Annotated in this window: 52 protein-coding genes, 1 pseudogene and 1 riboswitch (1 of these 54 cut by a window edge); of the genes and pseudogenes, 11 read left to right on the forward strand and 42 right to left on the reverse strand. The window is 65.5% G+C overall.

The genetic code is table 11. From position 1 onward, the window contains the following. Both ACK41V_RS09905 and ACK41V_RS09910 read left to right on the forward strand, forming a co-directional pair. A partial coding sequence (locus tag ACK41V_RS09905) for a diguanylate cyclase (RefSeq protein WP_409781380.1) occupies positions 1-962 on the forward strand: 962 nt, incomplete at its 5' end. Positions 963-1,065: 103 nt separating this feature from the next. Further along, positions 1,066-1,725 (forward strand): 3'-5' exonuclease, encoded by a 660-nt coding sequence (locus tag ACK41V_RS09910; protein ID WP_409781382.1) that lies wholly within the window; start codon positions 1,066-1,068, stop codon positions 1,723-1,725. 122 nt (positions 1,726-1,847) lie between these two features. On the opposite strand, the gene ACK41V_RS09915 is transcribed toward ACK41V_RS09910, so the two are convergent. After that, on the reverse strand, positions 1,848-3,959 hold the full coding sequence (locus ACK41V_RS09915) for an FAD-dependent oxidoreductase (protein ID WP_409781385.1): 2,112 nt from the start codon (positions 3,957-3,959) through the stop codon (positions 1,848-1,850). A 56-nt stretch (positions 3,960-4,015) separates the two neighbouring features. Between ACK41V_RS09915 and ACK41V_RS09920 the strand changes: the two genes are divergently transcribed. Then, entirely contained in the window at positions 4,016-4,648 is a 633-nt protein-coding gene (locus ACK41V_RS09920) for a TetR/AcrR family transcriptional regulator (RefSeq protein ID WP_409781388.1), read from the forward strand. Between the two features lie 113 nt (positions 4,649-4,761). Here the strand turns inward: ACK41V_RS09920 and ACK41V_RS09925 are convergent, their stop codons facing one another. Continuing rightward, a complete protein-coding gene (locus tag ACK41V_RS09925) occupies positions 4,762-4,989 on the reverse strand; it encodes a SlyX family protein (RefSeq protein WP_409781391.1) in 228 nt (75 codons plus the stop codon). 7 nt (positions 4,990-4,996) lie between these two features. After that, on the reverse strand, positions 4,997-6,187 hold the full coding sequence (locus ACK41V_RS09930; RefSeq protein WP_409781394.1) for a PLP-dependent aminotransferase family protein: 1,191 nt from the start codon (positions 6,185-6,187) through the stop codon (positions 4,997-4,999). Between the two features lie 108 nt (positions 6,188-6,295). Here ACK41V_RS09930 and ACK41V_RS09935 point away from each other — a divergent pair, with 108 nt between their 5' ends. Together ACK41V_RS09935 and nth are read left to right on the forward strand one after the other, a co-directional pair. After that, positions 6,296-6,784 (forward strand): GyrI-like domain-containing protein, encoded by a 489-nt coding sequence (locus ACK41V_RS09935; RefSeq protein ID WP_409781397.1) that lies wholly within the window; start codon positions 6,296-6,298, stop codon positions 6,782-6,784. A 69-nt stretch (positions 6,785-6,853) separates the two neighbouring features. Then, entirely contained in the window at positions 6,854-7,498 is a 645-nt protein-coding gene (gene nth / locus ACK41V_RS09940; RefSeq protein WP_409781400.1) for an endonuclease III, read from the forward strand. Positions 7,499-7,582: 84 nt separating this feature from the next. Here nth and ACK41V_RS09945 read toward each other — a convergent pair whose 3' ends face one another. The 8 genes from ACK41V_RS09945 to ACK41V_RS09980 form a co-directional block, all read right to left on the reverse strand. Further along, on the reverse strand, positions 7,583-7,975 hold the full coding sequence (locus ACK41V_RS09945) for a type II toxin-antitoxin system death-on-curing family toxin (protein WP_409781403.1): 393 nt from the start codon (positions 7,973-7,975) through the stop codon (positions 7,583-7,585). Next, positions 7,972-8,196: an AbrB/MazE/SpoVT family DNA-binding domain-containing protein gene (locus ACK41V_RS09950; RefSeq protein ID WP_409781405.1), complete on the reverse strand. Its 225-nt coding sequence runs from the start codon at positions 8,194-8,196 to the stop codon at positions 7,972-7,974. The genes ACK41V_RS09945 and ACK41V_RS09950 overlap by 4 nt, the downstream gene beginning before the upstream one ends. A gap of 53 nt (positions 8,197-8,249) precedes the next feature. Further along, complete coding sequence (locus ACK41V_RS09955) at positions 8,250-8,996, reverse strand: aspartate/glutamate racemase family protein (RefSeq protein WP_409781408.1); 747 nt, start codon at positions 8,994-8,996, stop codon at positions 8,250-8,252. Positions 8,997-9,012: 16 nt separating this feature from the next. Next, entirely contained in the window at positions 9,013-9,780 is a 768-nt protein-coding gene (locus tag ACK41V_RS09960) for a GntR family transcriptional regulator (protein WP_409781411.1), read from the reverse strand. 13 nt (positions 9,781-9,793) lie between these two features. Further along, positions 9,794-10,687 carry an ABC transporter permease gene (locus ACK41V_RS09965; RefSeq protein ID WP_409781414.1) on the reverse strand — a complete coding sequence of 298 codons (894 nt, stop codon included), beginning with the start codon at positions 10,685-10,687 and terminating at the stop codon, positions 9,794-9,796. Between the two features lie 36 nt (positions 10,688-10,723). Further along, the gene (locus tag ACK41V_RS09970) at positions 10,724-11,638 is read right to left on the reverse strand and encodes an ABC transporter permease (RefSeq protein ID WP_409781417.1); all 915 of its coding nucleotides are present in this window, start codon (positions 11,636-11,638) and stop codon (positions 10,724-10,726) included. Between the two features lie 105 nt (positions 11,639-11,743). Further along, positions 11,744-13,036, reverse strand: coding sequence for a PotD/PotF family extracellular solute-binding protein (locus ACK41V_RS09975; RefSeq protein WP_409781420.1), 1,293 nt, complete (start codon positions 13,034-13,036; stop codon positions 11,744-11,746). Positions 13,037-13,106: 70 nt separating this feature from the next. After that, positions 13,107-14,207, reverse strand: a complete 1,101-nt coding sequence (locus tag ACK41V_RS09980) for an ABC transporter ATP-binding protein (RefSeq protein ID WP_409781422.1) — start codon at positions 14,205-14,207, stop codon at positions 13,107-13,109. Positions 14,208-14,484: 277 nt separating this feature from the next. Here ACK41V_RS09980 and ACK41V_RS09985 point away from each other — a divergent pair, with 277 nt between their 5' ends. Next, positions 14,485-15,594 carry a GGDEF domain-containing protein gene (locus ACK41V_RS09985; protein WP_409781555.1) on the forward strand — a complete coding sequence of 370 codons (1,110 nt, stop codon included), beginning with the start codon at positions 14,485-14,487 and terminating at the stop codon, positions 15,592-15,594. Positions 15,595-15,736: 142 nt separating this feature from the next. Here the strand turns inward: ACK41V_RS09985 and cobT are convergent, their stop codons facing one another. The 18 genes from cobT to ACK41V_RS10075 all read right to left on the reverse strand — a co-directional run bounded on the left by cobT (position 15,737) and on the right by ACK41V_RS10075 (position 38,152). Continuing rightward, a complete protein-coding gene (gene cobT, locus ACK41V_RS09990; RefSeq protein ID WP_409781425.1) occupies positions 15,737-16,807 on the reverse strand; it encodes a nicotinate-nucleotide--dimethylbenzimidazole phosphoribosyltransferase in 1,071 nt (356 codons plus the stop codon). Between the two features lie 57 nt (positions 16,808-16,864). Then, entirely contained in the window at positions 16,865-18,346 is a 1,482-nt protein-coding gene (locus ACK41V_RS09995) for a cobyric acid synthase (RefSeq protein WP_409781558.1), read from the reverse strand. A 35-nt stretch (positions 18,347-18,381) separates the two neighbouring features. Continuing rightward, positions 18,382-18,774: a DUF3037 domain-containing protein gene (locus tag ACK41V_RS10000; RefSeq protein ID WP_409781428.1), complete on the reverse strand. Its 393-nt coding sequence runs from the start codon at positions 18,772-18,774 to the stop codon at positions 18,382-18,384. Next, complete coding sequence (locus ACK41V_RS10005; RefSeq protein ID WP_409781431.1) at positions 18,761-19,555, reverse strand: HipA family kinase; 795 nt, start codon at positions 19,553-19,555, stop codon at positions 18,761-18,763. The genes ACK41V_RS10000 and ACK41V_RS10005 overlap by 14 nt, the downstream gene beginning before the upstream one ends. Continuing rightward, the gene (locus ACK41V_RS10010; RefSeq protein ID WP_409781434.1) at positions 19,552-20,628 is read right to left on the reverse strand and encodes an aminotransferase class I/II-fold pyridoxal phosphate-dependent enzyme; all 1,077 of its coding nucleotides are present in this window, start codon (positions 20,626-20,628) and stop codon (positions 19,552-19,554) included. The genes ACK41V_RS10005 and ACK41V_RS10010 overlap by 4 nt, the downstream gene beginning before the upstream one ends. 136 nt (positions 20,629-20,764) lie before the next feature. Further along, entirely contained in the window at positions 20,765-21,766 is a 1,002-nt protein-coding gene (cbiB, locus tag ACK41V_RS10015; protein WP_409781437.1) for an adenosylcobinamide-phosphate synthase CbiB, read from the reverse strand. Next, on the reverse strand, positions 21,754-23,301 hold the full coding sequence (locus ACK41V_RS10020; protein WP_409781440.1) for a PepSY domain-containing protein: 1,548 nt from the start codon (positions 23,299-23,301) through the stop codon (positions 21,754-21,756). Before ACK41V_RS10020 ends, cbiB begins: the two co-directional genes overlap by 13 nt. A 28-nt stretch (positions 23,302-23,329) precedes the next feature. Beyond that, positions 23,330-25,447 (reverse strand): TonB-dependent receptor, encoded by a 2,118-nt coding sequence (locus ACK41V_RS10025; RefSeq protein WP_409781443.1) that lies wholly within the window; start codon positions 25,445-25,447, stop codon positions 23,330-23,332. A gap of 69 nt (positions 25,448-25,516) precedes the next feature. Next, entirely contained in the window at positions 25,517-26,086 is a 570-nt protein-coding gene (gene cobO / locus ACK41V_RS10030) for a cob(I)yrinic acid a,c-diamide adenosyltransferase (protein ID WP_057223360.1), read from the reverse strand. A 28-nt stretch (positions 26,087-26,114) separates the two neighbouring features. Further along, positions 26,115-30,338, reverse strand: coding sequence for a cobaltochelatase subunit CobN (cobN, locus tag ACK41V_RS10035; RefSeq protein ID WP_409781446.1), 4,224 nt, complete (start codon positions 30,336-30,338; stop codon positions 26,115-26,117). Then, positions 30,335-30,721 carry a DUF2149 domain-containing protein gene (locus ACK41V_RS10040; protein WP_409781448.1) on the reverse strand — a complete coding sequence of 129 codons (387 nt, stop codon included), beginning with the start codon at positions 30,719-30,721 and terminating at the stop codon, positions 30,335-30,337. Before ACK41V_RS10040 ends, cobN begins: the two co-directional genes overlap by 4 nt. Then, on the reverse strand, positions 30,718-31,185 hold the full coding sequence (locus tag ACK41V_RS10045; protein ID WP_409781451.1) for a hypothetical protein: 468 nt from the start codon (positions 31,183-31,185) through the stop codon (positions 30,718-30,720). The genes ACK41V_RS10040 and ACK41V_RS10045 overlap by 4 nt, the downstream gene beginning before the upstream one ends. Before the next feature lie 121 nt (positions 31,186-31,306). Continuing rightward, positions 31,307-32,110: an ABC transporter ATP-binding protein gene (locus ACK41V_RS10050; RefSeq protein ID WP_409781454.1), complete on the reverse strand. Its 804-nt coding sequence runs from the start codon at positions 32,108-32,110 to the stop codon at positions 31,307-31,309. After that, positions 32,107-33,141 (reverse strand): FecCD family ABC transporter permease, encoded by a 1,035-nt coding sequence (locus tag ACK41V_RS10055; RefSeq protein WP_409781457.1) that lies wholly within the window; start codon positions 33,139-33,141, stop codon positions 32,107-32,109. The genes ACK41V_RS10050 and ACK41V_RS10055 overlap by 4 nt, the downstream gene beginning before the upstream one ends. After that, positions 33,138-34,040: an ABC transporter substrate-binding protein gene (locus tag ACK41V_RS10060; RefSeq protein WP_409781459.1), complete on the reverse strand. Its 903-nt coding sequence runs from the start codon at positions 34,038-34,040 to the stop codon at positions 33,138-33,140. The genes ACK41V_RS10055 and ACK41V_RS10060 overlap by 4 nt, the downstream gene beginning before the upstream one ends. Next, on the reverse strand, positions 34,040-34,642 hold the full coding sequence (locus tag ACK41V_RS10065; RefSeq protein ID WP_409781462.1) for a bifunctional adenosylcobinamide kinase/adenosylcobinamide-phosphate guanylyltransferase: 603 nt from the start codon (positions 34,640-34,642) through the stop codon (positions 34,040-34,042). Before ACK41V_RS10065 ends, ACK41V_RS10060 begins: the two co-directional genes overlap by 1 nt. After that, entirely contained in the window at positions 34,639-36,009 is a 1,371-nt protein-coding gene (locus ACK41V_RS10070; protein ID WP_409781465.1) for a cobyrinate a,c-diamide synthase, read from the reverse strand. Before ACK41V_RS10070 ends, ACK41V_RS10065 begins: the two co-directional genes overlap by 4 nt. A 265-nt stretch (positions 36,010-36,274) precedes the next feature. Continuing rightward, positions 36,275-38,152, reverse strand: a complete 1,878-nt coding sequence (locus tag ACK41V_RS10075; RefSeq protein WP_409781468.1) for a TonB-dependent receptor domain-containing protein — start codon at positions 38,150-38,152, stop codon at positions 36,275-36,277. 84 nt (positions 38,153-38,236) lie between these two features. Further along, a riboswitch (cobalamin riboswitch) is annotated at positions 38,237-38,474 on the reverse strand. A 36-nt stretch (positions 38,475-38,510) separates the two neighbouring features. Between ACK41V_RS10075 and ACK41V_RS10080 the strand changes: the two genes are divergently transcribed. The 3 genes from ACK41V_RS10080 (at position 38,511) to ACK41V_RS10090 (ending at position 40,362) form a co-directional block, all read left to right on the forward strand. Continuing rightward, complete coding sequence (locus ACK41V_RS10080) at positions 38,511-38,735, forward strand: DUF904 domain-containing protein (protein ID WP_409781471.1); 225 nt, start codon at positions 38,511-38,513, stop codon at positions 38,733-38,735. Then, a complete protein-coding gene (locus tag ACK41V_RS10085; protein ID WP_409781474.1) occupies positions 38,732-39,097 on the forward strand; it encodes a cell division protein ZapA in 366 nt (121 codons plus the stop codon). The genes ACK41V_RS10080 and ACK41V_RS10085 overlap by 4 nt, the downstream gene beginning before the upstream one ends. Positions 39,098-39,546: 449 nt before the next feature. Further along, positions 39,547-40,362, forward strand: a complete 816-nt coding sequence (locus ACK41V_RS10090; RefSeq protein WP_409781476.1) for a sulfite exporter TauE/SafE family protein — start codon at positions 39,547-39,549, stop codon at positions 40,360-40,362. 124 nt (positions 40,363-40,486) lie between these two features. On the opposite strand, the gene ACK41V_RS10095 is transcribed toward ACK41V_RS10090, so the two are convergent. From ACK41V_RS10095 to hemN, 4 genes are all read right to left on the reverse strand, one after another. Continuing rightward, a complete protein-coding gene (locus ACK41V_RS10095) occupies positions 40,487-42,931 on the reverse strand; it encodes an EAL domain-containing protein (protein ID WP_409781479.1) in 2,445 nt (814 codons plus the stop codon). After that, complete coding sequence (locus ACK41V_RS10100; RefSeq protein ID WP_409781482.1) at positions 42,928-44,226, reverse strand: HD-GYP domain-containing protein; 1,299 nt, start codon at positions 44,224-44,226, stop codon at positions 42,928-42,930. Before ACK41V_RS10100 ends, ACK41V_RS10095 begins: the two co-directional genes overlap by 4 nt. A 215-nt stretch (positions 44,227-44,441) precedes the next feature. Next, positions 44,442-45,158 (reverse strand): sulfite exporter TauE/SafE family protein, encoded by a 717-nt coding sequence (locus ACK41V_RS10105; protein WP_409781485.1) that lies wholly within the window; start codon positions 45,156-45,158, stop codon positions 44,442-44,444. 155 nt (positions 45,159-45,313) lie between these two features. Continuing rightward, the gene (gene hemN, locus ACK41V_RS10110; protein WP_409781488.1) at positions 45,314-46,696 is read right to left on the reverse strand and encodes an oxygen-independent coproporphyrinogen III oxidase; all 1,383 of its coding nucleotides are present in this window, start codon (positions 46,694-46,696) and stop codon (positions 45,314-45,316) included. A gap of 189 nt (positions 46,697-46,885) precedes the next feature. Here hemN and fnr point away from each other — a divergent pair, with 189 nt between their 5' ends. Beyond that, complete coding sequence (gene fnr / locus ACK41V_RS10115) at positions 46,886-47,626, forward strand: fumarate/nitrate reduction transcriptional regulator Fnr (RefSeq protein ID WP_409781560.1); 741 nt, start codon at positions 46,886-46,888, stop codon at positions 47,624-47,626. Positions 47,627-47,674: 48 nt separating this feature from the next. On the opposite strand, the gene ACK41V_RS10120 is transcribed toward fnr, so the two are convergent. The 9 genes from ACK41V_RS10120 to ACK41V_RS10160 all read right to left on the reverse strand — a co-directional run bounded on the left by ACK41V_RS10120 (position 47,675) and on the right by ACK41V_RS10160 (position 55,858). Then, positions 47,675-47,971: a hypothetical protein gene (locus tag ACK41V_RS10120; protein ID WP_409781491.1), complete on the reverse strand. Its 297-nt coding sequence runs from the start codon at positions 47,969-47,971 to the stop codon at positions 47,675-47,677. A gap of 176 nt (positions 47,972-48,147) precedes the next feature. After that, entirely contained in the window at positions 48,148-48,420 is a 273-nt protein-coding gene (locus ACK41V_RS10125) for a FixH family protein (protein ID WP_409781494.1), read from the reverse strand. A 78-nt stretch (positions 48,421-48,498) separates the two neighbouring features. Then, positions 48,499-49,944, reverse strand: a complete 1,446-nt coding sequence (gene ccoG, locus ACK41V_RS10130; protein ID WP_409781497.1) for a cytochrome c oxidase accessory protein CcoG — start codon at positions 49,942-49,944, stop codon at positions 48,499-48,501. 77 nt (positions 49,945-50,021) lie between these two features. Then, positions 50,022-50,939, reverse strand: a complete 918-nt coding sequence (ccoP, locus tag ACK41V_RS10135; RefSeq protein WP_409781499.1) for a cytochrome-c oxidase, cbb3-type subunit III — start codon at positions 50,937-50,939, stop codon at positions 50,022-50,024. A 24-nt stretch (positions 50,940-50,963) separates the two neighbouring features. Next, on the reverse strand, positions 50,964-51,101 hold the full coding sequence (locus tag ACK41V_RS10140; RefSeq protein ID WP_015014811.1) for a CcoQ/FixQ family Cbb3-type cytochrome c oxidase assembly chaperone: 138 nt from the start codon (positions 51,099-51,101) through the stop codon (positions 50,964-50,966). A 29-nt stretch (positions 51,102-51,130) separates the two neighbouring features. Beyond that, positions 51,131-51,790, reverse strand: coding sequence for a cytochrome-c oxidase, cbb3-type subunit II (ccoO, locus tag ACK41V_RS10145; RefSeq protein ID WP_409781503.1), 660 nt, complete (start codon positions 51,788-51,790; stop codon positions 51,131-51,133). A 21-nt stretch (positions 51,791-51,811) separates the two neighbouring features. Continuing rightward, entirely contained in the window at positions 51,812-53,251 is a 1,440-nt protein-coding gene (gene ccoN / locus ACK41V_RS10150) for a cytochrome-c oxidase, cbb3-type subunit I (protein WP_409781506.1), read from the reverse strand. A gap of 64 nt (positions 53,252-53,315) precedes the next feature. Next, on the reverse strand, positions 53,316-53,453 hold the full coding sequence (gene ccoS, locus ACK41V_RS10155) for a cbb3-type cytochrome oxidase assembly protein CcoS (protein WP_409781508.1): 138 nt from the start codon (positions 53,451-53,453) through the stop codon (positions 53,316-53,318). After that, on the reverse strand, positions 53,453-55,858 hold the full coding sequence (locus tag ACK41V_RS10160) for a heavy metal translocating P-type ATPase (RefSeq protein ID WP_409781563.1): 2,406 nt from the start codon (positions 55,856-55,858) through the stop codon (positions 53,453-53,455). Before ACK41V_RS10160 ends, ccoS begins: the two co-directional genes overlap by 1 nt. Before the next feature lie 182 nt (positions 55,859-56,040). Between ACK41V_RS10160 and ACK41V_RS10165 the strand changes: the two are divergent. Continuing rightward, positions 56,041-56,149 (forward strand): annotated as a pseudogene (locus ACK41V_RS10165) (universal stress protein) (it continues 335 nt past the right edge of the window).

Raw genomic sequence — 56,149 nt, forward strand, 5'->3', positions numbered from 1 at the left:
AGTGGGAGGGCGCTCCGGCCGTGCTGATGTGTGGCATGGACATGACCCATCAGAGCGAGATCGAAGCCCAGTTGCGCGAGAGCGAGCAAAACTTCCGCCGCCTGTTCGACAACATGCAAGACGTGTACTACCGCACTGATGCATTGGGCATCGTCCAACACGTGGGCCCAGGGGTGCGGCGGGTGCTGGGGTATGAGCCGCACGAGATCGAGGGCCGCACCGCCGAGTCGTACTACCCCCACAGCGCCGACCGCGACGCTTTCAAAGTGGCGATCATGGAAAAAGGCGAGGTGTCGGACTTTCCGGGCCAGATGGTGCGGCGCGATGGCGCGGTGATCGACATCTCCATCAGCAGCCACGCTCTGTACGACCACGCGGGCCATTTTGCAGGCGTCGAGGGCATCTACCGCGACGTGACCCAGCGCAAGAACCTGGAGCGCGAACTGCAACGCCTGGCCACCACCGACATGCTGACCGGCATGGCCAACCGGCGTGCTTTTCTGGAATGTGCCGAGGCCGTGTACGAGCGCTCACGCAGCAATGGCGAGCCGCTGACGCTGCTGATGCTGGACCTGGACCACTTCAAAACCATCAACGACCGCTTTGGTCACCTGGAGGGCGACCGCGCGCTGGTGGAGTTTGCCCAAGCCGTCAAAAGCCAGCTGCGCGCCAGTGACGCCGTGGGGCGCCTGGGCGGCGAAGAGTTTGGTGTGTTGCTGCCACTGACCGCGCTGGCCGAGGGCATGGAGGTCGCCACGCGCATCATGGCCAGCATCCGTGCGTTGCAGCTGACGGACGATGCGGGCAATACCTACCGCATCACCTCCAGCCTGGGCATGGGGGCCTTTCGCCAATCGGACCGCAGCTTGCGCGACATGCTCGACCGCGCCGACCAGGCGCTGTATCTGGCCAAGCGCCGGGGGCGCGACCAGATCGCTTCGCTGGACCCGGTGGACGATTAGTGCAGCCTCAAAAACGCCTGCACGCCGGGAGCAGGAGCGGTAGGGGCGAGCCAAGCGCCGGTTGAATGGCCTGCGCCCAGGCTGCCACGGCACAATGCCTAGCATGACGGCATCCCCTCCTCCTTCGCGAAACTCGCCGCAGCACCCGCGCGCCGGACACCTCCCCACCCCCGACAAAGACCAGATCGCGCTGCTGGAGCCGTTCGAGCGACTGGGCACCGACCGCATCACGCTCGTCTCCACGGCAGAGCAGGCCGACAAGGCCTGCCACGTTTTGGCTGCCGCCAGCGCCTGGGGGTTTGACACCGAATCCAAACCCACCTTCGTGCAGGGGGAGCAGTCCGACGGACCCCACATCGTGCAACTGGCCACGATCGATACGGCCTGGGTGTTCCAGCTGCACGACCCGGGCTGCCGCGCCCGCGTGGCCGAGCTGCTGGCGCTGCGCGGCGTGACCAAGGCGGGCTTTGGCCTGGGGGACGACACCAAACGCATCCAGCACAAGCTGGGCGTGGAACCGGCCGATGTGCTGGAGCTGAACACCGTGTTCCGCCAACGCGGCTACCGCAAGGACATGGGCGTGAAAGGCGCGGTGGCTGTGCTGTTCAACAAGCGTTTCATCAAGTCCAAGAAGGCCGCAACATCGAACTGGGCCAATGCGCGGCTGACCGAGGCCCAGCTGGTCTACGCGGCCAACGATGCCTGGGCGGCGCTACGGGTATTCAATGCGCTGGAGATACCGGCTGCGGATCGCACTGCATAAACACTCAGTGAAACGCTACTCAAATGATAGCTACTAGCGCTTATGGATAAAGCGCTAGAGGCCAATTTCATTCAAATTCCTGGTCACCAACCATCGACCAGCCACGGAACAAGAAGCTCCGCCTACAGCCGCGCCGCCAGCCGTGCAGCCTGGTCGATGGCGCGCTTGGCGTCCAGCTCGCCTGCTTCCAGCGCACCGCCAATCAAGTGTGGCTTGTGGCCCTGGGCTTGCAGCGCCTGCGCCAAGCTGGCAAGCGGCACCTGCCCCGCGCAGAGCACCACGGTGTCGCACGCGATCCACGTCGGGTCTTCGCGCTTTTCGCCGTACGACACCAGCAGGCCCTCGTCGGCAATGCGCTCGTAGTTCACGCCGCTCACCATCTGCACCTCTTTCATTTTGAGCGTAGTGCGGTGGATCCAGCCCGTGGTCTTGCCCAGGCCTGCGCCCAGCTTGCCCTTCTTCCGCTGCAGCAGCGTCACCTGACGCGGGGGCGGCGTGGTGCGTGGGCCCGCGGGGGCGAGACCGCCGCGCGCCTCGGCCGGATCGGTGATGCCCCACTCGGCCTTCCAGGCGGGCAGGTCGAGCGTGGTGGACGGGTGGTCGCCGTGCGTCAAGAACTCGGCGACATCAAAGCCGATACCCCCTGCGCCAATGATGGCCACACGTTCGCCCACCGGCTTGCCGTGGCGCAGCACGTCGATGTAGCTCAACACCTTGGCGTGATCCTGGCCGGGGATCTTCGGGTCGCGGGGCAATACACCCGTGGCAATCACCACCTCATCAAAGCCCGCCAGGTCGGCCGCCTCTACCGTCTGGTTCAAATGCAGTTGCACGCCCGTGTCCTCCACCCGCGTGGCCAGATAGCGCAGCATTTCATGAAACTCTTCCTTCCCCGGCACCACCTTGGCCATGTTGAGCTGGCCGCCGATGGCGGCAGCGGCATCGAACAAATGCACCTCGTGCCCGCGCTCGGCCGCTACGGTGGCAGCCGTCAAGCCGGCGGGCCCTGCGCCCACCACGGCAACGCGCTTGCGCGCAGCTGGCGTGGCAATCGGCCGATACACCAGCTCCGTCTCGTGACAGGCCCGCGGGTTCACCAGGCAACTGCTGGTCTTGTTCTGGAACACATGGTCCAGGCAGGCTTGGTTGCAGGCAATGCAGGTGTTGATGCGATCGGCCCGGCCCGCTCGCGCCTTCTTCACAAAGTCGGCATCGGCCAGCAGCGGGCGCGCCATGGACACCATGTCGGCGCAGCCATCCGCCAGCACCTGCTCGGCCACCTCGGGCGTGTTGATGCGATTGGACGTGACCAGCGGCGTGGCAATGCGTGCTGCTGCGAACTCGGCCTTCATCTTCTTCGTAACCCAGGCAAACGCCGCGCGCGGCACGCTGGTGGCAATGGTGGGCACACGCGCCTCATGCCAGCCGATGCCGGTGTTGACGATGTTGGCCCCGCCCGTGGCCACGGCCTTGCCCAGGGTGACGATCTCATCCCAGGCGCTGCCGCCGGGCACCAGGTCGATCATCGACAGGCGGTAGATGATGATGAAGTCCGGCCCCACGGCCTCCCGCATGCGGGCGAGGATCTCCACCGGCAGGCGCATGCGGTGGCTGTAGTCACCGCCCCAGGCGTCGGTGCGCAAGTTGGTGGTTTGCGACAGGAACTGGTTGATGAAATAGCCTTCCGAGCCCATCACCTCCACGCCGTCATAGCCCGCCTCGCGCGCTTTCACGGCGCAGTTCACGAACGCGCGGATCTGCCGCTCCACCCCACGCGCCGACAGCGCGAACGGCGTGAACGGCGAAATCGGAGACTGCAGTCGCGACGGCGCCACCGCCAGCGGGTGGTAGGCGTACCGGCCCGTGTGCAGGATCTGCAGCGCGATCTTGCCGCCCGCGCCGTGCACCGCTTCGGTCACCACGCGGTGGCGCTTGGCTACGCCCGAGGTGGCCAGCGTGCCCGCAAACGGCTTGGCCCAGCCCGCGATGTTGGGTGCGAATCCGCCCGTCACGATCAGACCCACGTCGCCCTCGGCCCGCTCGCGGAAATACGCCGCCATGCGCGACAGGTCGCGCCCGTCCTCCAGCCCCGTGTGCATGGAGCCCATGAGCACGCGGTTCTTGATGGTGGTGAAGCCCAGATCTAAAGGGGCGAGCAGGTGCGGATACAGGGCGGCGCCGGGTGCGGGCGGTATGGAGGCAGAAGGTGTAGGCGTGGTTGCTGAGGAATGCATGGCGTCTCGTGGGGAGTAGAAGGTTTTTCTAGAACTTTATTCTAGAATCTACTTCTATGGCAAGCCGAATCACCCCCAGCCCCTCCATCCCCCCAACCGAAGCCCCCACCGACCGCCGCCAGGACATCCTGAACGCCGCCCTCGCCTGCGCGGCCGAAGGCGGTGTGGATGCGGTCACCATCGACGGCGTGCGCGCCCGCTGCGGGGCCAGCGTGGGCAGCATCTATCACCACTTTGGCAACCGCGACGGCATCGTGGCCGCGTTGTTCTTCGACATCTTTCACGACCAGTCGCGCAGCGTGCAGGCTCAACTCGATGCTGCCGAGGGCGTCGAAGCGGGCGTGCAGGCCTTGGTGACAGGCTATCTGGACTGGGTGGTGGCGCAGCCCGAGCGGGCGCGGTTTCTGTTCCAGGCACGCGGCGCCGTAGCGGCTGGCGCGCGCACGCCCGATTTGGCAGAAGCCGCGCGGCGCCGCAACCAGGCGCTGGTGGCCTGGTTCGAGCCCCACCGCCAATCGGGCGCGCTGCGCGACCTGCCTTGCGAGCTGATGCCGTCGCTGGTGATGGGGCCGGTGCAGAGTTACTGCCGGGCATGGCTGTCGGACCGATCAAGCCAGGGTGGACTGCCCTCGCCTACTGCTTACCGCGCGGAATTGGCGGATGCGGCGTGGCGGGCCGTGCGGGCTTGATGTCGCAAGGTTCAAAAAACAAAACCCGTTCACGCTGAGGTCGAAGCGCAGCACGAGGCTTCGACAAGCTCAGCCCGAACGGTAGGGGGTTTGAGGGGAATCGGGCCGAATCGTCAGTAATGCGGCGGCAGTTCGTCGCGCAGGTTGCGCGAGCCGTTCGACCCACCTTCCGGCGCCTGCTGCCGCAGCTGGATGACCTCGTGCGTGAGCCGGTCAATCAGTTGCTGCTGCTGGTAGATGGTCATGTTCAGCTGGTCCAGCAGGTCTTCGGTGAAGCTGGCCTTGATCTCCAGGCTTTCCAGGCGCTGGAGGATGTTGGCGGTGTCGTTGGCGTCTGACATCGACGCTTCAGAGGGCCTGGCCCAGACGCGCCACACCTTCGCGGATCTTGTCCACATCGGCCGTAGCGAACGACAGACGGAAAGTAGCGTGGTCGGGGTTGGCGCAGAAGAACGGTGTGCCAGGCACAAAGGCCACGCCCTTCTCAATGGCGCGTTTGGCCAACACGTTGCCGTCGGCCACCTTTCCACCCGCACCCGTGAGACGCGCCCACACAAACAAGCCGCCTTGGGGTTGCACAAAATCGACCGCGTCGCCCAGCTCCTTGCGCAGCGCATCGCCCATGGCCTGGGCGCGTTCGCCGTAGACCTTGCGCACGCGGGCCAGCGTGTCGGGCATGCGCCCGGCCTTGAGGTATTGCGCGGCCGTGGCCTGGGCAAAGGTGCTGGTGTGCGCGTCGCTGAACTGCTTGCACATGGTGGCTTTGCCCAGCAGCTCGGCCGGGGCGATCATCCAACCCACGCGCAGGCCAGGCGAGAGCACCTTGCTCAGGCTGCCGCAGTGCACCAGCAGCTCGCGGCTGCCGGGCACGGTGGCCGACAGGTTGAGCAGGCTGGGGGGTGGCGCGTCGCCAAAGTACAGGTCGCCATAAGGGTCGTCCTCGACGATCAGCGTGTTGTGCTTCACAGCCATCTCCAGCACAGCCTTGCGGCGTTCCAGGCTCAGCATGGCGCCGCTGGGGTTGCCGAAGGTGGGGATCAGGTAGACGAACTTGGGTTTGTGCTCGGCGATGAGCTTTTCCAGCTCATCGGTCTTCACACCGTTGCCGTCGATGGGCGCGCTGATGAGTTCAGCGCCATACAGGCGAAAACACTGGATGGTGGCCAGGAAGGTCGGGCCTTCGACGATGACCTTGTCGCCGGGGCTGATGAGCGTCTTGCCCAGCAGGTCCAGCCCTTGCTGGCTGCCGGTGGTGACGATGAGGTTGTCGGCCACCACATCTTTGGCGCCCTTGCTGGTCATGAAGGCGGCCAGTTGCTCGCGCAGCGGCGTGTAGCCTTCGGTAGCGCCGTATTGCAGCGCAGCGCCGGGCTCTTCAGTCAGAGCGGCATTGCTGGCGGCGCGGATGCCTTCCACGTCGAACATCGCGCTGTCCGGGAAGCCGCCCGCAAAACTGATGATGCCGGGCTTGCCCAGCAGCTTGAAGAGTTCGCGGATGGCGGAGGTTTCTACGTTGTTCAGGCGGTCGGCAAATTGCATGGCGTGGGCGGGGAGTTGGTTGGCGACAAGCTTTGCATTGTCGCCAATTGCGGCGCAGGTTTCCTGCGGCGTCATTAAACTGGCCGCTCTTCAACGCCGAGACACGCCATGCCCCTGACGATACGCACCCTGCCCCGCATGCGCCTGGCCGCCATGCGCCACACCGGCGCCTATGCCCACCCCGGCCTGACCGATCTGTGGGAGCGGTTTGGGGCCTGGTGCGCCACCAACCGCCTGACAGACCCACCACCCAAGTTCTACGGTTTCAGCCATGACAACCCGGCCTGCACGCCGCCTGAGCAGTGCAGGTACGACGCCTGCGTGCAGATCGGCGTGGGCCTGCGCACCGGCCCCGATGTGCAGGTGATGGACTATGAAGGGGGCGACTACGCCTGCCTGCACTTCACCGGTACGGGGCCTGAAATCGCTGCTGCCTGGGCACAGATGGGAGCGCCGGGGCAGCTCCCCGAAGGCTGGAAAATATGGGAAGGGGGTCCCCGCGCCGCGCTGGAGATTTACGACGAAGATTTTGCCGTGGACCCGGCCACAGGGCGGTTTCCGTGCTGGCTGTGCGTGCCGGTGCAGCGCAGCCGCTGACCCCCCAACAAGTCGCACAGCCCCACGGGGCGTTGTTTAGCTGCCCCCGATACCGATAAGAAAAATCCGATGAAGACCGCCCAGATCGAACCCTTTTTTGCCACACTGAAGGCCGCCAACCCCTTGCCCAACACGGAGCTGGAGTACACCACCACCTTCGAACTGCTGGCCGCAGTGCTGCTCTCCGCCCAGGCCACGGATGTGGGCGTGAACAAAGCCACGCGCAAACTGTTCCCGGTGGCAGGCACACCGCAGGCGATTCTGGACCTGGGGATTGACGGGCTGGAGGGCTACATCAAGACCATCGGCCTCTACAAAAGCAAGGCCAAGCACCTGATGGAAACCTGCCGCATCCTGGTGCAGCAGCATGGCGGCGTCGTGCCGCGCACCCGGGAGGAACTTGAGGCCCTGCCCGGCGTGGGCCGCAAGACAGCCAATGTGGTGCTGAACGTAGCGTTTGGCCAGCCCACCATGGCGGTGGACACCCACATCTTTCGCGTGAGCAACCGCACGGGCCTCGCGCCGGGCAAGAACCCGCTGGCGGTGGAACTGCAGCTGATGAAGCGCGTGCCTGCAGCCTATGCGGTGGATTCGCACCACTGGCTCATCCTGCTGGGCCGCTATGTGTGCCAGGCACGCAAGCCGCGTTGCTGGGAGTGTTTGGTGGTGCCGTACTGCGACTACCAGCCGAAGACGCTGGCGCCCCTAAGTTGAGCAAACCGAGCAATTGCTTCGGTTTTTATAGCTATCAGCGCTTATCAGATAAGCGCTAGAGCCTAAAAAGGCTTGAAACCTCAGTTAGCAGACGACTGCATGTGTCCGCAGCCAGGCGGCAAAGGCCTCCTCGGTGATATCGCCAGCGGCGACGGCGAGCATGGTGAGCACACACGATGCGTCGTCGGCGTTAAGCCTCCAGCCATTCAACCGCAGAAACAATTCGGCCGCCACATAGCCCGTTCGTTTGTTTCCATCAATGAACGGATGATTGCGCGAAATTCCATAGCCGTAGGAAGCCGCGAGCGCAGCTGCATCAGGCGGCGGCTCGCCATAGTGGTTCAGCTGCTGCGGCTTGCCCAAGGCCGAATAAAGCAAGCCCGCATCGCGAACGCCTGCCCCGCCACCGTGCTCGGCCAGCTGCACTTCGTGAATGGCAATGATGACAGCGCGGTTCAGCCAGACCCAATCGCTCATTTGGCGAGCTCGTGCAGTACCGCTCGGCGCTCTTTCATGATCTCGCGCGCCACGCGCATCTGAGCTTCGAATTCGGGGTTGTGGGTGGTGATGCGCAAGCCGTCGGGCGATTCGGTCACATAGAACTCGTCGCCTTTTTCCAGCTGCAGACGGGCCAACAGTTCCTTGGGGAAGATCGCGCCGACGGAATTGCCTACCTGGGTAAGTTTGAGGGTGTGCATGGGGCGACTCCAAGTTATTACACACGTAATACTAAACCCTGCACTCCTCTTCGTCAAAGCACGCCAGCCCCTCCCAGCGCCGCCATCTCTCCTGACACCCCCGCCCACGCCACATCGAATCCCGCCACTTTGCGCTCTGGCGGCACCGGATGGGCGCGCAGGGCCCAGGTGGCTCCCGCCACCACGCTGTCGATCACCGGCACCGCCACCTGCGGTTGCACCGCGGCGGCCATGCCCGCCAGCCCCGCCCCGCCAAGGATGACCGCCTGCACCCCCATCTGCCGCACCACGTCGCGACAAGCATGGGCCAACAAAGCGCTGGCTGCCTCTGGGTCTGCCGCCAGTTGTGCCCCCGTCGGCGCTACGGTGTGGATACCCGCGAGCCCGTGCGAATCCCCGAGCGCCTGCGCCAGGCGCTGCAACATGGGGCCCCAGCGCTCGCCGCCGGTGACGATGGCGTAGCGGCCATGGCGGGCGGCCTCGATGAATGAGGCTTCTGCCAAGCCGGTGACAGGCACAGGGCTGCTCTCGCGCAGTGCCATCAGTCCGGGGTCGCCAAAACAGCCAATCAACACCGCATCAGGCTGCGGCTGGGGTTGCGCCAGGTCGTGCGCCCAGGCGTCGAGCGCAGCATGGGCGGCCACCGCATAGCTAGCCTCGCACGCGATGTAGGCAGCGCCGAAACGTGCCGTGGCCGTGCGCACCACCACATGCGATCCCGCGGCGGCTTGCACGTGGTGCTGCAACAAAGCGCTGACGCTGGGCGATGTGTTGGGGTTGATGACGAGCAATTGGCGCATGGCGAAGTGGCGGGAATCAATGGCCCAGCAGTTGGACAAGGTCTGGCGCATCGGCGGCGGGCGGCGTGAACTCCAGCTGGGTTTCGATGCGTGCCAGGTGCGCCAGCATGAGGCGGGGCGCCTCGCGCGCGTCGCGCAGGCGGATGGCGTCGATCAGCGCGCGGTGCTCGCGGCAGCCGCAGGCCGTGGCCTCTTCCCGCTCGCGCGCATGGCTGGGACTGTAGGTCATCAGGATGAGCGAGGTTCGCGACACCAGCTCGCGCAGGATGCGCCCCAGCGTCTGGTGCCCCGCGGCCTGCGCGATGTGCAGGTGAAAGTCGCCCGACAGCCGAATTGCGCGGCGCATGTCGCCGCTGGCGCGTGCGGCCTCTTCATCGTCGATGCAGGTGCGCAGTGCGGCAATGTGTTCGTCGGTGGCATTGGCGACAAACAGCTCTACCAGGCGTGGCTCCAGAAGGCGGCGCGCCTCAAACACCTCCAAGGCCTCCTGCGGGCTGGGCTGGGCGATGGACGCACCCCGATTGGGCGTGAGGGTGACCACTTGTTCATTGGCCAGCCGCACCAGCACGGGCCGCACGCGGGTGCGTGACACGCCAAAGGCCGCCGCCAACTTGTCTTCCACCAGTTTGGTGCCGGGCGGCAGGCGGTGGTCGAGGATGGCCGACACCATGCGGTCGTACATGTCGTTGTCGCTGAGCTGGCCCGGCACCTCCGATGGACTGGGCGATTCCGTGACGGCAGCGCGTGCGCGCCGGGGTTTAGGTTTAGAGGTGGTAGTGGTCATAAGGCTGCCGTTTTTAACCCGGACGGCCTTTGCCCCTGCGCCCCAATGCCCATACGAGGGCCAGCGTGATGCCCATGACCACGAACGACACCACCGTGGTCAGCGTGCCCAGCGCGTAGATGGACGGCGTGGTCACCGTGCTGGTCAAGCCCTGCAGCTCCAGCGGCAGCGTGTTCACGTCGCCGATGGCCTGCGAGGTGCGGGCGATCTCGTCCCAGCTCAGGGTGAAGCCGAACATGCCGATGCCCACGACCGAGGGCGCGATCAGCGGCAGCACCACGTGGGCAAAGCCTTGCCAGGGCGTGGCACCCAGGTCGCGTGCGGCCTCTTCGTACGCGGGGTTGAAGCGATTGAACACCGCGAACATGATGAGCAGGCCGAACGGCAAGGTCCAGGTCAGGTGTGCGCCCAGGGCCGAGGTGAAGAGGCCCAGCGAGGTGCCATAGCCTTCGAGCGTGCTTTCCATGCCCAGCCATTCGAGGGCCGCCTTGATGCCATTGTCGATGAGCCGGAACTCCAGCCCGATGCCCAGCGAGACGATGATGGACGGCATGATCAGGCTGGCCACGACGATAAAGAACAGCGTGTTGCCCCCCGCCAGCCGCTTGCGAAAGGCCAGGCCCGCCAGCACCGACAGCACCACCGTGCACAGCATCACCGCCACGCCCAGGCCCAGCGAGCGCCACAGTGCCGCGCCGATGTCCACCACACCCAAGCCCTCGGCCAGCTTGTAGAACCAGTGCAGCGACGCGCCGCGCATGGGGAAGGTCAGCCCGCCCTCGGGGCCCTGGAAGCTCAGGATGAAGATGACGAACATGGGCCCGTACATGAACAGCACGAACAGGCTGAACACGGTGGCCAGCAGCCAGAAGCTGGCGGGGCGGGATTCGCGGATGCGGGCTTTCATGCGGGTGTCCTGTGGAGGTTGTCGGCAGCGCGGGGATCACAGCTCTTTGCGGATGTCCACCAGGCGCGTGAGGCCCCAGATGATCATCAGCACCACCGCGAGCAGGATCACGGCATTGGCTGCGGCCAGCGGGAACTGCAGGTACGAGGTCTGCACCTGGATGATCTTGCCGATGGAGGCGATCTGCTGGCCACCCATCACGCCGATGGTGACGAAGTCGCCCATGATGATGGTGATCACGAAGATCGAGCCGATGATGATGCCGGTGCGCGACAGCGGAACGATCACGTTCCACAGCGTCTGCCAGCCACTGGCGCCGCTGTCGCTGGCCGCCTCGATGAGGCTGCGGTCGATGCGCATCATGCTGTTGAAGATGGGCACGATCATGAACATGGTGTACAGGTGCACGAAGGCCAGCACCACCGAGAAGTCCGAGAACAGCAGCCACTCGATGGGCTGATCGACCATGCCCATGCTGATCAGGCTCTGGTTCACCAGGCCGTTGCGCCCCAGCAGCGGCACCCACGAGATCATGCGGATCACGTTGGAGGTCCAGAACGGGATGGTGCACAGCACGAACAGCAGCGTCTGCATGCCCGAGGAGCGAACGTGGAAGGCCAGGAAATAGGCCACGGTGAAGCCGATCACCAGCGTGATCAGCCACACGAGAAAACTGAACTTGAGCGTGGAGTAATACGTCTTGAGCGTGACGCACAGGCCCTCCGACGCATCGCCACAGCCCGCAAAGATCGAGATGTAGTTCTTGAACGTGAAGCCGGGCAGCAGCTCGTACTCGTTGAAGTCCCAAAAGCTGACCATCACGATCAGCGCAAGGGGAACCAGGAAGAACAGCGCGAACACCAGCGTGAACGGCGCGGCCTGCCACCAAGCGGCAATGCCGCGCCCGGGGGCGGCGCTCGATGGCAGAGACGGTGTGGTGGTGGTGCTCATGGTGTCTTGGAATAACCGGTGAAAGCGCCCCGCCCTGCGGAGTGCGCGTTGCCCCACGGGGGCTGCGGGTCACGCCCTGGCGGGCGTGACGGCCTCATGCCTCAATCAGGCTGCAACAAATTCATTCCACTTTTGGACCATGTAGTTGTTTTCGTCCATCAGTGCGTTCCAGCAGGCGATGCCGCCCATGCGCGACTCGTAGCTGCCGCCGTCGCGCACCGCGCCGGTCTTGGCCAGCACGTCACCATTGGGGCTCTTGATGTCCTGCGTGGCGGGCTTGCCTTCCATCCAGTAGGCCCACTCGTAGGCTTCCATCTTGGACTTGGCGGTGTCCAGCACGGCGCTGTAGTAGCCCTGGCGGTTCAGGTAGGCACCGGCCCAGCCGTCCAGGAACCAGTTGATGAACTCGTACGCGCCGTCGAGCTTCTTGCCCGACAGCGTGGCCGGCAGGCCGAAGCCGGCGGCCCAGGCGCGGTAGCCTTCCTTGAGCGGCTGGAAGTTGCAGGCGATGCCCTTGGTGCGCACGGCGGTGACGGCCGGGCTCCACATCGACTGGATCACCACTTCGCCCGATGCCATCAGGTTCACCGACTCGTTGAAGTCCTTCCACAGCGCGCGGAACTGGCCCTGCTTCTTGGCCTCGATCAGGGTCTTGATCGTGAGATCAATCTCCTTCTTGGTCATGTTGCCCTTGTCGGGGTACTTGTAGATGCCCATGGCCTCGACCACCATGGCGGCGTCCATGATGCCGATGGAGGGGATGTTCAGGATCGCGGTCTTTCCCTTGAACTCGGGGTTGAGCAGCTCGGCCCAGGAGTTGATGGGGCGCTTGATCAGGTCGGGGCGGATGCCCAGCGTGTCGGCGTTGTACACGGTGGGGATGAGCGACATGAACTGCGTGGGTGCGGTCGCGAACTTCTTGGACTTCTCGCCTTCCAGGTAGATCACCTTCTTGGGCGCGGTACCCTGGTCGCCCACGGCCTTGCCGGCCACCATGCCGTTGGTGAACAGCGTGGTGATCTTGTCGGCGTTCTTGATGCGCTTGGTGTCGATGCCCTTCAAGTTGCCCGTGGGCACGATCTTTTTCAGCGAGAAGTACTCGGTGTCGATCAGGTCGAAACTGTTGGGTGCGGTCACGGCGCGCTTGGTCACGTCGTCGGTGGTCACGGCCACGTACTGGATCTCGATGCCGGTGTCGGCCTTGAACTTCTCGGCAATCGCCTTGTCCTGGTTCACCGCCGTGCCCAGGTAGCGCAGCACGATCTTTTCCTGCGAATGGACGGCCGGGAACACGCCTGCGGCCAGGATGCCCGCCGTGCCCTTGAGCAGCGAGCGGCGCTGCACGCCGGTGGTGTCAGAGGCAACAGCGGGGGAATCGGCACGAGAGTCGTCGGACATGGGAGAGCTCCTTGGTTTGCAAAGTGGAGGGGTGGAAACAGACAGCGGACAACGAAAGAAAGAGGAAAACTCAGGCCGGCACGGCCTGGGCAGCAGCCGCCGCCGCAGGCGCGGGCACAGGTACCGCCTGCAGGGAGAGGGGATGGGCCTGCTCGGGCGTCCAATGCAGCTGCACCGCCTGCCCCACCGTGTAGGGCTGTGCGGCAAAGGCGGCTTCGGAGACCATCACCGAGTAGGCGGCCGTGGCGTTGGCCGACAGGGCCACGCCCTGCTTTTGCAGGCCCAGCAGCACATAGGTGCCCTGGTACTCCACGTCGGTCACCACGGCCTGCATGTGCAGGGTGCCCCAGGGCAGCGGCGTGCCCTGCGGCAGCACCTGCAGGTGGTCCGTGCGCACGCCGACCTTGCCGGTGGGCGTGTCGATCACGTTGTGGCCACCCATGAAGCGCGCCACGAACTCGCTGGCCGGGCGGTTGTAGACCTCGTGCGGCGATCCGACCTGCTCGATCACGCCATGGTTCATCACCACCATGGTGTCGGCCAGGGCCATGGCCTCTTCCTGCGAATGGGTCACATGGATGAAGGTCAGGCCCAGCTCCTTTTGCCAGCGGCGCAGCTCGGCGCGCATCTGGATGCGCAGGAAGGGATCGAGCGCCGACAGGGGTTCGTCAAGCAGCAGCACGCGCGGCTGGGTGATCAGGGCGCGCGCCAGCGCCACACGCTGCTGCTGCCCACCCGAGAGCTCGGCCGGCTTGCGCTCGGCCAGGTGGCCCATGGCCACGCGTTCGAGCAGGTCACGGGCCCTGGCCTGGCGCTCGGCCCGGGCCACGCCCTTCATCTTGAGGCTGAAGGCCACGTTATCGAGCGCCGAGAGGTGCGGAAACAGCGCGAAGCTCTGGAACATCATGGCCGTGCCGCGCGCGGCGGCGGGCAGGTCGGTGATGTTGCGGTTCTCCAGCAATATGTCGCCGCTGGTCACCGACTCGTGCCCGGCGATCATGCGCAGCGTGGTGCTCTTGCCGCAGCCCGAGGGGCCCAGCAGGCAGCAGTAGCTGCCGCTGGCAATGCGCAGGTTGATGGCACCGACCGCTGGCTTGCCCTGGGCATAGCGTTTGGTCAGCGCGATGATTTCGATGGCCGCAGGGGTCTGCGCAGGGGTAGGGGCTTGCATGGGAGGGGTGTATGCAAACCCCATGCCAACTTTGTACACAATACTTTTGCAACTTTGCATACAAACCGCACCTCCCCTGTGCACGCCTGCACCAACGGAGGTCAACATCAGGGTCGCTGGTGCGGCGCTGGCCATAGGAACAGGGCGGACATTTCCCCATTCACCACCTCAGTGCGAAAGGCAGTCGCTTGGCTATACTGGCCCGGGCCGAAGAAACAATTTCTTACGCAGGCACACCACAGCCCACTCCCGCCGCATGAACCTAGACCCACGCTCCATGATCGCCATGGCAGGCTTCATGTCCGCCGTCATGGCTATCGTGCTGCTGTTCATGCGACGGCACTACCCGCCCTCCATCCGAGGTGTGGGCGCCTGGGCTGCCGCACCGCTGCTGTGGCTGGCTTCCACCGTGTTGTTCGGCGCTCGCGGCATCATCCCGGACTGGCTCAGCCTGGTGCTGGCGAACCAGTTGCTGGTGCTGGGCACGGTGACCTACTACATGGGCACACGCAGCTTCATGGGGCAGCCACTCACCTGGCGCCACTGGAACTGGGTGATGGCAGGCACCACGCTGGTGTTCATTACGCTCACCTATTGGCTGCCCAACTACGCGTTGCGCGTGGGCTTTTTCAGCATCGTGATGGGGGCGATCTATATCGCGCAAATGCGCTTCATGCTGCGCCACGGCGGACGCAACTTTCCGGTGAGACTGGTGGAAGTGGTGCTGGCCTTGCACATGGTGGTGCTGGCCACGCGGCTGATTTCCATCCTGACCGGCAACGCTGGCGCAGACCTGATGGAACCCTCGCTGTTCCAGACGCTGTACATCGGGGCGTATGTGATCACCGTGCTCATGCTGTCGATTGGTGCGGTGCTGATGGCCACGGACCGTTTGCGGACCGAGCTAGAACACCTGGCCACCCACGACTCACTCACGCAGTCACTGAACCGCCGCGCACTGCTGCAGCGCTGCGAAGACGAGCTGGAGCGGGCGCAGCGCTACGGCAACGGGCCCTCCATCATGATGCTGGACCTGGACAACTTCAAGGCCGTGAACGACACCCGGGGCCACCAGCACGGAGACGCGGTGCTGGTGCACTTTGCAGAACGCACCCGTCAAGTGCTGCGCCGCGCAGACCGGCTGGGGCGCTATGGGGGCGAGGAGTTTCTGGTGCTGCTGCCGGGGGCCGACACGGCGGCAGCCACCAGCGTTGCGCAGCGCATTCACGCCACGCTGGCAGCGGGCCATGCACTGGACTGCCAGGTCAGCATCGGGTTGACCAGCTGGACGGGATCGCATGAAACGCTGGACGCCATGCTCTCGCGTGCCGATGCGGCGCTGTACCGCGCCAAGAACGAGGGGCGCAACCGGACCGTTGTGGCATAAGTGCCGGGCGAATTCCTTTGCCCCTTCGCCGCACCCTGCATTCAAAAAACAAAACTCGTTAGCGCTGAATCTGTCGAAGCACCGTGCAGGGCTTCGACAAGCTCAGACCGACCGCTATGGAGCGATTGAGCGCGAATCCGCATCAATCCTTCTGGGTGGCCACACCGGCCGATTCAAAACTTGCCATCTCGGTAAGCACCGCACAGGCCGACTGCAGCAGTGGCCACGCCAGCGCAGCGCCAGACCCCTCCCCCAGCCGCAAGCCCAGGTCCAGCAAGGGCTCCGCCTGCATCTGCTCCAGCATCAGGCCGTGGCCGCGCTCGCCCGAGCGGTGGGCAAACACACAGCGTTGCAGCACCGCAGGCTGCAGGCGGCTGGCCACCAGCACAGCCGCGCTGGTGATAAAGCCGTCCACCACGATCACGCGGCGCTCCAGGGCTGCTTGCAACACCGCCCCCACCAGGGTGGCAACCTCATAGCCGCCCAACGCGGTCAATGCAGTCAGCGGCGTGGTGGCGTCGGCGTTGGCATCCAGCGCCTGTTGCAGCACCGCGCGCTTGCGTTCGATACCCGCCGCATCCAGGCCCGTACCGGCACCTGTCACCTCGCCCAGGGGCAGTCCGGCCAACCGCGCCAGCAGCAGCGATGCCACCGAGGTATTGGCAATGCCCATCTCGCCGAGCAGGAGTGCATTGCCGGGCAAGGCGCGCACCACCTCTATGCCGTTGGTGATCGCTTGAGCGCATTGCTCCGCAGTCATGGCTGGGCCGACCGACGCGTCGGCCGTGCCGGGCGCCACCTTGCGCAACAGCAACTGGGGCGCGCCCGGGGCGGCATCGCGCGGCGCGATGGGCTTGGCCACGCCGCAGTCCACCACAGTGAGGGCCAGGCCGTGTTGGCGAGCCAGCACGCTCACGGCAGCGCCACCGGCCAGAAAGTTCTCCACCATCTGCCAAGTCACGTCGCTCGGGAAGGCCGACACCCCCTTGGCCGCCAGGCCATGGTCGCCCGCACACACCAGCATCTGCGGTTGCGAGAGCACAGGGGCTTCGGTACCCAGCACCTGGCCGATGCGAAGCGCCAGCGCCTCCAGCCGCCCGAGCGAACCGAGTGGTTTGGTTTTGTTGTCCAGCAGGTGCTGCAAACGGGCGGTCAGGGGGGCATCGGTGATGTCAACGATGGCAGGAACGGTGAACTGGGCCAGTTGTTGCATGGTGTTTGAGATAGCGAAAAGAAAAAAGGAAAGGCCGAAAGCTGAAGGCACTAGCGCTCAGGCAGTGGACGGATCTGACGCGATCAACGCCCGCAGTGCACCGGAGGCAAAGCTGGCCTCCGCCATGCGGGCCAAGCCTTCAAACACCGCATCGAGCGTGGGCACTGGCGCCGCGCCCGCACGGCCAAACAGGGCCTGCAACACCGCGGGGTCTTCCAGCAAGCCATGCAGATACACGCCCAGCACGTTGCCAGCCGGGTTCTGCCACGCAATGCCCGGGATGACTTCGCGCGCCACATCGCCCTTGGCGGCCATGGCCGGGTGCTGGGCCGTCTGGCCGTGGTGAATTTCGTAACCGGTGACGGGCACACCCGCCAGCGCGGCCCAGGCCCCTTGCACCACACCAAACTGCGCTTGGGTGCGCTGCACGGTCTTCGCGACCTCGAAGGTGGTGACCAGGGGCAACACGCCCAGGCCCGGCGCATTGCCGTCGATGCCCGCCGTGTCGATCAGTGCCTCGCCCAACATCTGCAAACCACCACACACGCCAAGCACCGTGCCACCCTGCCCTGCGTGGCTGGCAATGGCCTGATCCAGCCCCTGCGCGCGCAGCCAGGCCAGGTCGGCGGCGGAGGATTTGGAGCCTGGCAACACCACCCAATCGGTGGGTTTCAGACTGCTCAGGTCGGCTGGGCTGCGAGCCCAGAACAGGCGCACACCGGGCACGTTCTTGAGGGGCTGGAACTCGTCCAGATTGCTGATGCGTGGATAGGCCACCACGGCCACGGTGGTGTGCACGGTGCCTGCCGACAGCGTGCGGTCGTCAAACACGCCATCCTCTTCAGGCAGACCGTGGCGCCAGTGCATGGGGATGGTGGCCACGGTGGGCACGCCGGTCAGGTCTTGCAGAATCTGCGGCGCGGGGGCTAGCAGGCTGGCATCGCCCCGAAACTTATTCAGCACAAAGCCATGGATCAACACACGCTCGTCCTCGGGCAGAAGCGCCCAGGTGCCGTACAGGTGGGCGAACGCGCCGCCCCGGTCGATGTCGGTCACGAGCAGGCAGCGCGCATCGGCATGGCGGGCCACGCGCATGTTCACGATGTCGCTAGCGTGCAGATTGATCTCGGCGGGCGAGCCCGCCCCTTCGATCACGACCACATCGTTTTCAGCGCGCAGCGCATCCAGCGCAGCGGCAATCTGCGGCCACACCTTTTCGCTGCGGCCGCGCCAGGGCATGGCGGTCAACTCTGCGCTCACCTGGCCCATCAGCACGACCTGGCTGTGCGTGTCGGCCTCGGGCTTGAGCAGCAGCGGGTTCATGCGCACCTCGGGCTCGGCACGGGCCGCGAGGGCCTGGAAATACTGGGCACTGCCGATTTCGCCCATCACACCAGCAGGGCCTGGCACCACACGCGCGTTGTTGCTCATGTTCTGCGCCTTGAACGGCGCGACCTTGAGGCCCAGGTTGCTGTAGTAGCGGCACAGGGCCGTGGTCAGCCAGCTTTTGCCCGCGCCGCTGGTGGTGCCCAGCACCATCACACAGCGGGCTAGCTTGGAAGAGGTGTTTGAAGTCAAGGCAGTGGGCGGACCATGCGGTCCATGATGTGGTCGAGTGCTGCCGCCGCATCGGTGCAACGGCCGGTGTGCACGGGGGATGTCTGGATGATGGCGCTGCGTTTGGCGGTGAGCCAGTGGAAGCGCTGGCGGTACGGCAGGCGCGCAATCGGGCCACAGCCTTCATCACCCGCGCAGATGGCCACAATGGCCGCCAGATGGCGGCGCACGGTGTCGATATCGGCGTGCGGGTCCATGGCCAGCAGGCGCGCTTCGTCGAGCGCGATGGCGGCCCGCAGAAAGCCGGTGCGCTGGCACGACAGGATCACGCCCGCGTTGATGAACTCCTCGCGCTCCACGCGCGGCACCACGCGCACGATGGCGTAGTCATACACCTCAGGCGCGTGCATCGACGGCTCCCTTCACCGCATTCACCCATGTTTCACGCCCGGCCAGGCGCGCGCAGAAGTAGTCCACATAGGCCTGGCGGTGGCTTGCGGGCGCCGACAGCGGGCCTTCGGCATGCTCGGCCCCGGCCAACGCCAGAAACTCATCGGGCACTTCGGCCAGGATGCCCGTGACCACCTCGGGTGTAAGGCGCGCCGCCAGCTCGGCATCCACCTGCGCCAACGCCGTGGCCTGGGCCAGCAGCACATGGTCGACAATCGGCGCAAAGGGCTTGGCGGGCAGGGCCACCGTGCCGTTCCACGCATGGTGAAAGGTCAGCGCAGCGCCGTGGTCGATGAGCCAGGGCTGGCGGTGCCACATGAGCAGGTTGGTGTTGCGCGCGGTTCGGTCTACATTGCCCACCAGCGCATCGAACCACACAAGGCGCGAGGCAAAGTCATCCGACACAACATCCACCGCAGGGTCGAAGTTGAGCGCCCCCGACAGGTAGTCCAGCCCCACGTTCAGACCACCGCTGGCGCGGACCAGGTCCTGGATCTCGGGGTCAGGCTCGGTCTGCGCCAGGGCGGTGTCGAGCTGGGCCAGCACGATCTCGGGCACGGGCAGACCCAGCGCGTGGGCAATGCCGCCCGCGATCATTTCGGCCAGCAGCGCGCGCACGCCCTGCCCTGCGCCACGGAACTTGAGCACGTAGGTGCCCAGGTCGTCGCCCTCGACGATGGCAGGCATGGAGCCACCTTCACGCAGCGGCGTGACGTAGCGGTTGACAGTGATGGTTCTCACGAGGTCTCCCCTGAACCGGTTAAAACTCTGTTCGGGATGGTACGACCCTGCAGCGCTTGCCATGCGGCCCGCAGCGCATCCTGTGCATCAGGTGGCAGCACCCCCAGGCGCACGGTGCCGGGCAGCCCGAACGAGGTCGTATCCCGCAGCTTGATGCCACTGGCGCGCAGCACCGCCAGATCGCCCTGCAGTGTGGCTGTGGCGGGCTGCACGCAGAAATAGTTGGCCAGGCTGCCAGCGTGCTCGGTCCAGCCCAGATCGGTACACAGCGCCTGCTGGCGTGCCTTCCAGTCGCGCAAGGTGGCCAGGCTGTGCACCAGCCACTGCTGCACCATTGGACTTGTCCACGCCTGCAGCAAGGCTACGCCATGGGCACCCACGGGCCAGGAAGGCGCCAGGGCCGTCAACGCCTGCACTGCGTCCTCACCACCCGTCGGTGCGACGGCATAGGCCGCACGCACGCCCGTCAGCCCCAGGGCCTTGTTGGGGGTCCAGAGCTGCCAGCAGGCGGAAGGCAGGCGCGGCGACGGTGCACCGGTCCATGCACCATCGGGGTCGAGCCACAAGGGAACATAGGCGCAATCGAGCACCCGTAAAACACTGGCAACTTCGCCTTCTCGCCAACCGCGTACTGCGGGATCTTCCAGCCCCAAAGGGCTGGACGGCTCGCACGCCCATTGCAACCCCACCGCAGCGCCACCGCCCCGCAGCACATCCAGCCCACGCACCTGTGCAGCCTGGGCATAGTCGCCATAACTGTGCGGCGACACGGCCACCTGCACCGCGCCCTGCTGTGCGGCCAGCGCGGTGATGCGGTGGATGAACTCGCTGGCACTGGCCGCCAGCACGATGCGGCCCGGCGCCACGCCGTGAAAAGCACCCAGGGCCTCGCGCAGCGCGGTGTACGCCGGGTCCGGGTATCGCGTGGCGTCGGCCATCTGCACGGCGTGCAGTGCCTCAGGGCATGGCCCGCAGGCATTGCTGTTAGTCGAAAAATCGAACACCGGGATGCCTGCAGCGTCTGGCCCACCGTGCAACGGCGCAGACGTGGGGCGAAGATCTGAAGATGTCATGTGGATTTGCGTTCTATCCATCAGAGCCGTTCGGACTGAGCTTGTCGAAGCCTCGTGCGGCGCTTCGACAAGCCTGTCCTGAGCCTGTCGAAGGGCTCAGCGTGAACGAATTGATATTTTTGAAGGCGGACCGGTGTCATGCCTTCACCCATGCAAAAGCCACCAGCACCAGGAGCTGGATGGCCACCACCATCGGCACCATGGCCAGCACCACCTGGGTGCCCAGGCGCGCCGCGCGCCGCGTATCGAGCGGCCCGGCCCGGCGGCCGTTGCTGTGCAGCGTGTACACACCCGGCTTGGCCAGGCGCACGCCCAACGCCAATGCCATGGCCGCCATGGGCCAGCCGCTGTTGGGGGATGGCGTCTTGCGCGCCTGTCGCGCCAGTGCTGAAAACGACAGGCCCTTGGCCACCACCGCCAGCAACAAAGCCGTGATGCGTGCGGGCACCCATGACAGCACATCGTCCGCCCGCGCAGCCCACTTGCCCGCCCATTGCCAATAGCGCCCACCGCGCATGCCGGGGTAGCCCCACATGGCATCGGCCGTGTTGGCAAACCGGTACAGCGCGGCGCCCGGCAGGCCCAGCAGCGCAAACCAGAACAGCGGCGCCACCACCGAATCGTTGAGGTTCTCGGCCAGCGACTCGATGGCCGACTCGCGCACCTGCACAGCGGTGAGGGCACTCACATCACGGCTCACCAAGCGGGCCAGCTGCGCGCGCCCGGCGGGCAGCGACTGGCCCAGTGCCACCTCCACCGCCAGCACCTCGTCGTGCAACATGCGCCAGGCCAGCAGCGGCTTGAGCAGCAACGCCAGCAATACCACCGCCAAGAACACATGGAGCATCAGCACCAGGTACTGCGCCACCCAGGCCACTATAAAAACGATAGCTGCCAGCGCACACCATATAAGCGCTGCAAGCCAAAAAAGATTGATATCACGGGCCACAGGTGTCGTGGGCGCCAGCCGGTCGCCCCACCACTGCAGCGCCTTGCCCATCCACACCACGGGGTGCCAAGCTGCCGGTGGTTCACCCAGCCACCAGTCCATCGCCAGCGCCAGCAACGGGCACCACAAGAGCACGTGGAACAGCGCCGCACCTGTGCCGGGGAGAAGCACGGACCTCAGGCTGTCCATGCGCCCTCCGCTGCCCGCACGGCGGCCGATGACGACCGTGCAGCCCGCCGCCGACGCGGCACCAGTACACGCCAGGCCACCACACAGGAGGTGATACACAGCGCCACCCCCAGCAGCGACAGCCCCACGATCAGCCCGGTACGCAGTGCCGGGCGCGCCAGCAGCGGCGCGAAGTCGAGACTGTGCAGTCCGTTGTAGAGCAACCGCTGCCAGGGCGTGGAGGCGTCGGCACGCATCACGATGCGGGCGGAGGCAGCGTCGGCGTACACGGTCACTTCGTCCTCAGCCCAGTGGGCACGCCAGACGGGCAGCGGACGGTGGAAGGAAGTGGATGCGTCATGGTGGCGCGCATAGTACAGGCCGTCGTACTGGGTGACTTGTTCAATGCTCGGCGCTGGCATGCCCGGACGCAGGCCCTGCAGCGCAGTCAGCACCGTCGCATCGGGCACGGCCTGCGCCACGGTGGCCTCGGGCCCGTCGGCACGCACCAGGCGTTGCACCACGCCCTCCCCCTGGCCCCGCACCCGGTACCAGGCCTGGCCGGCCATGCGCAAGGTGTCCACCTCCAGCGGCACCAGCCCCTCGGCCGCCGCCAGCGCCACGGCCTCGGCCGGGCCGCGCACCATGCGCGGAGCCTCCCCCGCCCATTGCGTGCGCGCCTGTGGGTCGACCGCGCGGCCGGTAAACACGCCAAAGGGGTTCATCGACATCAGCCCCGATAACATCCAGGTGAGCGTGAACACCGCCGCCACCAGGCCCAGGATGTTGTGCCAGCGCATCCAGAACTTCTGATAGGGAAACCAGCGCCGCCGGTTCAGGAACAGCTGCCAGATACCCAGCGCGATGCCCGTGGAAGCCAGCAGCACACCGGGGATCGAGAGCCATACCACCACGTGGTGCCAGGCCTTGGGGAACTGCCGCAGCACCGTCGGGTAGATCCAGTGCGGCACGGCGCCCAGCCAGTTCCAGAAGCGTTCGGCACGCCGCGTGTCGCGCACCACCTCGGCGGCACCAGGCGACACGTACAGCTCTAGCCCGTCGTCGCCGTCGAGCAACACCTTGACCAAGGGACGGTGCACATCCAGGCCCTGGGGCACCGTCCACTGATCCCGCTCCACCCATTCGGTGCCCATGGCACGGCGCCCGCTGAAGGCCTCGGCCACGGTGGCGGCCTGCGCATCGCTGAGTGGTGGCACCACGGCCCCGGTGCGGGCATCCACCGTGTGCCAGCGCAGGGCCGCGCCCGCCTCTGACGCCGCCAGCATGCGCCACACAGGCGCATCGGCCAGCATGCCCAGCCGCGCCTCGCCGCCACCAGTCGGGCGCAAGCCCGCGCGCTGGGCGGCATCGGGCGCGGCCAGACAGCAATCGGCAGGCAGCTGAAGCGGCGGCAAGGCCGCCAGCCGCTCGGCCTGCGTCAGGCTGGGGAACGGCACGAAATACAGCACCACCCCGCTCACAAACCACATGAGGAAGAACAGCGCCAGCACCACGCCCAGCCACTTGTGCACGAAGATGACGAGCTTCTTCACCATGCGCCGTTCCTCGCTCGATTCACCAAGATCAGAACGTGGCGCGCGCCGTCAGCTGCACGGTGCGCGGCGCGCCCAGCAGCCAGCGCGCGTTGGCCGTGCCGGCCAGTGCGTAGTCGCGGTCGGCCAGGTTCTTCACTGCCAGACCCAGCTTGAGGTTGCGCGAATAGTCGTAGGCCAGCGAAGCATCCAGCACCACATACGACGGCAGCTGAGCGGTGTTGGCGGTGTTGCCCTGGCGCTCACCCACATAGCGCGCGCCAAAACCAGCCTGCCATTGGGGCAGGAAACGGTAGGCCGTCCAGACGCTGGCCGCGCGCTGCGGCACGCCCGTGGGCGTGTTGCCACTGCGCGAGACCACGCTGCCCGAGACCAGTTCCTTGAAATCGTCGTAGCGCGCCCGCAGGAAAGCCGCGTTGGCGTCGATGGTCCAGCCGCGCACGGGCTCGGCCGCAAAGGCCAGCTCGATGCCGGAAGACGATTGCCGGCCGATCTGCTGGGTGATGTTGGGGTTGCTGGCATCGCGCGAGAGCAGGTTGCGCTTTTCGATTTTGTACAGCGCCACCGTCCACTCGCCGCGCACCGCAGGCACGGTGCCCTTGGCGCCCACTTCCACCTGGCGGCCCCGCGTCAGATCGAGGGTGTTGCCGCCGCCGGGCAGCGACAGCGCTCCGCTGAGCGGATCGGTGCCGGTGCCGAACTGGCCGTAGAGCGACAGCGCATCGCTGGGCGACCACACAGCGCCCACGCGGCCGGTGACGGGTGAATATTGCTTGACCAGGTTCACGCCAGTGCGCAGGTCGGTGTTGTCCAGTTCCATGCGGTCGCTGCGCAGGCCCGCCACCAGCTTCCACTCTGGGGTGATGTCGAGGGCGTTTTCCGCGAACAGGGCCGTGGTCTGCAGCCTGGAGCGCCGGCCGGGGATGGTGGGCACAGGGCTGATGAAGTTGCCGGGTGTGAAGTTGAACGGGTCCACCGTGCTCGCGCCGCCGTAAGGCGAATTGTTGGTGTGCACCAGCTCTGTGCGGTACCAGTCCAGGCCCACGATGAAGCGGTTCTTCATGCCGGAGAGGTGGCCGTCGAAAGTGGCGTCGAAGCGGTTGCCGGTCTGCTCCTGGTCGTGCAGGATCTCCAGGTAGTCGCTGCGGTTCACGGCCGTGCCGGCGGCGTTGAAGCTGTAGGCCTCGGCATTGCGCCAGTGGCGGTCCGTGGTCAGGTGGTAGGTCTCGTTGCGCAGGTGCACGCCCGCGGCGGCCTGGTAGTCGACCTTGGCGCGCAGGATGCGGTCGTCGTACTTGACCACCGAGTCGGCCACGTTGAAGTTGGTGCGGCGCAGGCGGTCGTCCAGCACCCCATTGCGCAGCGGCGTGCCAAAGTAGCGCGCGTCGTCGTTCACACCACCGTCCAGTGACAGGGTGATGTTCAGATCGCGGCTGGCGCGCACGGCCAGGGCCAGGGCGTAGTTGTGGCGCTGCGTGTCCATCAGCGCGCGGTAGCCGTCGCTCTTTTCCGCATCGAGATAGACCGAGTAGGCCAGCACGTCGTTGATGGGGCCGCGCAGGCCCACGCCGCCCTGCACCGTGCCGAAGGAGCCCACGCTCAAGAACGCCTCGCGCTGCGGGGCACCGAAGATCGGGCGTTTGGTCACGTAGTTCACAGCCGCGCCAATAGCGCCATCGCCATAGAGCACCGAGGCCGGGCCGCGTAGCACCTCGACCGACTCCATGGGCCAGGTCGAGAACGGGTAGGTGATGGTGCCCGAGGCGACGATGAGGCGCGTGCCGTCCACCATCTGCGCCACCGAGTTGTGGCCCGCAAAGCCCCGCGCCACCAGGCTGGTGCCGCCATTGCCAGGGGCCGGAGCCTCGGTGACGCCGGGCATGCGTACGGCCGCGTCCTGCGCGCGGGTCAGGCTGCGCTCTGCGATGTCGCCCGCACCCAGGCTGCTGACGCTGGCCGGAGTCTCCCGCGCGGTGAGGCCCAGGCGCGAGCCCGTGGCGCTGGGCGCATCGAGCGAGAGCGTGCTGCCGGGCGCGGACAACGTGTCCGTGACCTGGACGGCCGGCAACTCGGCGATGGCCTGGGCCATGGCGGTCTGCGTGGTGCAGGCGAGCACGGCCAGCGACAGGGGGGTGAGGTGTTTGCGCATGAAAAGGACGAACAAAAGAAAACAGGGGCGAAAGGACGGGCCCCAAAGCAGCTGCGGGAATGACAGGTTTCAGTCCTCGATGCCGCGCTGCGCGGGAATGCCCGCCTTGAACGCGTGCTTGACCATCTGCATCTCGGTCACCGTGTCGGCCAGCTCGATGATTTCGGGCGGGCAGCGGCGGCCGGTGAGGCACACATGAACCTCCTTGGGACGGTCGCGCAGCGTCTGCAGCACGCCCTCCAGCGGAAGCCAGCCGTAGATCAGCGGATAGGTGATCTCGTCGAGCACCACCAGAAAATGCTCACCCGACAGGATGGCGGCACGCGCCTTCTCCCAGCCGTCGCGCGCCAGCTGGGCGGAGTGCTCCAGGTCCTTGCTCTTCCAGCTGAAGCCGTCGCCCAGGCCCTCGATGGGCAGGCCGAGTTGCTCGAACATGCGGTGCTCGCCAAAACGCGCCGTGGGCACCTTCATGAACTGGTAGATCTTTACGGCCTTGCCCCGGCCATGCGCGCGCAACGCCAGGCCAAAGGCCGCCGTGCTTTTGCCCTTGCCGTCGCCGGTGTTGACGATGACGATGCCCCGGCGCTCGCCCTCGGGCTTTTCATAACGCTTCTCGGTGGGTGGGGTTTCGATCTGCATGGTGTGGGTGCTTTCAAGAAGGGTCGATTCAAGTGCGGGCCAGGCCGGGCGCTGCGGACAGTGAAGACGGACGGCGAGCCTGCCACGCAGCGCCCGCCAGCACCACCAGGGCCATCACCAGCAGGGCCACGATGCCGGCCATGCGCTCCACGGGGCTGGGCTCTTGGGCGGTGTCGGGGGCTTCGCGCTCGGGCTGACGCTCCAGCAGCACGCCCATCGCAGGCACAGTGGGTGCGGCGGGCGGTGCCTCCGCTTGGGCGGGCGGTGCAGCCAGGTCGGCAGCAGGCGGTGCGGGCTGCGGCGCCGGGACCGCTGGCAACTGTGGCGTGGCCACGGCCATGCCGGTAGACGCAGGGGCGGTGCCCTGCGCGGCCTGCTCCACCCAGCGGCGCACGCTGGGCAGCTCGGCCGCCAGCGGCGCGGCGCGCGTGAGCTCCTGGTACATCTGCGCGAGCTGTTTTTGCGTGTCGGCATCGGCCTGCCAATAGCCCTGGCGCTGTGCCTGTACCAGGCGCTCCAGCGATTGGGCGTAGGCCTGCGGATGCTCTTTGAGCCACTCGGGCAGGCCCAGCTGGTGCTTGTCGCGCACCAGCACGTCGTAGAAGCTTTGCCAATGGTCGCTGCGCACCGTGTCGGGCGCCACGGCCTGCCAGCCCCAGGCGAACTGCACGGCCTTGAGCACCTGCAGCGTGCCCGAATAGCCCTCGGCCTTCTGCGCCTTGAGCCAGCCCGGGTGCAGGTAGCGCGACTGCATCTCCAGCGCAATGGCGCGCTGTGCCGTTTCGGTGGTGGGCTCGCTCACATCCTGCAGCTGGGCCACATGCAACTCCAGCCCTTGCGGCCGGCCGGCTACACGGGCTGCGGTAGACAGGCCCCCCAGGTACTGGAACGGGTCGTCCGAGCTGACCATGGCGTACAGGTTCGAGCTGCGCGACAGGATGGCTGCGTCGGTACGGCGCAGGTGCGCCCCCAGCGCCTTCGCCGCCGTGCCGCCCGCAACCCCCGCCACCGGCTCGCCCTCCAGATAAGGCTGGCTCATCCGCTCGAGGAACATCTGGCCTAGGCGCGCATCGTTGGTTTGCAGGCCGTCGCTTTGCACCGCGTCGGACAGGCCGGTGCCGTAGTCGCCCACCGCATTGCCGAACGAGCGTACGCGCGCCAGTTGCTCGGCTTGCGCCCGGGGCACGCCTTGCTTGCGCAGCTCCTGACCGATCTGCTCGGTGTTGCGCGCAATCACATTGCCGGGCTCGGCCGTGGCAGCCTGGGCCACCGCGCGGTCGAGCAGCGCCATGAGCGCGGGGAACTGGTCGCGGTACGAGCCGGTGATGCTCATGAGCACATCGACGCGCGGGCGCTTGAGTTCATCGGCGGGAATGGTCTCGACCCGCGCCGGGCGGCCCGAGTCGTCCCACACCGGGCGCATGCCCAGCGCCACCAGGGCCTGGGCTTCCATGATCCCCTGGTGGCGCAGTGTTTCACCCGCCCACAGCGACAGCGCCATGCGCTGCGGCGCCTGGCCGCCGTGGCGCGCCTGGTAGTCCTTGAACCAGTCGTTGAACAGCGTCTGCGCCACGGCATAGGCCTGGCGCGTGGGCAGGCGGCTCGGGTCCAGCCCCGTGAGGTTGCGGCCCGTGGGCAGGCTCTCGGGGTTGCGGATCGGGTCGCCGCCGTAAGCAGCGGTGAGGAACCGGCCCTCCAGCCCTGTGAGCAGGCCGGGCATTTCGCCTTCGGTGGCCAGCAGGCGCTCCAGCTCCTGCGCGCGCTGGGCCAGTTGTAGCAGCGCGGGCGTGTCGATGGGCTTGCGCGCGGCGCGGTTGGGCACATGGTCTTCGGCACGCACCACGTCGGGTGCACCAGCCGTGCCAAGCGTTGCTGCCTGCGCTGGCAGCACGGGGCGCAGGTCCAACACGCTGGCGGCCTGCGCGTCGGTCAGCGCCACTTCCAGCCAGCGTGCGGGGCGCGCGGCCAGCACGGCATCGTGCTTGATGAGAAAGGCTTCGTCGATGTCCTCGCCCAGCGCCTCGATCAGCGGCTTGCGCAGCGCCTGCAGGATGGTCTCGCGCCGCTGCTCGGGCGCGGGCACGCGGCCAAACACGGCCAGGCCCTTGGGCTGCGAGCTTTGCGCGAGCTGGTCCAGGTAGGGGTGCAGGATTTCAAGAAAGCCGCTGAAGTCGGCTGCGATGCCCGCGGCGCTCCAGCCCAGGTCGCGATGCAACTGGTGCTCTACAAACTGCGCTACCAGCTGCTTTTCGAGCGCGCGGCGCGTGGGGCCTTCGTCCACGGTTTCCCACTCGTGCATCACCTCGTGCATGTGGGCCATGCGCGCCTCGAAGCCTGCCGGGGCGAACACGGGCGTGCGGTGGCTCACCAGCACGGCGCGGCCCCGACGCTTGGCGGTGAGTGCCTCGCCCAGGTTATCCACGATGTAGGGGTAGACCACGGGCAGGTCGCCCAGGGGCAGCAGCGCGTCGTCGTGTACATCCAGCGCACGCGCCTTGCCACCGGCCCACTCCTGCGTGCCGTGGGTGCCGAAATGGATAAGGGCATCGGCCTCCAGCTGCGCCCACAGGTACACGGCCAGGTAGTGGTGCGACAGCGGTGCCTTGGACTTGTGCATGAACGGGTTCTGGCCCAGGCGCAGCGTTTCTTCGCGCGGGGGCTGGGGCAATACCGAGAGCTTGCCCACCTGCAGGCGCGGGATGGCGAACACTTTTTCGCCCTGCCACTCGACCACGTAGCGGCTCTTTTCGGGCGCGCCCCAATGCGCGTTCATGCGCTCGCCCACGGCCTTCGGCAGCGTGGCCAGGTGCTGCTCGTAGCGCGCCAGTGGCAGCGCGGCGGCCTGGCCGGTTTGCAGCAGTGCGCGCACATCGGCGCCGGGGTAGTAGGCGGCCAGCAGCGGCTTGAGCCCATCGATCCAGCCCTGCTCGGGCACCTGCTGCGTGCGGTAGCCTGCCTGCGCCAGCCCGCCAGACACCTGCTCCAGGCTGCGCGGCACGTTGAGGAACGATGCGCCGAAGTTGGTGCCGCCCGGCGGGTAGTTGTAGACCATGGCCACCAGGCGCTTGTCGGCGGCGGGTTTGGTCTGCAGCGCGATCAGGCGCCGCGCCTTGGCGGCCACGGCCTGGGCTTGGCGCTCGATGAGGCGGAAGTCTTTGCCCTCGGCGCCGTGGGCCGTGACCAGGACCGGATCGATGGCACCGGCCGCCTCGGGCTGCGCCAGATAGAACGGCACATCGGACAGCGACAGGCCCGTGTCGCTGGCCTCCCACGCGGCGGCATCGCCCGCGCGGTAGGGCTGCGTGCCGAGCAGCGGCACGCCCCAGCGGGCCAACAGCGGCTGCAGCGCAGCGGCCTGGGGCACCAGCTGGTGCAGCACCAGGGCGGAGGCATGCAGGCGGCCGGGGCCAGAGCCACTGGCCGGGGGCAACTCCAGCACCTCGGCCAGGGTCTGCGCCGTGACCTGCTGGCCAAAGGCGGCATAGGCGAACAGGCCTTGCTGGCGGAAAGTGCGCAGCCAAGCATCGAGCCATTCGGTACTGCCATCGACAAAATGGTGGCGGTGCACCAGCACGGCCACGGCGGGCAGACTGCGCAGCGCGGGCTGGCCCTGGCGCCAGGCCTCCAGCGCCACGGCGTTGGGCAGCAGGCGGGGCGCATCGGGGTGGTAGATACCCCGGGCGGGCAGGATGTCGGGCGCGGGCAAGGCGGGCATGGCAGCGCCCGCCACCGTGGCGCGCGCCAGGCCGATGGCGTTCTTCAGATTGCGCGGGCCGCCCGCCTGCAGATAGGCCACCATGCGGGCGGGCGCATCGAGCGCAGTCAAGTCGGCGGCGGGGGCGCCCGCAGGCACCCAGACCACGCGGCCGGGGGTGCGCACCGCACGCGCATCGAGCTGCGGCCCCGCCATGCGGCGCAGGCGCGCCTCTACGCTGGCATGCGGCGCATCCACCCACACCAGCGCAGCGCCCGCCAGCGCGCGCTCCAGCTTCTGGGCCTGGGCCGCGTCCAGCACCGCCGGGCCACCCAGCGGGTAGTCGATATGCACAAAACCCAGGCCCGCCTCGCCAGCCAGGCGCTGCACCATGGCCGTGCGCGGGGCGGTGGTGATGTCGGAGGTGAGCCACAGCAGCACGGGCGCTGTTTTATCGGCGCCGCCCGCTGTTTGGGTCTTCTCAGCCTGGACGGCATGCACCAGCGGCGCAGCCAGCAGCAGGCACCACAGTGCCGCACGCAGGATCAGCGCCTTCATGGCTTGGCAGGTACCGGTGTGGCTGCGCCACCCGCGCCACCGGCCGAAGCGCCAGCTGGAGCAGCGCCCGTTTCAGGGATGTAGACGATGTTGCCGTCTTCGAGTTGGTAGGCCACGCCCGCACGCACGCCCTGCCCTTGCGCTGCGCTGCCAGCGCCTTTGAAGCGCACTTCCTTGCCCTGCTCGCGCACCACCACTTCCATGTCGGGCTGGCCGGGGTTGCGAATGATGGTGACGCTCTCGTTGGCGCTGGTCTGGGTCTGCACGGCCACGGCCGTCAGCAGCGCCACCACCAGCACCAGGAACACGTCCACCAGGTTCACGGCCGACAGCATCGGGTCGTCGTCGTCCTCGGCCAGCACATTCAGGTGCTTCAAGCTCATTGCGCCACCCCGCGCTCCTTGCGCACCACCAGCAGCTCGGCCAGCAGCCAGCGGCGGCGCACCGAGTACACCACCAGGCCCACCGACGCGGCGGCCAGCGCCAGCACCACACCGGCAAAGGCGCCGCTGAACACGGCCAGCGCCTGCTGGCCATTGCCTGCCGCCACGCTTTGCAGCGCGGGGCCCAGCGGGATCATCGTGGTGATCAGCCCCAGCATGGGCGACAGGCGGCTGAGCAGGCGCACGGGTTCCACCTGGCGCACCAGCTGCAGCTCCAGTTCTTCCATCGACAAACCAGGCGCCACACGCAGCGAGCGGTACTGGGGCTGGCGCCAGCGCTGCCAGGCCTCCATGAGCGTGGCGCCGCCCGACCACAGCGCGTAGACAAACGCCAGCCCCACCAGCACCAGCACGGGCCAGAGCAACGACTGCGCAACCTGCGAAAAACCCGATTCGATATTCATGCTTTCACTCCCTGAACTTGTTATTGAAATGGCATCTTTAAACTTGCGCCGCCCGTTCGGGCTGAGCCTGTCGAAGCCTTGCGCGGCACTTCGACTACGTTCAGTGAACGGTTCAAGTGGTTCACGCCGACTCATCGTGGCTCTTGCGCCGCAGCGATGGCAGCGCCATCCACATGCCGTCCAGATGCCGCACATGGATGCGGTGGTCAAACACGCTCTCCAGCGCGGCGTGGGTGGCGGGCGCATCGCAGGCGCCCTGGTGCAGCACGCGGCCCTGTGCCATCACCACCATGTCGTCGGCCTGCAGCGCCAGCGACACCTCGTGCAGCACGCTGACCACCGTGCCGCCCGCCTCCACCAGCGCGCGCATGGTGTGCAGCCAGTCGGTCTGGTGGGGTGGGTCGAGGTTGGCCAGGGGTTCATCCATCAGCAGCACCTGCGCCTGCACCGCGAGAGCCCGGGCCAGCAGCACACGCTGGCGCTCGCCGCCCGACAGTTGCGACAGCGGGCGGTGCCGCCAGTCCCAGGCCTGCGTGGTGCGCAGCGCCTGCTCGACGGCCGCGTGGTCGGCCGCACCCGGCGGGGCCAGCCAGGCCTGGTGCGGCAGACGGCCCAGCATGGCCACGTCGTAGCTCGTGAGGTCGTCGGCAGAGCCTTCGTTCTGCCCCAGCCAGGCGAGTTGCCGGGCACGTTCGCGCGCGGGGATCTGTGCCAGCGGGCGGCCCAGCAGCCGCACTTCACCCTGCACCGCAGCGCGCGGCAACAGGCCCGCCAGCACCTTGAGCAGGGTGGACTTGCCCGCACCATTGGGACCGACGATGCTGGTCCAGCGCCCAGCGGGCAATTGCAGTTCTATGCCTGGCAATATCAAGTGATTTCCGATGCTAGCGCTTATTCCATAAGCGCCAATAGCTATTAAATTCATAGTGCACCACCCTGCGACGTACGCCGGTGCATGAGCCACAGCAGGTAGGTGCCGCCCAGCGCCGCCGTGAGCACGCCCACCGGCAGCTCCTGCGGCGCCAGCAGCCAACGCGCCAGGATGTCGGCCGCCAGCAGCAGCACCGAGCCCATCAGGCTGGAGAGGACGATGTGCCGCTCGTGTGTCACCCGCACGATGGACCGCACCAGGTGCGGCGCGGCCAGACCCACAAACGCGATCAAACCTGTCTGCGCCACCGCAGTGCCGGTGGCCAGCGCCATGGCGGCCACCAGCCCCACGCGCATGGGCATGAGCGGCAGGCCCAGGCTGGCGGCCGTGGCCTCGCCCAGCGTGAGCCCGTCGAGCGCGCGTGCCAGCATCCAGGCGACCACCGAACACAATCCCCATGCCACCGCCATGAGCAGGCAGGCCGCCCAGCCCACGAAAGCAGTGCTACCCAGCGTGAAGGCTTGCATGGCCTGCAAGATGTCGGGCGAAGCCAGCTCCACCAGATCGCGCAGCGCGCCCAGCACCACGCCCACAATGACGCCCGCCAGCAGCAGCCGCAGCGTGTGCTGCACGCCCTTGGCGAGCAGCAGCGTGAGCACTACGGCCCCCGCCGCGCCCAAAAACGCCATGCCGGTGATACCAATGCGCGCCAGCCACTGCGCGGCCACCGGCGACACACCGAAAAGCGCCATGGCCACCGCCCCGCCCAGCGCCGCGCCCGAGGCGCTGCCCAGCAGGTACGGGTCGGCCAACGGGTTGCGAAACAGCCCCTGCGCCACCGCACCCGACAGGCCCAGCAACGCGCCCGCCAGCCAGGCACCCAGCGTGCGCGGCAGGCGGATGTCCCACACGATCTGCCAGGCCACGGGGTCGCCCCCCATGTGCAGCACGCTGTCAAAACCGGTGCTGCCCACGCCCACCCCGGTCAGCGCCAGCACCACGCTGGCCAGCAGCAGCCAGGCGCCGCACCATGCCGCGCGGCGGCGGGCGGAACCTGTTGGCAAATCCATGGCAACGCGGGTCATGGAGCTTTGTCTACCAGGCAGCGCGCCATGATGCGGGCGGCTTCGGCCATGCGGGGGCCGGGGCGCACCACCACGTCCGAATCACCGGGGCCAAACACGCACAGCCGGTTGTCGCGGATCGCACGCATGCTGGCCCAGCCGGGGTACGGCACCATGGCCTGCATGCTGCGGTTGCCGATCATGATGATGTCGGGATTGGCGCGGACCACGAACTCAGGGTTCAAGCGCGGAAATGGCCCGAGCGACGCTGGCACCACGTTGCGAACGCCCAGACGGATGAGCGACTCGCCGATGAACGAGGCCTCGCCCGCCGCATAGGGCCCACGGCTCACTTCGAAATACACGCGCGCATTTTTGGCCTTGGGCGGCAGCGATTGCGCCGCCGCCAACACGCCCGCATCGATCACACGCCAGAGGCGGTCAGAGCCCTGCGCGCGGGGCACGCCCAGCAGGTCGCTCACCGTGCCCAACACGCGGCGCACGTCCGCATGGGTTTTGGGCTCCAGTGCCACCACGGTCAGCCCCAGCGCCTCCAGGCGGTCGCTGGCGCGCGAGCTGACGGACAACAACACCACATCGGGCTTGAGGGCCACCACGGCCTCGATGCTGGGATCCAGCCCGCCACCCACCTTGGGCAGCTTGTCGATCACGGCTTCGGGCCAGTTGGAGTAGCGGTCTACCCCCACCAGACGATGGCATTGCTCCAGCTCGCACACGCTTTCGGTCAACGACGGCAACAGGCTGACGATGCGCTGCGGCGGCCGCGGCAGCGAGACGACGCGGCCCCGGTCGTCGGTGATCTGCACCGGTTGCGCTTGCGCCAGCCCCGCCATGAGCAGGCCCAGTACAACAAGAATCGCAATCACCCACAGGATGCGGCGCACGGGGGTTGGTTTCATCAGCACGGTTCTTTCAAAGTGAGGGGCAGCCCGGCTGCCATCAGCGTGACACGGGGGCACACCTGGGCGACTTGCTGGTTAAGCGTTCCCAGCGCATCCACAAAAGCGCGCACCTCGCGCCCCATCGGGATGACCCCCAGGCCAATTTCGTTGCCCACCAGAACAACGGGGCCAGGGGATTTCCGAACTGCTACCAAAAACATAGCTGCTTGCGCTTGCCAATCAAGCGCTAGAGCCTGTTTCTGCTTTAAATCCATGTCTTCACAGCCCATGGGCATGGTCCAGTGGGTGAGCCACAGCGTGAGGCAGTCCACCACCACCAACGTATGCGGCGTGCTGTGCAACGCCACGGCAGCGGCCACATCGTGCGGCTCTTCCACCGTTTGCAGCCCCGGCACCCGTTCCGCGCGGTCACGCTGGTGGCGGGCGATGCGCTCGCGCATCTCGTCGTCCCAGGCTTGCCCTGTGGCGATGAGCACGGCGCGGTGGTTGCTGGACTGCGCCAGCCAGTCGCGCGCCAGCAGCTCGGCGCGGCGCGACTTGCCGCTTTTCTGGCCGCCCAGGATGAGTTCGGTGGCGATGGAGTGCGGGGCCAGAGTCATGCCGAGACGCCTCTCAACAGATGCGCCACGGCCTCAGGGCTGGACGGGAACCACGCATGGAAGTAGCTGGCGTGGATGCTGCCCTGCTGGTAAAGCGCTTCACCCGCATCCGGCGTAACCGCCTCGTTCGGGCGGGCCGTGCGGGTCACCACAGGCGCATTGCTTTCGCTGGTGGAGTAATGGAAGGTGTGGCCGCGCAGGGTGTGCCCCGCCACCGCCAGTTGCTGCGGCCCGAGCGCAGCCAGGCGTTTCTGCATGGTCACACGACCGGGCAGCAGCCCCCACAGCGGGGCTGTGCTGCCATCGGCCAGGGTGATGGATTCGAACAGCGCCATCATGCCGCCGCACTCGGCCCACAGGGGTTTGCCTGCGGCGACATGGGCGCGCAGGCTGGCTTGCATGCCGGTGTTGGTGGCGATTTGCGGGGTGTGCAGCTCGGGGTAGCCGCCGGGCAGCCACACAGCATCGCAATGGGGCAGTGCGGCATCGTGCAGGGGCGAGAAGAACTCCACGCGTGCGCCCATCTGTTCGAGGCATTGCACATTGGCGGCATAGATGAAGCAGAACGCCGCATCGCGCCCTACCGCCACCGTGCGGCCCACCAGCAGGGGCGGCACGGCCTCTGCCACGGCGGGTGCCGGAAAGTCCACGGCCCAGCGCTGCAGGTCGTCCAACGTCATTTGGCCCAAGGGCGTAGCCGCCAGCGCGTCGGCCGCAGCGTCCAGCCGCTCCCGGCTGTCGCCCAGCTCGTGCGCGGCCACCAGGCCCAGATGGCGCTCAGGCAGCAGCGCTGCACCGGCCTTGCCTGCTGTGGGCGCATTGCTCGTGGGCTGCACCCGCATCAGCGCCCCCATCCAGTCGTCAGCATCTTGCAGGCCACCCTGCAGCATGTCGGCATGGCGCGCACTGCCTACGCGGTTGGCCAGCACGCCCGCCCAAGGCAGACCGGAGCGGTAGTGGCGCAGGCCAAACGCCAGCGCGCCAAAGGTACCCGCCATGGCCGAGGCATCAACCACCGCGAGCACAGGCACACCAAAGTGCTGCGCCAAGTCCGCAGCGCTCGGGGTGCCGTCAAACAGGCCCATCACACCTTCAATCAGGATCAGGTCCGAAGACTGCGCAGCGTCATGCAGGCGCTGGGCGCAATCCGCCTCGCCCGTCATCCACAGGTCGAGTTGGTGCACCGGGGCGCCACTGGCCAGTTGGTGCCAGTGCGGGTCCAGAAAGTCCGGCCCACACTTGAACACCCGCACCCGTCGACCCTGGCGCGCATGCAACCGCGCCAGGGCCGCGGTGACGGTGGTCTTTCCCTGGCCCGATGCCGGGGCAGCGATCAGGATCGCTGGGCAACGTGCTGGGGCGACCATTCTTCTTCCTCTCTACCTCTCTCTGAAACCAAATGCGGCGCCCACGGTGTCCGCTGAGATGACACGCAGTGCGGGAGCGTGGGGGCCAAGCCGAGCAGCGCCGGGCCGCCCCAAGCTGCGAGCGCCCCCTTGGGGGGCAGCGACGACACGCAGTGCGGGAGCGTGGGGGCCCAGTTTCTCCGCCGGGCCGCCCCAAGGAGAAACCCAGCCCCCTCGGGGGGCAGCGACGACACGCAGTGCGGGAGCGTAGGGGCCATCAGGCCTTTCACTGCGGCGCCCACTTCACCCCGACATACGCAACGCGTCCAGGGGTCGCGTAGGTGCGGGCCGTCTCGTAGTGTTTGTCGACCAGGTTGTCGATGCGCGCCACCAGCGTGAAGTCGCGGGCGATGCGGGTGCTGGCATACAGGTTGACCAACGTGTAGCCGCCCAGCGTGAGCGTATTGGCGTCGTTGTCAAAGCGGCGGCCCGAGGCTTGCACCTCGGTTCCCACCGTCCAGCCCGCCACCTGGGTGTCCGCGCCAAAAGTGGCGTGGCGCGTGGCACGGCGACGCAGCTGCTTGCCGGTATCCAGATCGCGCGGGCGCTGGAAGTCCATGGAGCCGCGCAACTGCACTGCACCCACACGGTACGAACCCGCGAGCGTCACGCCTTTGTATTCGGCCCGCGCGGTGTTCGTGTAGCAACCGAAGGTCGATGGGCAGGGGCCGGGAGCACCGAACGTGATCAGGTCCTGCACGCGGTTGCGGTAGGCCGTGGCCGAGAAGCTGCTGCTGCCTTCCGCCCAGCGCAGGCCCACTTCAACGTTGCGGCTGCTCTCGGGGTTGAGTGAACCCGTGCCGTATTCGCTGAAACGGTGGTACAGCGTGGGCGCGCGGAACGCGGTGCCCACCGAGGCGGTGGCACGCCACCGCGGCGCAAAGGCGTAGCCGTAGGCCAGGCTGCCAGTGCCTTTGCCGCCGAATTCGCTGTCAGAGTCATGGCGCACATTGGCTTGCAGCGTGTGGCCGCCTGCGCTGTAGCCGTAGCCCAGCGCAATGGCGTCTTGCGATCGCGTGCGGTCGATGGGGGCGTTTTCCAGATTGTCTTCACGGCGCTCCAGCGCGGCCGTCAACAGGTGCGCGCCCTGGCGCCATTCGTTCTGGAACAGGTAGCCGCGCAGGTGCGTGTCGCTCAGATAGATGGAGGGTTTGGTTTCGTACTTGTCGCGCGAATCCGTGATCTGCAAGCGGGTCTTGTACGCCGTGGTCCACTGCGCCTGCCAGTTCAGGCCCAGCGCATGCAGCTTGTGCAGGTTGCGGTCGTCGTTGACCGGGCTGGTGTCGTATCCACTTTCCATGTCGTTGACAAGCAGCGTTCCCTCCAGGCGGTGCGTGGCGTTGATCTGCAGGCCCACCCGTGCGTTCGCCGAGGTGCTTTCGTATCCATCGCGGTCAGGGTTGGCCGTGGCGGTGGTGCGGGCATTGAAGCCTTTGCTCTGCTCGCGTGCAATGCCAAACGCATAGTCAATGGTGCCGCTGGCACCGCTCACTCCGGCTTCTGCCTTGTAAGTGCCATGGCTGCCAATGCCCACTCCCACATAGGGCGCAATACCGCGCTCGCCACGTTTGGTGAAGATCTGCACCACGCCGCCCATGGCGTCCGAGCCATACACCGCACCGGCCGGGCCGCGCAGCACTTCAATGCGGTCGATCAATGCCAGCGGAATCGACTCCCACGCCGCACCGCCAGTGGACTGCGAGTCCATGCGCACGCCGTCGATATAAACAGCCGTGAAGCGAGATTCCGCGCCCCGCAAAAACACGCTGGTGGTAGTGCCGGGGCCGCCGTTGCGCGAGATCTCGATACCGGGCACACGTGCCAGCACATCGGCCAGGCCGGTGGCCCCGCTGGTCTCGATGGTTTCGCGGTCGAGCACCGTCACATCAGCCACCAGGTCCGACAGCGGCTGGGGCGTGCGGGTGGCGGTCACCACGGTTTCAGCCAGGGAAGGAGCGCGCAGGTTTTGCGCCAGTTGCACGGGGGCGGAGGCATCGGCCTGCTGCGCGTGCGCGGCACAGGCGGTCACCACGGCAAAAGCACCCAAGGCGGGACGCAGGAACAGCGGCGCAACAAGGCGCGCACGAGAGGTACGGATTTTCATGGGGATCATCGTCAACAAACAAACCCGAGCTGGCCTCCCCGCCAGCAAATGGGTGATACGGCCGAGTCCACCCAAAAAATGGGCGCACGCAACCACCGTGTTGGCCGGTATCCGGGCTGGCGGAACACCCCCCAATGCCTTCCCATGCGCTTGTTCAAGGCGCTCAGTGGCGTATGGATGGAGAGAGAATCGGATGATTCGTCCGCTGACCGTTGCGGGGGCAGCGCAGGCTGGGGGCACCATGTGTGGTGGCTCCTCCCTGCTTCCCGTTGAACTGCGGCATGTGAACCACACCGCGAGCACCAACAGCGGGATTTTACGACCGTTTACAACACGCAACCCTACAATCGACGGCTGTATGGCAACACCGTCCACTACCGACCAGATCGCCGAGCGCGTCGAACGCCTCCTGTTGCGCCACGCTGAGCTGCAGCGCACCAATGCGTTGTTGACCGACCAGGTGGCCGCACTGACGCACGAGCGTGACTCTCTCAAATCGCGCCTCAGCGCGGCACGCGCACGTGTCGATGCCCTGCTTGAGCGCCTCCCCGCCGCCGCGCCGATCACGAAGGAAACCGAATGAAGCAAATCGAGGTGCAGATCCTGCAGCAAAGCTACCTGCTGACCTGCCCCGAAGGCCACGAGAGCCGCTTGCTCGACGCCGTGGAGCGCGTGGACACCGCAATGACGCGCATCCGCGATGGTGGCAAGGTCCGCGCCCGCGAACGCATTGCGGTGCTGGCAGCCCTGAACCTTGCGTTTGAAATCGCAGACCGCGAGGCTGCAGACCTTGCAGCCGGTGCCGCGGCCTCGCGCGCCACCCCAGCCGTTGGCGCCAAAACCCACGAACAAGAATCCTTGTTGCCCGACGGCGACAACCAGCGCCTGCAAACGCTGGTGGAGCGCCTGGACCAAGCACTGGGCGACGACGGTCGGCTGTTGTAAGACCTGCTTGAAGAACGGAACGGGCTCAGTTCACGTTCTGATGTCGACCCTGGCAGCACATGTCCGGCGCAGGTTCAGCCGACGTAAAACGCTGCATGGACTTACGGTCTTTACATGCCCCCGCAACTGCAGCCAACGCCACGAGCGCCTACAATCAAGTCGTCTGCGGTGCCGCCGGGCTTTATATTTCCTTGAACCAATGCTCAACGAGCTCGGGCTTGGTATATCGCCTTGGCGAGCGTGATCATCTCGCGTTAGATGAACCCAACGCTAGGCTGCCCTCGCCCACCTGAACCCCCGGTTCAGGATGAGGGCCCGGTGGCATTCGCAGACACCTTCTTTTCCCATGCCCCTGTCACCGTTTTCATTGACCGCCACCGCACCGACAGGGCGCATCGCGCCTCCCCTCGCCGTCTCCCGTTTCATTTCCTTCTCTTTTTCTTCGCGCCATGCTGGACCCTCTTCTGATCGTTGAACTCGGTGTGCTCGGGCTTGCCACGGGCTTTCTGGCTGGTTTGCTGGGCATTGGCGGTGGCATGCTGCTGGTGCCGTTCATGACCTACATCCTGGGTAGCCAGCAGGTGGCGCCTGATCTGGCGGTGAAGATGGCCATCGCGACCTCCATGGCCACCATCATGTTCACGTCCATCTCCAGCGTGCGCGCGCACCACAAGCGCGGCGCGGTGCAGTGGGACATCGTCAAGCGACTGGCCCCCGGCATCGTTCTGGGCGGCATCATTGCCAGCCTGGGGGTGTTTGCGTTGCTCAAGGGGTCGTTTCTGGCCATTTTCTTTGGGCTGTTCGTCAGCTTCTCGGCCACGCAAATGTTTTTGGACAAAAAGCCTGCGCCTGCGCGCCAGATGCCTGGCGGTGCGGGCCAGGTAGCGGCGGGTGGTGTGATCGGATTTTTGTCAGGACTGGTGGGCGCTGGCGGGGGTTTTGTGAGCGTGCCCTTCATGACCTGGTGCAACGTGCCCATTCACTATGCAGTGGCCACCAGTGCTGCACTCGGGTTTCCGATTGCGCTGGCGAACGTGGTGGGCTACGTGATCAGCGGACAGAACGTGGCCAATTTGCCCCCTGCATCGCTGGGCTATATCTGGCTGCCCGCGCTTGCGGTGATCGCCACCTGCAGCGTACTGACCGCTCCACTGGGCGCCAAGGCAGCGCACAGCTTGCCAGTCAAACAACTCAAGCGGGTGTTCGCCACCTTGCTGTTCGGACTTGCCGCCTACATGCTGTGGAAGGGTGTCACGGCAGCCTGAGGGTGATTGGCTGATTGAGTGGTGGATCAGCGAATGCATCGCTTTGCTGCACATCGCTGCGGGGGCAGCTCTCCAGGCAGCGGAATTATGAGCGGATCGCCCAGCGCTCACGCTCACATCTGCGTCAGGTTTTCAACGGACTGCGTTTGCCCTGAGCCTTCAACGGCAACGGCTTATTGAGCAAGGCCCGAAACGCTTCGGCCGGCAATCCTGGCGCACACAAAAACCCCTGATAGTGATCACACTGCATGGTTTGCAGCACGGCCTGTTGGGTCTCCGTTTCGACACCTTCGGCCACCACCTCGATGTGCATGGCACGACCGATGCTGATGATGGCGCTCACGATGGCGCGGTCGCCCTCGTCGTCGGGCAGGCCGCGCACAAACGACTGGTCGATCTTGAGCTTGTGGATCGGCAGCTTCTTGAGGTAGGCCAGGCTTGAATACCCCGTGCCGAAATCGTCGATGGCCAGGCCAATGCCCAGGTCTGCCAACACGCGCACCCGCTGCTCCATCTCCTGCGCGTCCTGCAACAAAATGGTTTCCGTTAACTCCAGCTCCAACAGCGTAGGTGGCAACTGGTGCACGGCCAGCAGCCTGGTGATGCGCTCCACAAAATCGGGCTGCCTAAACTCCAGTGCCGACACGTTGACTGAGATCATGATGGGCGTGCCGCTGTGCATCCACACGGCCGCCTCCCGCACGGATTGCTCCATCACCCAGGCGCCCAGGGTGACGATGTAGCCCGACTCCTCGGCCAGCGGAATGAACTGGGCAGGCGATACCGCACCAAACTCCGGATCGGTCCAGCGAATCAGGGCCTCGGCGCCGGTGATGCGCCCGGTCGCCATGTTGACCTGGGGCTGGTAGTGCACGGCCATGCGATGCAAGCCCAGCGCCTGCCGCATTGCATGCTCCATCTGCATGCGTGAAAGCAGGTTCGCGTTCATCTGCGGCTGATAGAAGCCATAGCTGCCACGACCCCGCTCCTTCACCCGGTACATGGCGGTATCGGCTTGCTTGATCAGATCATCGAGCGTGGCACCGTCCTGCGGGTACAGCGCCATGCCGATGCTGCACTGAATAGAGAACCCCATGCTGTCGAGCGTGAAGGGCTTGAGCATGTCGTCCAGAATGCGGCGCGCGACGCTTTCGGCCACCACCGCATCGCCGCCATGCAGGTAGATGACAAACTCATCCCCCCCTAGTCGACACAACATGTCGGTCTGGCGCAGGCAGGTTTGCAGGCGCTCTGCCACCAGTTGCAGCACGCGGTCACCAAACGGGTGACCGAGCGAATCGTTGATGATCTTGAACCGGTCCAGATCCAGAAAGAGGATCGCAAAACCCGTGTCGCTCTGGCGCGCGCCCTGAATGGCCGTGTCCACGCGCTGCGACAACAGCAGGCGATTGGGCAGGCCCGTCAGCACGTCGCTGTAGGCCAGTTCTTCGATGCGTTTTTGCGCGGCATGTTGCAGGGTGAGGTCGCGCATGAAGCCGATGCTCTGCACCAGACGCCCTTCGTCGTCTCGCAAAGCCACCCACGACAACTGCACCGCGCAATAGGCGCCGTTATCGCGCGGCAACCAAAGTTCGCCTTCCCAAAAACCGTCATCGGCCCAACCTTGCAGCACCTGCTCCATGAAGGTGGCATCGGAGCCGCCCCCAAACAATGAGGCGGCCATGCAGCCTTCAAACGCCTTGGCAGAGGGCCCCACCAAGCGCTCGCACCCCGGGTTCATGCGCAGCACGCGGTGCTGGCTGTCGGCGATGAATATGGCATCCAGGCTGGACTCGAACACGCGGGCCGCCAAGCGCAGGCTGGCTTGTATCTCGGTCTGGCGTGTGACGTCGCGGTACGAATACACGCGCCCCACGGGCCGTCCCTGGCTGAACTGCGGCACGGTGCGCATCTCAAGCACCACGCCGCTGCGCAATTCGATGATGTCCGTGCTCTCCTGCATGGGCTCGCGAGCGATAGCGGCCAAGCGGTCTGCATAGTGGCGCGCATCCACGACCTGGCTGGCCATGTGCGCATAAACCGCAGCGTCATCGCGCTCCAGCAGCCTTTCGCGCGGGATGTTCCACAACTGCGCCAGCCGCTGATTGAAGGCGCGCACTTGGTTGTCCAGGCTGCACACCAGCATCCCGTCGGCCGCGGAATCCAATGTGGCCCGCAGTTCGGACAGCAGCGTTTCCAGTTCGCGCTCGGTGGCGTCCTGCACGCTGCGGTCCAGCATGGTGACCATGAAAACGGTGCCCGCGTCTGCGCCTGTCGGCACACGGGTGACACGCCGCTCGACCGGCACCAGCACACCATCGGCGCGCAGCAGGCTGGTGTGCGAATGGATGCCCGCTGCCACCACGTCTGCGGGCTCCCCCCAGAACGCCTGGTCCTGCGGCGTGGCAGCCAGAGTGAACACGGGTACGCCCACCATCGCGGCAAGCGGCAGTCCTGCCAGGCACTGGGCGGATTCGTTGGCGTGCAGGATGACCAGACTGCCTTCATCGACCAGCCAAACCGCTTCCAGCAGTCCGTCAAGCCACGCGTGGGGTTGCCTATCGGTCACGCATCCGCCTCTTCAGGACCCGGATTGACGGCTCGCTCAAAAAAGTAGCAGATGCGTTGCCGAGGAGAGAGATAGTCGAGCGCATCGCGCGGCAACTGAGCAGGCTTGAGGCTGCGCCGGATGCCCAGCTCCGGCATGGTTTCCAGGTCCAGAATCGGTGCTTCGTCCTTGGGAACCCGCGAGTCGTGAACGATGACCTTGGGGCGCAAGGGGCGCGATGAGTTGACCGACGCAACGATGGCATACCGGTCATTGACCAATTGCACGATGGAACCGGGCGGATACACCCCCATCATGCGGATGAAAGCACCCAGCACCACAGAATCAAACCGCGCTTTCAGCTGCGCAAAAATGACGGACAAGGCCTCATGGGGCGTCAACGCATCCACCCCGTTGGCGGGGTTGCACATGCGGTCATAGCGGTTGACCAACGCAAGCACCTGGCTATTGCGGCTGAGAGCAGGCCCCTTCAGCCGCAGAGGGAAACCACTGCCATCCGCCATCTCATGGTGTTGCGCGATGGCGGTGAGCACTGCGTCCGTCAGCCCCATGCGCATGGCAAACGCCACCGACTCGCCCACATGCGTCTCATACCGGGACCGTTCCATCGGAATCATCGAAGGCGTGGGTTGCCTCAGATTGGGCGGCAGCTTGAGTTTGCCCAGGTCGTGGATCAGCGCCGAGACGCCCAGGTCATGCAACTCGGCGCTCTTCATGCCCAAAGAGCGGCCCAGCAACAGGGAGATCACCATCACATTGATGGGGTGCAAGGCGTTGCGCTCGCCCACCCCTTCAGACAGCAGCCGGATGACGGAATCGCCGTTTTCGAGCAATTCAGACACACAGCCCGAAACCAGGGCATCGCCTTTGGTTCGCGCCTGGTCGGGGTGCTCAGACACCGCGCGCTCCAGAGACTGGTATTGCCGGGTGGCCTCGGTAAACCGTTGATTGCAGGCGGCCAGAGACCGGTTCTGGGCCTCCAGCAGTTCGCGCCTGCGCACGGCTTCGTGGTCGACCGCAGCGGCAACGCTGGGCGCATCCAGCCCGTTAGACACCGGCGCCACCATCTCCGGCACGCTCCAGGCGGCAGGGACCAGTTCTTTCAGATCCGGATCACTTTTCTTGGGGACATAGCGCACCTCGGTCAACCCAAGCTCTCGCAGGGTTGCGATCTGCTCAAGCGACGCCACCCTGAAGCTGCTCACCGGGAACGGGTGGTGCATCCAGCCCACATCGAGCTGGATGAACATGCCGACACGCAGTTGGCTGATGTCGATGAGGATGGAGGAGTTCACTTCGGGCGGACACGTAACATGGAGACTTCAATGCCACCAATGGTTACACAGATTATCCCCAGTTCCAGAGGCTTCTCCGTGAAGCGCCCGGGACACCGCGGCGGCCAGGCAACACTTGCGTGACATTTTCCGCAGCGCACCACGATGCCCTGTCAGGGCAAGCCCCTAGCCCGTTGCATTCCCCCTACGCGCCGCAATGGCCTCAGGCCTGCTGGCTAACGGCACCAGAGCGACGGCTTGTAGATCAGGTCAAACCACAGGGCCCAAACCGCCACGGCACACAGCAAACCACCCGCCACCCGGGTGCCCCATTGCGCGCGGGCGGCATCAAGGCGGCCTTTGAGGCGGCTCCATGCCCACGGGCCGCTGACCAGCCACACGCCGCTGCCGACACCGAACAAAGCCATCGTCAACGCCCCTTCCATCGGGCCGCCGCTCAGGGCCGCGACCAACAAGGCCGAATACAGAAGGCCACACGGCATCAACGCCCACAGAAAACCAGCCACCAGCACACCGGCCGGTGCGCCAACCAGGGGACGCACGCGGCCCCACACCGCCCGCCCCGCCTGCTCGACCCAGGCAGGCTGGCGCGACTGGATCAGCATCATCAAACCCCAGGCCATCATGGCCACATGCATCAAGGTCCACACAGGGCGCAAGGCGGTGGTTTGCTGCGTGAGCCACGCCAGGCTGTCCATGGCCAAGGCTGCGAGGGCGCCCGCAGCGGCATACCCCGCCAGGCGACCGGCATGAAACGCCGCCGTCCGGCGGACCACACCACCGCGCGGCACCCAGTACACGGTCTGCTCTGCACCTTGCCCTGCACTACCCTGCCCCGTCAAGGCGCCGCAGGGTGCTGCACACATGACCAGGCAGTGGGCGCCTCCAGCGAGTCCCATCAGCAAAGCCGTCGAGGCGAGTGCTACCAGCATGGGTGAAGTTGGGTTTGGGGTGGGTGTATCAAAAAATATAGCTACTAGCGCTAGTATTTATTGGGTTTCAATATAAAAACAGCCTAAAGTCCTTATATATCAGGCGCTACGTGCTATTAATTTATTAGCATGCTTACCCACAAGGTCCACCCCGGTCAAATGATGCGCGAAAACCGCGCCCGGTTGCGATCTGCCTGCAGGTAGCGGTCAAACACCATGGCGATGCCGCGCACAAAGAACCAGCCGGTGGCGGTCACTTCGATGCCCTCATCGCCCACCCGCACCAAGCCCTGCTCCGCCATGGCTTCCAGCTGTTCAAGTTCTGCAGAAAAATAGTGGCGAAAGTCGATCAGCCAGGCCTGCTCCATCGGCTCGAACAAAAGCTCGCCCTGGCACATCAACGCCATGATGGCCGCCCGGCGCACCAGGTCATCGCGCGTAAGGGCCAAACCGCGCACCACGGGCAAACGCCCCTGGTCCAAAAAGTCGTAATACTCGTCCAGCGTCTTGGCGTTCTGGCTGTAAGTGGCGCCCACGCGCCCAATGGCCGACACCCCCAGGCCAATCAAATCGCAGTCTGGCTGGGTGCTGTACCCCTGAAAATTGCGGTGCAGGCGCCCCTGGCGCTTGGCCACGGCCAGTGCATCGGTGGGCAGCGCAAAGTGGTCCATGCCGACATACACATAGCCCGCCTCCATGAAGGCGTCCAGCGAGCGCGACAGCATCGACACCTTGCCAGAGGCGGTGGGCAACTCTGCCGAGATGATGCGCCGCTGGGGCTTGAACCGCTCTGGCAAATGGGCGTACGCATACAGCGCAATGCGATCTGGCCGAAGCTGCACCACCTGGGCCAGCGTGCGGTCAAACGACTCCGGCGTCTGCCGCGGCAAGCCGTAGATCAGGTCCACATTGATCGACTCAAACCCCAGCGACCGCGCTGACTCCACCAAGGCAAAAACCTGCTCGGCAGGCTGTACGCGGTGCACGGCTTTTTGCACCTCTGCATCAAAGTCCTGCACGCCAAAGCTCAACCGGTTAAAACCCAACTCGGCCAGCAAAGCCAGACGATCGGGGTTGACGGTGCGTGGGTCCACTTCAATCGAATATTCGCCGCCGGGAGCCAGCGTGAAGCTGCGCTGCAGCATGACCATCAGCTCACGCAAGCCCGCATCCGACAGAAACGTGGGGGTGCCGCCCCCCAGGTGCAACTGGCTCACCACCTGCCCGGTTCCGCAATGGGCAGTGTGCAGATCAATCTCACGGCTGAGATAGCGCAGATACACCTCCGCGCGGTCATGGTGCTTGGTGATGATCTTGTTACAGGCGCAGTAGTAGCACAGCGATTCGCAAAACGGAATGTGCACGTACAGCGACAAAGGCAGCGCCTTGGCGGTGGTGCCCAGGCGGCGCTGCTGCAGTGCCAGCACATAGTCATCCTGTCCAAACGCTTCCACAAACCGGTCAGCCGTGGGGTAGGAGGTGTAGCGGGGGCCTGGCACGTCAAAACGGCGCAGAAGATCAGGAGAAACAGCGGTCATGGGCAAATGTCCTTGCATGCGTACCGACTGTGCCGTAGGCTCCCTCTACTGTCCTTGATCCACATCAAGTGATGGCGCGGACCGAACGGCGACAATTTGATTCACATCATTCGCTATTCCGCAGCCCGGGGCGCCAGCGCTCTGACCATCGGGCGCGATCTGCTCGAAACCCAACCTGCCCACGCGCCCATGACCTCGCTCACCCCTGTTACCCCTCTCACCATCAAAGTCGCCTGCTCCAACTGCAACCTGCGCGAGTTGTGCATGCCCGTGGGCCTGAACGACGACCAGCTGCAGCGCATCGACGAGATCGTGGCCGTGCGCCGCAAGATCAAGCGGGGCGGTACGCTGTTTCGCAACGGTGAAACCTTTACCTCGCTCTACGCGATTCGCACGGGGTTTTTCAAGACCTGTGTCGCCACTGAAGACGGGCGCGATCAGGTCACGGGCTTTCAGATGGCCGGCGAAATCATTGGCCTGGACGGCATCGTGAACGACCACCACACCTGCGACGCCATTGCGCTCGAAGACGCCGAAGTCTGCGTGATGCCGTTTGACCGCATCGAAGAACTTTCGCGCGAAGTGACCGCGCTGCAGCACCATGTGCACAAGATCATGAGCCGCGAGATCGTGCGCGAGCACGGCGTGATGCTTTTGCTGGGCAGCATGCGCGCCGAAGAACGCCTCGCGGCGTTCCTGCTCAACCTGGTGCAGCGACTGCATGCGCGCGGTTTTTCACAATCAGAACTGGTGCTGCGCATGACCCGCGAAGAAATTGGCAGCTACCTGGGGCTCAAGCTGGAAACCGTGAGCCGCACGTTCTCCAAGTTCGTGGAAGAAGGCATCGTCGAAGTCAAGCAACGCCACGTGCGCATCCTGGAAACCGATGCGCTGAAACGCATCGTGAACAGCCAGCAAACCTGCCACTGAGCCAGAAGAAAAATGCCCCGGCAGCCCGTGCGAGCTGCTGGGGATTTTTTATGGGCAGGACGGATGGGTATTGCGGCAATCGTCCGGACGCTCCCCATCAGGCACTGGGCACCGGTTCACCTCAAAGGGCGACATCGCCAGCAGCGTCGTCAGCGCACTGGTGGCCATGGTGATCGCCCAGAACACAAAAAACGCCAGCGTGTAGACGCCCTGGCGTGACAGCGCCAGCGGCTGGCCAAACCAGTGCAGATCCTCTGGATCGACCATGGCAAACACCAGCATCTCCAATACGCCCGCCATCAAAAAGGCGGGCCATGCAATCCACATCAGACGTTGCGTCCACATAGGGGGAGTCTCCTTGTACGGCTTGCAGCACGGTGCTGTCGGCCAAGTGGGGTGGTTCGCGGGACTTGGAGTAGCGAACAAAACTCAGTGAAGCGTTTCTGGCGGGCCGCGCAGGAACTACGGACAGCCCACCGAGAAGCGGCAGCGAAGCCAAAAGAGTTAGGTGCCGCTCATGGTCAACGAGGTTGGTCTTGCGCCGGGGTGGCGGCGTGGTTGCGGCCTTTGACGGCCGGAGCCATGCTCTTTTCCGGGTTCTCCAAGGTTTTGTTGATCTCGATGCCCTGGCGGTAATAGTCCTCCGCCACCACGGGGTCTGGCCGAGAAATTGCGAGCCAGAGAGTGACAAAGCCCGCAACGACCACGATGGCGGGGCCGGAGATGATCAGCCACACATGGCCGAATTTCCACCACGGTGCGGACGGTGTCTCAATGGCGGGGGTCGATGGCATGGTGTGTACTCCTCAAAAAATTAAGCATTCAAACTCTTTGCAACAGGGGCCCAAAAGGCGGCGTTCCACGGGGTGCGCTTACCGCGGCACCAGAAATACCGACTTCTCGGACACATGGGCGGCAGTGCCCAAGGCCTCCACATCAAACTGCACCGCGTGCGAGCCCGGCGTGGCCGAGCCATACGGAATCTGCAACCGCACGGCCACCCACCGAGACTCAGCGGCGCCAATGTCTACCTCCGTCTCCGAGGCGACTTCCAGCCCCTGCAAACCCCGGCCGCTGATGCGATAGCGCTGCGGGCCTTCGGTGGCGTTCATGATCTGCAGGCGGTAGATGTTCTCCAGCTTGCCCCCGGCCACGATGCGAGACAAGGCCGCGCGGTCGCGCACCACATCCACCTTGAGCGGCGTGCGGGTGACCAAACTGGCCAGCATGGCCACACACAAAGCCACCAGCACGGCGCTGTAAATCAACACACGGGGCCGCAGCACGCGCCGCAGTATCTGCGACTGGCTCCAGCGCTGGGCGACAGCGTTTTGCGTCGAAAACCGGATGAGCCCTTTCGGGTAGTGCATCTTGTCCATCACGGTGTCACACGCGTCCACGCACAAGCCACAACCAATGCACTCGTACTGCAGGCCTTTGCGGATATCGATGCCCACGGGGCAGACCTGCACACACAGCGTGCAGTCAATGCAGTCGCCCAGGCCTTTGGCTTTGTAGTCGACCGACTTGTTGCGCGGGCCCCGGGGCTCTCCGCGCTCCACGTCGTAGGTCACGATCAGTGTGTCCTTGTCGAACATGGCGCTCTGAAAACGGGCGTAGGGGCACATGTACTTGCACACCTGTTCGCGCATGTAGCCCGCATTGCCATAGGTGGCAAAACCGTAGAACAGCACCCAGAAGATCTGCCAGCCGCCTTGCCAGGCCAGCAGCTCACCGCCCAGTTCGCGGATGGGGACGAAGTAGCCCACAAAGGTGAAGCCTGTCCAGAAGGCTACGGCCAGCCATGCGATCTGCTTGAAGAACTTCTTGCGTACTTTCTCCAACGTCCAAGGGCCTTTGTCCAGCCGCAGCCGGGCACTGCGATCGCCTTCGATCTTGTGCTCGATCCACATGAACATTTCGGTATAGACCGTCTGCGGGCAGGCAAACCCACACCACAACCGCCCTGCCACTGCGGTAAACAAAAACAGCGACAGCGCCGAAATGATCAGCAAACCCGTCAGGTAGATGAAATCCTGCGGATACAGCACCAGCCCAAAGATATAAAACCGCCGAGCCCCCAGGTCGAACAGCACCATCTGGCGCTGGCCCCATTCCAGCCACGGCAGCCCGTAAAACACCAGTTGCGTGAGAAACACCATGCCCCAGCGCCAGCGGGCAAACAGCCCGCTGATAGACCGTGGATAGATCTTCTTTTGCGCCTCGTACAAAGAAACGATTTCGCCTTCGGAGGAGGCGTCGGACGCAACCGCCGCAATCGGAATGACCTTGCGAGCGGGCTCGCTGGGTGGCTTCATGGTGGTGTCGATTCGTTGTGCTGGATGGGGACTTTTTCAACGGGGCCGTGGGCGATCATCGAACGCCGCCCCGGACCTCAGCGCGCAGCCGCCTGCTTGCCGTTAGAGAGGCCCCAGACGTACGCTGCCAACACGCCAATCTGCGCTTCGGTCAGCTTGTCGGCCTGAGCGGGCATTTCATTGACTTTGCCGTTGTTGATGATCGCGGCAATGGCCGTCTCGCCCCAGCCGTGCAGCCAGATGTCATCCGTCAGGTTGGGCGCGCCCAGCGCATGGTTGCCCTTGCCGTCCATGCCATGGCAGGCTGCACAGGCCGTGAACTTAGACTTGCCCAGCGAAGCACGCAGCGAGTCGTGCGGACTGCCCGAGAGGCTTAGCACATAGTGCGACAGGTTGCGCACGTCTTCTGGCGAACCCACAGCAGCCGCCATGGGCGGCATGTTGCCGATGCGGCCTTTCTCCAGCGTCTCGCGGATCTTGTCAGGGGCGCCACCGTGCAGCCAATCACCGTCGGCCAGATTCGGAAAGCCCTTGCTGCCGCGTGCGTCAGACCCATGGCACTGCGCGCAGTTGTTCATGAACAGGCGCTCGCCAATGGCGTGGGCTTGCGGGTCCACCGCAATGTCTTCGGGCTTCATAGAGGCAAAGCGCGCGTACAGCGGCTCCAGCTCGGTCTTGGCTTTGGCCATTTCGGCTTCGTATTCGCCCTTCTGGGTCCAGTTCAGCTTACCCGTGAAGGTGCCCAGACCCGGGTAGGCAGCCAGGTAGCCCAGGCCAAAAATGATGGTGATGACAAACAGCCACACCCACCAGCGCGGCAGCGGGTTGTTCATCTCCACCAGGTCTTCGTCCCAGACGTGGCCTGTGGTGTTGTCAGCGTTGGCGACGACCTTCTTGCGGCCTGCCAACCACAGCAGAATGCCGCAGGCAATGATGCCGCCCAGGGTCAGCGTGGTCACAAAGACCGACCAGAAATTGCTGGTGAAGTCACTCATGGGGTGTTCTCATTCTTAGGAAGATCAATCTGTCTCGAAAGGCAGCTGCGCTGCCTCGTCGAACCGGGCCTTGTTGCGGCCCCGGTAGGCCCACACCCAGATGCCGATGAAGCAGGCCATTGAAGCCAGCGTGGCCACGATGCGCATGGTGGTGATGTCCATGGGATATCTCCTGTGTTGCTTGGGTGGGCTTACTTGAGCGCGCGGCCCATGACTTGCAGGTAAGCGATGAGCGCATCCATTTCGGTCTTGCCCTTCACGTCGGCAGGCGCCGCAGCAATCTGCTCGTCGGTGTACGGCACGCCGACCATGCGCAGCGCCTTCATGCGGGGAGCGACATCCGTGGGGTCCACCAGGTTCTTTTCAAGCCAGGGGTAAGCGGGCATGTTCGACTCTGGCACCACATCGCGGGGGTTGTTCAGGTGGATGCGATGCCATTCATCGCTGTACTTGCCACCCACGCGGTGCAGATCGGGGCCTGTGCGCTTGCTGCCCCACTGGAAGGGGTGGTCATACACAAACTCGCCCGCCACCGAATAGTGGCCATAGCGCAGCGTTTCGGCGCGGAAGGGGCGGATCATCTGCGAGTGGCAGTTGTAGCAACCCTCGCGGATGTACACGTCGCGGCCGATCAGCTGCACCGAGGTGTAGGGCTCCACACCCTCGACGGCCTCTGTGGTGGACTTCTGGAAGAACAGCGGCACGATCTCTACCAGGCCTCCAATGGCGATCACCAGCAGGATCAGCACGATCATCAGGAAGTTGTTGGTCTCCACCTTTTCATGGGTGAAGCCGGTTGAACCGGCGGAACCGGCGGAACCGGTAGAAGCAGATGGTTTGTTGTCAGACATGGGTTATCTCTCCTTCGGGGCTCAGGCGTGGGCCGCGTTCACCGCGGGAATAGCCACCTTGACCGAGCGACCCGAGATCGCCGTCACCCACACGTTCCAGGCCATCACGATCATTCCGCCCAGATACAACAGGCCACCGGCCACGCGGATCACGTAGAACGGATAGGTCGCCTTGACGCTTTCGACAAAGGTGTAGGTCAGCGTGCCGTCGGGGTTGATGGCGCGCCACATCAGGCCCTGCATCACACCGGCGATCCACATGGCGGCGATGTACAGCACGATGCCGATGGTGGCCATCCAGAAGTGCAGCTCAATCGCCTTGATGGAGTGCATCTTGTCCTTGCCGAACAGGCGCGGCACGAGGTAATACAGCGAGCCCATGGTGATCAAACCCACCCAGCCCAGAGCCCCCGAATGCACGTGGCCCACCGTCCAGTCGGTGTAATGGCTCAGCGCGTTGACGGTCTTGATGGACATCATCGGACCTTCGAACGTGGACATGCCATAGAACGACAGCGACACGATCAAAAAGCGCAGGATGGGGTCGTCGCGCAGCTTGTGCCAGGCACCCGACAGGGTCATCACGCCGTTGATCATCCCGCCCCAGCTGGGCGCCAGCAGGATCAGCGAGAACACCATGCCCACTGATTGCGTCCAGTCGGGCAGAGCGGTGTAGTGCAGGTGGTGGGGGCCCGCCCACATGTAGGTGAAGATCAGCGCCCAGAAGTGGACGATGGACAGCCGATAGCTGTACACAGGACGGCCAGCCTGCTTGGGGATGAAGTAATACATCATGCCCAGGAAGCCCGCCGTCAGCAGAAAGCCCACGGCGTTGTGGCCATACCACCACTGCACCATGGCATCCTGCACACCGGCGTAGGCCGAATAGCTCTTCAGAAAACTTGCGGGGATCGCCGCGCCGTTGACGATGTGCAGCAACGCGATGGCCAGGATGTACGCGCCAAAGAACCAATTGGCCACGTAGATGTGCTTGACCTTGCGCATGCCGACGGTGCCGAAGAACACGATGGCGTAGCACACCCAGACCAGCGTGATCAGAACGTCGATGGGCCATTCGAGCTCGGCGTATTCCTTGCCCTGGGTGTAACCCAGCGGCAGGCTGACCACTGCAGCCAGGATGACCGCCTGCCACCCCCAGAACGTGAACGACGCCAGCGGCCCCGCGAACAGCCGGACCTGGCAAGTCCGCTGCACCACGTAATAGCTGGTGGCAAACAACGCGCTGCCGCCAAAGGCGAAAATCACCGCGTTGGTGTGCAACGGGCGCAGGCGCCCATAACTCAGCCAGGGAATGCCAAAGTTGAGTTCAGGCCAAGCCAGCTGGGCGGCGATAAAGACGCCCACCAGCATGCCCACCACCCCCCACACCACGGCCATGATCGAGAACTGCCGCACCACTGTGTCGTTGTAGTGCGCAGCATTTGTTTTTGCTAGATCCATCGGGCACCTCGTTGTATTGCAGTTGGAGTTTGTTGCACTGGGGGCTTGTGGACATTGACGCAAGTCAACCGTCTCGGAGAATCCGCTCCCCTTCTTGTTCGACGCTTTCGAACTGACCGTGGTACACCGCCCACCAAAGGCCTGCGATCACCATCAGGACCAGCACAACCGACAGGGGAATCAGCAAATAAAGGATGTCCATCAGACGGGCTCCAGGGTTGTCTTTGAAAGGCTACCGGGCAGTGAAACGCCCTGAACGGCTGGGCTCGTCGGCACAGCACAAGGCAGTGCTGGCAAGTCCCGCGCAAGTCGCGCTGCATTGAGCACCACCAGCAGCGAACTGAGCGCCATGCCCAGGCCGGCCAGCCACGCGGGCATCCAGCCCACCACCGCCAGCGGCACACACAGCGCGTTGTAGCCAGCCGCCCACCACAGGTTTTGTCGCACCACGCGCAAGGTGCGGCGGGCCAGCAGCATCGTTTGCAGCACCAGCGCCAGGCTGTCTCCCAGCACCACAAAGTCGGCCTGCGATTGCGCCAGGGGTACGGCGCGGCCAAACGCAAAAGACACATGGGCCCCGGCCAGCACCGGCCCATCGTTGAGCCCATCGCCCACCATGGCCACCCGGCGGCCACCGGCCTGCAAGGCTTGCAACGCCGCCAGCTTGCCTTGGGACGTGCACTCGCCCTGCGCGTGTGCAATGCCTGCCTGCGCCGCCACCCGCTGCACAGCGCGCATGCGGTCACCCGACAACAAGTGCACGGCTACGCCCTCTTGCGACAGCAGGTTGACGACCCATGGCGCCTCGGAGCGCAGATGCTCCACCAGGTCAAACCGGGCCAACTCGGTGGTTTGGCCATCAGCCAACTGCTCTGCCAGCACCACTTGCAACGCATCGCGCCCCTCGTGCGCGGCCACGCCAGCGTGGACGGCCGAGCCGAGCCGCAGGAGGCGCTGCGGATGTACACCGGTGGTGTCGTTCACCGTGGCCACCAGCCCCAGCCCGGCGTCTTCATGCAACTGGGCCACAGTCCAGCGCGCACCCTCTGCCGACGCAGACAATGAAGCCGCCACCACGGCCCGCGATGCCGGGTGCATGGATTGGCGCGCCAGGGCGGCGGCCAGCGACAACACCTCGTCGGCCGCCCAGCCCGGAGCGGTGTGCACGGACTGCAGCGCCATGCCGTCCCGGGTGAGCGTGCCGGTCTTGTCGAACACCACGGTGTCCACACCCGCCAGCGCCTCCAGCCCCTGCAGATTGCGCACCAGCACACCGTGGCGCGCCAGCGTGCCCGCGGCCGTCAACATGGCCACCGGCGTGGCCAGCGACAGCGCACACGGGCAGGTAACGATGAGCACCGCCACCGCCACCATCAACGCGTGGCCCGGATCAGAAGGCCACCAGTACACCGCCGCCAATACCGCCGCCAGAAGCACGGCGACCAGGAACGGCCGTGCAATGCGGTCCGCCAGCTGCGCCAAACGCGGCTTTTGCAGCGATGCGCTTTCCATCAGCGCCACGATCTGCGCGAATCGCGTTCGCCCTCCCGTTCCCTCTACCAGCACCTCCACGGGCGCCTGCAGGTTGTAGCTGCCCGCCGTGACGGTGCTGCCCACAGGGCGGGCCACGGGCGTCGACTCACCGGTCAGCAGTGCCTCATCGGCATGTGTGTTGCCCACGGTGATGCGTCCGTCGGCCGGAAAAGCCTCGCCCGGCAGCACACGGATGGTGTCGCCCACCATCAGGCGGCGCGTGGCCACGCGCTCAAAACTGCCATCTGCCGTGCGCCGCTCCACGCTGTCAGGCAGGCGGTTCATCACGGCCTCCAGTGCACCCGCCGTGCGGTCGCGCAGGCGCAGTTCCAGCCACCTGCCAGTCAGCAGAAAGAACACGAACATGGTCAGCGAGTCGTAGTACACCTCCTTGCCGAAGATGCCTGCGGGGTCGAACGTGCCCGCCGTGCTGACCACAAACGTGATGGCCATGCCCAGGGCCACGGGCAGGTCCATGCTGACGCGGCGCAGGCGGATGTCGCGCAGCGCGCTGGTGAAGAACGGCCCGCAAGAGAACACCACCATGGGCAGCGTGATGACCCAGGAGGCCCAGCGCAGCAATTGCTCCATCTCGCCCGTCAGGTCGCCGGGCTGCGCTACATACGCGGGCCACGCGTACATCATCACCTGCATCATGCAAAAGCCCGCCACCAGCCAGCGCCACAGGGCACGGCGGTTCTCTCGCAAGCGCTGCCCCCGCGCAAACGCATCCATCGCGGGCATGGCGCTATAGCCCGCTTTCTGCACCGCCTCGATCCAGGCCGAGGGGCGCACCTGCCCGGGGTTCCACACCACCCGCGCACGGCGCGTAGCAGCACTCACATCGGCCTGCAACACACCGGGCACGGCGCGCAATGCGTCTTCAATGGTCAGGGCACAGGCCGCGCAGTGCATGCCTTCCAGCACCACGTGCGAATCCCAGAACTGCGACGTCGGGTCTGCGGGGGTAGATGTATCGGCCGCCGCTGCCAAGGGGTTGCCCGCCGAGGTGCAGGGACGACCAAACGCCAACCACTCCTGCGGGTCGTCCAGCAGCAACACGGTGGGCTGCATGGCAAGCCCGATGGCCAGCGGAACGTCAGGCAGGTGCTCGGGCAGTGAGGTTGGCGCACCGGGTCGAAACATTGACATGGTTCAAGCCTATCGATGCAGCCCGGCAAGTACATTGACCTGGATCAAGCCGCGGAAGATGATTCGTCCTAAGCTGACTCCATCACTTTGAGGAGCCTTCCTTTATGTACAAACGCATCCTGATCGCCACCGATGGCTCCAGCCTGTCGGGCAAAGCGGTGGAACACGGCCTGTCGCTGGCGGCACTGACTGGCGCCACCGTCGTGGCCCTCA

Origin of the sequence: Acidovorax sp., assembly GCF_046291265.1 — a bacterium.
Lineage (GTDB): Bacteria > Pseudomonadota > Gammaproteobacteria > Burkholderiales > Burkholderiaceae_C > Acidovorax.

Coding starts and splice junctions, on each gene's coding strand:
- ACK41V_RS09910 (WP_409781382.1), top strand. CDS start 1,066: ATGACGGCATCCCCTCCTCCTTCGCGAAACTCGCCGCAGCACCCGCGC.
- ACK41V_RS09915 (WP_409781385.1), bottom strand. CDS start 3,959: ATGCATTCCTCAGCAACCACGCCTACACCTTCTGCCTCCATACCGCCC.
- ACK41V_RS09920 (WP_409781388.1), top strand. CDS start 4,016: ATGGCAAGCCGAATCACCCCCAGCCCCTCCATCCCCCCAACCGAAGCC.
- ACK41V_RS09925 (WP_409781391.1), bottom strand. CDS start 4,989: ATGTCAGACGCCAACGACACCGCCAACATCCTCCAGCGCCTGGAAAGC.
- ACK41V_RS09930 (WP_409781394.1), bottom strand. CDS start 6,187: ATGCAATTTGCCGACCGCCTGAACAACGTAGAAACCTCCGCCATCCGC.
- ACK41V_RS09935 (WP_409781397.1), top strand. CDS start 6,296: ATGCCCCTGACGATACGCACCCTGCCCCGCATGCGCCTGGCCGCCATG.
- nth (WP_409781400.1), top strand. CDS start 6,854: ATGAAGACCGCCCAGATCGAACCCTTTTTTGCCACACTGAAGGCCGCC.
- ACK41V_RS09945 (WP_409781403.1), bottom strand. CDS start 7,975: ATGAGCGATTGGGTCTGGCTGAACCGCGCTGTCATCATTGCCATTCAC.
- ACK41V_RS09950 (WP_409781405.1), bottom strand. CDS start 8,196: ATGCACACCCTCAAACTTACCCAGGTAGGCAATTCCGTCGGCGCGATC.
- ACK41V_RS09955 (WP_409781408.1), bottom strand. CDS start 8,996: ATGCGCCAATTGCTCGTCATCAACCCCAACACATCGCCCAGCGTCAGC.
- ACK41V_RS09960 (WP_409781411.1), bottom strand. CDS start 9,780: ATGACCACTACCACCTCTAAACCTAAACCCCGGCGCGCACGCGCTGCC.
- ACK41V_RS09965 (WP_409781414.1), bottom strand. CDS start 10,687: ATGAAAGCCCGCATCCGCGAATCCCGCCCCGCCAGCTTCTGGCTGCTG.
- ACK41V_RS09970 (WP_409781417.1), bottom strand. CDS start 11,638: ATGAGCACCACCACCACACCGTCTCTGCCATCGAGCGCCGCCCCCGGG.
- ACK41V_RS09975 (WP_409781420.1), bottom strand. CDS start 13,036: ATGTCCGACGACTCTCGTGCCGATTCCCCCGCTGTTGCCTCTGACACC.
- ACK41V_RS09980 (WP_409781422.1), bottom strand. CDS start 14,207: ATGCAAGCCCCTACCCCTGCGCAGACCCCTGCGGCCATCGAAATCATC.
- ACK41V_RS09985 (WP_409781555.1), top strand. CDS start 14,485: ATGATCGCCATGGCAGGCTTCATGTCCGCCGTCATGGCTATCGTGCTG.
- cobT (WP_409781425.1), bottom strand. CDS start 16,807: ATGCAACAACTGGCCCAGTTCACCGTTCCTGCCATCGTTGACATCACC.
- ACK41V_RS09995 (WP_409781558.1), bottom strand. CDS start 18,346: ATGGTGCTGGGCACCACCAGCGGCGCGGGCAAAAGCTGGCTGACCACG.
- ACK41V_RS10000 (WP_409781428.1), bottom strand. CDS start 18,774: ATGCACGCGCCTGAGGTGTATGACTACGCCATCGTGCGCGTGGTGCCG.
- ACK41V_RS10010 (WP_409781434.1), bottom strand. CDS start 20,628: ATGACATCTTCAGATCTTCGCCCCACGTCTGCGCCGTTGCACGGTGGG.
- cbiB (WP_409781437.1), bottom strand. CDS start 21,766: ATGGACAGCCTGAGGTCCGTGCTTCTCCCCGGCACAGGTGCGGCGCTG.
- ACK41V_RS10020 (WP_409781440.1), bottom strand. CDS start 23,301: ATGGTGAAGAAGCTCGTCATCTTCGTGCACAAGTGGCTGGGCGTGGTG.
- ACK41V_RS10025 (WP_409781443.1), bottom strand. CDS start 25,447: ATGCGCAAACACCTCACCCCCCTGTCGCTGGCCGTGCTCGCCTGCACC.
- cobO (WP_057223360.1), bottom strand. CDS start 26,086: ATGCAGATCGAAACCCCACCCACCGAGAAGCGTTATGAAAAGCCCGAG.
- cobN (WP_409781446.1), bottom strand. CDS start 30,338: ATGAAGGCGCTGATCCTGCGTGCGGCACTGTGGTGCCTGCTGCTGGCT.
- ACK41V_RS10040 (WP_409781448.1), bottom strand. CDS start 30,721: ATGAGCTTGAAGCACCTGAATGTGCTGGCCGAGGACGACGACGACCCG.
- ACK41V_RS10045 (WP_409781451.1), bottom strand. CDS start 31,185: ATGAATATCGAATCGGGTTTTTCGCAGGTTGCGCAGTCGTTGCTCTGG.
- ACK41V_RS10050 (WP_409781454.1), bottom strand. CDS start 32,110: ATGAATTTAATAGCTATTGGCGCTTATGGAATAAGCGCTAGCATCGGA.
- ACK41V_RS10055 (WP_409781457.1), bottom strand. CDS start 33,141: ATGACCCGCGTTGCCATGGATTTGCCAACAGGTTCCGCCCGCCGCCGC.
- ACK41V_RS10060 (WP_409781459.1), bottom strand. CDS start 34,040: ATGAAACCAACCCCCGTGCGCCGCATCCTGTGGGTGATTGCGATTCTT.
- ACK41V_RS10065 (WP_409781462.1), bottom strand. CDS start 34,642: ATGACTCTGGCCCCGCACTCCATCGCCACCGAACTCATCCTGGGCGGC.
- ACK41V_RS10070 (WP_409781465.1), bottom strand. CDS start 36,009: ATGGTCGCCCCAGCACGTTGCCCAGCGATCCTGATCGCTGCCCCGGCA.
- ACK41V_RS10075 (WP_409781468.1), bottom strand. CDS start 38,152: ATGAAAATCCGTACCTCTCGTGCGCGCCTTGTTGCGCCGCTGTTCCTG.
- ACK41V_RS10080 (WP_409781471.1), top strand. CDS start 38,511: ATGGCAACACCGTCCACTACCGACCAGATCGCCGAGCGCGTCGAACGC.
- ACK41V_RS10085 (WP_409781474.1), top strand. CDS start 38,732: ATGAAGCAAATCGAGGTGCAGATCCTGCAGCAAAGCTACCTGCTGACC.
- ACK41V_RS10090 (WP_409781476.1), top strand. CDS start 39,547: ATGCTGGACCCTCTTCTGATCGTTGAACTCGGTGTGCTCGGGCTTGCC.
- ACK41V_RS10105 (WP_409781485.1), bottom strand. CDS start 45,158: ATGCTGGTAGCACTCGCCTCGACGGCTTTGCTGATGGGACTCGCTGGA.
- hemN (WP_409781488.1), bottom strand. CDS start 46,696: ATGACCGCTGTTTCTCCTGATCTTCTGCGCCGTTTTGACGTGCCAGGC.
- fnr (WP_409781560.1), top strand. CDS start 46,886: ATGACCTCGCTCACCCCTGTTACCCCTCTCACCATCAAAGTCGCCTGC.
- ACK41V_RS10120 (WP_409781491.1), bottom strand. CDS start 47,971: ATGTGGACGCAACGTCTGATGTGGATTGCATGGCCCGCCTTTTTGATG.
- ACK41V_RS10125 (WP_409781494.1), bottom strand. CDS start 48,420: ATGCCATCGACCCCCGCCATTGAGACACCGTCCGCACCGTGGTGGAAA.
- ccoG (WP_409781497.1), bottom strand. CDS start 49,944: ATGAAGCCACCCAGCGAGCCCGCTCGCAAGGTCATTCCGATTGCGGCG.
- ccoP (WP_409781499.1), bottom strand. CDS start 50,939: ATGAGTGACTTCACCAGCAATTTCTGGTCGGTCTTTGTGACCACGCTG.
- ACK41V_RS10140 (WP_015014811.1), bottom strand. CDS start 51,101: ATGGACATCACCACCATGCGCATCGTGGCCACGCTGGCTTCAATGGCC.
- ccoO (WP_409781503.1), bottom strand. CDS start 51,790: ATGTCTGACAACAAACCATCTGCTTCTACCGGTTCCGCCGGTTCCGCC.
- ccoN (WP_409781506.1), bottom strand. CDS start 53,251: ATGGATCTAGCAAAAACAAATGCTGCGCACTACAACGACACAGTGGTG.
- ccoS (WP_409781508.1), bottom strand. CDS start 53,453: ATGGACATCCTTTATTTGCTGATTCCCCTGTCGGTTGTGCTGGTCCTG.
- ACK41V_RS10160 (WP_409781563.1), bottom strand. CDS start 55,858: ATGCAGCCCACCGTGTTGCTGCTGGACGACCCGCAGGAGTGGTTGGCG.